Annotated in this window: 51 protein-coding genes and 1 tRNA gene (2 of these 52 running past the window's edge); 21 read left to right on the top strand and 31 right to left on the bottom strand. The window is 66.1% G+C overall.

Annotation, left to right across the window (positions count from 1 at the left end):
• The 3 genes from QE379_RS12245 to QE379_RS12255 all read right to left on the bottom strand — a co-directional run.
• On the bottom strand, positions 1-1,782 hold the 5' portion of the coding sequence (locus QE379_RS12245; RefSeq protein ID WP_307000874.1) for a glycoside hydrolase family 2 protein. The gene continues 54 nt to the left of window position 1, outside the view; only the first 1,782 of its 1,836 coding nucleotides appear in the window; its start codon is at positions 1,780-1,782; its stop codon lies off the left edge, out of view.
• Positions 1,783-1,928: 146 nt separating this feature from the next.
• Positions 1,929-3,506, bottom strand: coding sequence for a glycoside hydrolase family 43 protein (locus QE379_RS12250; RefSeq protein ID WP_307000876.1), 1,578 nt, complete (start codon positions 3,504-3,506; stop codon positions 1,929-1,931).
• The gene (locus QE379_RS12255; RefSeq protein WP_307003203.1) at positions 3,503-4,825 is read right to left on the bottom strand and encodes an MFS transporter; all 1,323 of its coding nucleotides are present in this window, start codon (positions 4,823-4,825) and stop codon (positions 3,503-3,505) included. The genes QE379_RS12250 and QE379_RS12255 overlap by 4 nt, the downstream gene beginning before the upstream one ends.
• 32 nt (positions 4,826-4,857) lie before the next feature.
• Between QE379_RS12255 and QE379_RS12260 the strand changes: the two genes are divergently transcribed.
• Entirely contained in the window at positions 4,858-5,898 is a 1,041-nt protein-coding gene (locus QE379_RS12260; RefSeq protein WP_373461779.1) for a LacI family DNA-binding transcriptional regulator, read from the top strand.
• Between the two features lie 148 nt (positions 5,899-6,046).
• Here the strand turns inward: QE379_RS12260 and QE379_RS12265 are convergent, their stop codons facing one another.
• The 3 genes from QE379_RS12265 to QE379_RS12275 all read right to left on the bottom strand — a co-directional run bounded on the left by QE379_RS12265 (position 6,047) and on the right by QE379_RS12275 (position 10,774).
• Positions 6,047-7,045 carry a glycoside hydrolase family 43 protein gene (locus QE379_RS12265; protein ID WP_307000878.1) on the bottom strand — a complete coding sequence of 333 codons (999 nt, stop codon included), beginning with the start codon at positions 7,043-7,045 and terminating at the stop codon, positions 6,047-6,049.
• Between the two features lie 11 nt (positions 7,046-7,056).
• Complete coding sequence (locus QE379_RS12270; protein ID WP_307000879.1) at positions 7,057-10,041, bottom strand: TonB-dependent siderophore receptor; 2,985 nt, start codon at positions 10,039-10,041, stop codon at positions 7,057-7,059.
• A gap of 265 nt (positions 10,042-10,306) precedes the next feature.
• The gene (locus QE379_RS12275; RefSeq protein WP_307000880.1) at positions 10,307-10,774 is read right to left on the bottom strand and encodes a Fur family transcriptional regulator; all 468 of its coding nucleotides are present in this window, start codon (positions 10,772-10,774) and stop codon (positions 10,307-10,309) included.
• Positions 10,775-10,881: 107 nt separating this feature from the next.
• Here QE379_RS12275 and QE379_RS12280 point away from each other — a divergent pair, with 107 nt between their 5' ends.
• Positions 10,882-11,937, top strand: coding sequence for a COX15/CtaA family protein (locus QE379_RS12280; RefSeq protein ID WP_373461780.1), 1,056 nt, complete (start codon positions 10,882-10,884; stop codon positions 11,935-11,937).
• Here QE379_RS12280 and QE379_RS12285 read toward each other — a convergent pair.
• Positions 11,924-12,073, bottom strand: coding sequence for a hypothetical protein (locus QE379_RS12285; protein ID WP_307003313.1), 150 nt, complete (start codon positions 12,071-12,073; stop codon positions 11,924-11,926). The two genes, QE379_RS12280 and QE379_RS12285, sit on opposite strands and share 14 nt — an antisense overlap.
• Between QE379_RS12285 and rplM the strand changes: the two genes are divergently transcribed.
• The 5 genes from rplM (at position 12,060) to QE379_RS12310 (ending at position 17,411) form a co-directional block, all read left to right on the top strand.
• On the top strand, positions 12,060-12,539 hold the full coding sequence (gene rplM, locus QE379_RS12290; protein ID WP_037568175.1) for a 50S ribosomal protein L13: 480 nt from the start codon (positions 12,060-12,062) through the stop codon (positions 12,537-12,539). The genes QE379_RS12285 and rplM overlap by 14 nt on opposite strands.
• Positions 12,539-13,084 carry a 30S ribosomal protein S9 gene (gene rpsI, locus QE379_RS12295; RefSeq protein ID WP_307000882.1) on the top strand — a complete coding sequence of 182 codons (546 nt, stop codon included), beginning with the start codon at positions 12,539-12,541 and terminating at the stop codon, positions 13,082-13,084. Before rplM ends, rpsI begins: the two co-directional genes overlap by 1 nt.
• A 169-nt stretch (positions 13,085-13,253) precedes the next feature.
• A complete protein-coding gene (locus QE379_RS12300; RefSeq protein ID WP_307000883.1) occupies positions 13,254-14,144 on the top strand; it encodes a DMT family transporter in 891 nt (296 codons plus the stop codon).
• A 196-nt stretch (positions 14,145-14,340) separates the two neighbouring features.
• Complete coding sequence (locus QE379_RS12305; RefSeq protein WP_307000884.1) at positions 14,341-15,141, top strand: hypothetical protein; 801 nt, start codon at positions 14,341-14,343, stop codon at positions 15,139-15,141.
• 38 nt (positions 15,142-15,179) lie between these two features.
• Entirely contained in the window at positions 15,180-17,411 is a 2,232-nt protein-coding gene (locus QE379_RS12310) for a glycoside hydrolase family 3 N-terminal domain-containing protein (protein ID WP_307000885.1), read from the top strand.
• On the opposite strand, the gene QE379_RS12315 is transcribed toward QE379_RS12310, so the two are convergent.
• From QE379_RS12315 to lepA, 4 genes are all read right to left on the bottom strand, one after another.
• The gene (locus QE379_RS12315) at positions 17,408-18,013 is read right to left on the bottom strand and encodes an ATP-binding cassette domain-containing protein (RefSeq protein WP_307000886.1); all 606 of its coding nucleotides are present in this window, start codon (positions 18,011-18,013) and stop codon (positions 17,408-17,410) included. The two genes, QE379_RS12310 and QE379_RS12315, sit on opposite strands and share 4 nt — an antisense overlap.
• Positions 18,003-18,692 (bottom strand): molybdate ABC transporter permease subunit, encoded by a 690-nt coding sequence (modB, locus tag QE379_RS12320; RefSeq protein ID WP_307000887.1) that lies wholly within the window; start codon positions 18,690-18,692, stop codon positions 18,003-18,005. Before modB ends, QE379_RS12315 begins: the two co-directional genes overlap by 11 nt.
• 7 nt (positions 18,693-18,699) lie before the next feature.
• Positions 18,700-19,452, bottom strand: a complete 753-nt coding sequence (modA, locus tag QE379_RS12325; RefSeq protein WP_307000889.1) for a molybdate ABC transporter substrate-binding protein — start codon at positions 19,450-19,452, stop codon at positions 18,700-18,702.
• A gap of 171 nt (positions 19,453-19,623) precedes the next feature.
• Entirely contained in the window at positions 19,624-21,435 is a 1,812-nt protein-coding gene (lepA, locus tag QE379_RS12330; protein ID WP_061779000.1) for a translation elongation factor 4, read from the bottom strand.
• Between the two features lie 112 nt (positions 21,436-21,547).
• Here lepA and QE379_RS12335 point away from each other — a divergent pair, with 112 nt between their 5' ends.
• Positions 21,548-22,540 (top strand): SH3 domain-containing protein, encoded by a 993-nt coding sequence (locus QE379_RS12335; RefSeq protein WP_307000890.1) that lies wholly within the window; start codon positions 21,548-21,550, stop codon positions 22,538-22,540.
• A gap of 179 nt (positions 22,541-22,719) precedes the next feature.
• On the opposite strand, the gene QE379_RS12340 is transcribed toward QE379_RS12335, so the two are convergent.
• From QE379_RS12340 to QE379_RS12355, 4 genes are all read right to left on the bottom strand, one after another.
• A tRNA-Pro gene (locus tag QE379_RS12340) sits at positions 22,720-22,796 on the bottom strand.
• 118 nt (positions 22,797-22,914) lie between these two features.
• Positions 22,915-23,733: an ATP-binding protein gene (locus QE379_RS12345; protein WP_307000892.1), complete on the bottom strand. Its 819-nt coding sequence runs from the start codon at positions 23,731-23,733 to the stop codon at positions 22,915-22,917.
• A 45-nt stretch (positions 23,734-23,778) separates the two neighbouring features.
• Positions 23,779-25,797: a tetratricopeptide repeat protein gene (locus tag QE379_RS12350; RefSeq protein ID WP_307000893.1), complete on the bottom strand. Its 2,019-nt coding sequence runs from the start codon at positions 25,795-25,797 to the stop codon at positions 23,779-23,781.
• Positions 25,798-25,799: 2 nt separating this feature from the next.
• Positions 25,800-27,188, bottom strand: coding sequence for a TIGR03013 family XrtA/PEP-CTERM system glycosyltransferase (locus tag QE379_RS12355; RefSeq protein ID WP_307000894.1), 1,389 nt, complete (start codon positions 27,186-27,188; stop codon positions 25,800-25,802).
• 155 nt (positions 27,189-27,343) lie between these two features.
• Here QE379_RS12355 and QE379_RS12360 point away from each other — a divergent pair, with 155 nt between their 5' ends.
• Positions 27,344-28,387, top strand: a complete 1,044-nt coding sequence (locus QE379_RS12360) for a mannose-1-phosphate guanylyltransferase/mannose-6-phosphate isomerase (RefSeq protein WP_307000895.1) — start codon at positions 27,344-27,346, stop codon at positions 28,385-28,387.
• A gap of 36 nt (positions 28,388-28,423) precedes the next feature.
• On the opposite strand, the gene QE379_RS12365 is transcribed toward QE379_RS12360, so the two are convergent.
• From QE379_RS12365 to QE379_RS12375, 3 genes are read right to left on the bottom strand one after another with little or no spacing between them, the layout of a single operon-like run.
• Entirely contained in the window at positions 28,424-29,434 is a 1,011-nt protein-coding gene (locus QE379_RS12365; protein WP_307000896.1) for a polysaccharide deacetylase family protein, read from the bottom strand.
• Between the two features lie 2 nt (positions 29,435-29,436).
• Positions 29,437-29,682, bottom strand: coding sequence for a hypothetical protein (locus QE379_RS12370; RefSeq protein ID WP_307000897.1), 246 nt, complete (start codon positions 29,680-29,682; stop codon positions 29,437-29,439).
• Entirely contained in the window at positions 29,615-31,243 is a 1,629-nt protein-coding gene (locus QE379_RS12375) for a HAMP domain-containing sensor histidine kinase (protein ID WP_307000898.1), read from the bottom strand. Before QE379_RS12375 ends, QE379_RS12370 begins: the two co-directional genes overlap by 68 nt.
• Before the next feature lie 233 nt (positions 31,244-31,476).
• On the opposite strand from QE379_RS12375, the gene QE379_RS12380 reads away from it, so the two are divergent.
• Entirely contained in the window at positions 31,477-31,944 is a 468-nt protein-coding gene (locus QE379_RS12380) for an Lrp/AsnC family transcriptional regulator (protein ID WP_007404259.1), read from the top strand.
• Between the two features lie 402 nt (positions 31,945-32,346).
• On the opposite strand, the gene QE379_RS12385 is transcribed toward QE379_RS12380, so the two are convergent.
• The gene (locus QE379_RS12385) at positions 32,347-33,633 is read right to left on the bottom strand and encodes a hypothetical protein (RefSeq protein WP_267433245.1); all 1,287 of its coding nucleotides are present in this window, start codon (positions 33,631-33,633) and stop codon (positions 32,347-32,349) included.
• Positions 33,634-33,804: 171 nt separating this feature from the next.
• Here QE379_RS12385 and QE379_RS12390 point away from each other — a divergent pair, with 171 nt between their 5' ends.
• From QE379_RS12390 to QE379_RS12410, 5 genes are all read left to right on the top strand, one after another.
• A complete protein-coding gene (locus tag QE379_RS12390; RefSeq protein ID WP_307000899.1) occupies positions 33,805-34,545 on the top strand; it encodes a YaaA family protein in 741 nt (246 codons plus the stop codon).
• Complete coding sequence (locus QE379_RS12395; protein WP_307000900.1) at positions 34,542-35,240, top strand: SDR family NAD(P)-dependent oxidoreductase; 699 nt, start codon at positions 34,542-34,544, stop codon at positions 35,238-35,240. The genes QE379_RS12390 and QE379_RS12395 overlap by 4 nt, the downstream gene beginning before the upstream one ends.
• Positions 35,241-35,704: 464 nt before the next feature.
• A complete protein-coding gene (gyrA, locus tag QE379_RS12400) occupies positions 35,705-38,455 on the top strand; it encodes a DNA gyrase subunit A (RefSeq protein ID WP_307000901.1) in 2,751 nt (916 codons plus the stop codon).
• A complete protein-coding gene (locus QE379_RS12405; RefSeq protein ID WP_307000903.1) occupies positions 38,452-38,802 on the top strand; it encodes a DUF952 domain-containing protein in 351 nt (116 codons plus the stop codon). The genes gyrA and QE379_RS12405 overlap by 4 nt, the downstream gene beginning before the upstream one ends.
• Before the next feature lie 99 nt (positions 38,803-38,901).
• Positions 38,902-40,182: a methyl-accepting chemotaxis protein gene (locus tag QE379_RS12410; protein ID WP_307000904.1), complete on the top strand. Its 1,281-nt coding sequence runs from the start codon at positions 38,902-38,904 to the stop codon at positions 40,180-40,182.
• Between the two features lie 4 nt (positions 40,183-40,186).
• Here the strand turns inward: QE379_RS12410 and QE379_RS12415 are convergent, their stop codons facing one another.
• The gene (locus QE379_RS12415; RefSeq protein ID WP_307000905.1) at positions 40,187-40,621 is read right to left on the bottom strand and encodes a DUF488 family protein; all 435 of its coding nucleotides are present in this window, start codon (positions 40,619-40,621) and stop codon (positions 40,187-40,189) included.
• Between the two features lie 74 nt (positions 40,622-40,695).
• On the opposite strand from QE379_RS12415, the gene trmFO reads away from it, so the two are divergent.
• Positions 40,696-42,090 carry a methylenetetrahydrofolate--tRNA-(uracil(54)-C(5))-methyltransferase (FADH(2)-oxidizing) TrmFO gene (gene trmFO, locus QE379_RS12420; protein ID WP_307000906.1) on the top strand — a complete coding sequence of 465 codons (1,395 nt, stop codon included), beginning with the start codon at positions 40,696-40,698 and terminating at the stop codon, positions 42,088-42,090.
• Here the strand turns inward: trmFO and QE379_RS12425 are convergent.
• The 5 genes from QE379_RS12425 to pdhA all read right to left on the bottom strand — a co-directional run bounded on the left by QE379_RS12425 (position 41,999) and on the right by pdhA (position 47,319).
• Entirely contained in the window at positions 41,999-42,490 is a 492-nt protein-coding gene (locus tag QE379_RS12425; protein ID WP_307000907.1) for a histidine kinase, read from the bottom strand. The genes trmFO and QE379_RS12425 overlap by 92 nt on opposite strands.
• A 95-nt stretch (positions 42,491-42,585) precedes the next feature.
• A protein-coding gene (locus tag QE379_RS12430) for an IS3 family transposase (RefSeq protein ID WP_307000024.1) occupies positions 42,586-43,793 on the bottom strand; the annotation gives its coding sequence in 2 pieces (ribosomal slippage) (positions 42,586-43,469 and positions 43,469-43,793; 1,209 coding nt in all).
• Positions 43,794-44,061: 268 nt separating this feature from the next.
• Entirely contained in the window at positions 44,062-44,754 is a 693-nt protein-coding gene (locus QE379_RS12435; RefSeq protein WP_307000908.1) for a squalene/phytoene synthase family protein, read from the bottom strand.
• Positions 44,755-44,843: 89 nt separating this feature from the next.
• Positions 44,844-46,274, bottom strand: coding sequence for a pyruvate dehydrogenase complex E1 component subunit beta (locus QE379_RS12440; protein ID WP_307000910.1), 1,431 nt, complete (start codon positions 46,272-46,274; stop codon positions 44,844-44,846).
• A 1-nt stretch (position 46,275) separates the two neighbouring features.
• A complete protein-coding gene (pdhA, locus tag QE379_RS12445; protein WP_307000912.1) occupies positions 46,276-47,319 on the bottom strand; it encodes a pyruvate dehydrogenase (acetyl-transferring) E1 component subunit alpha in 1,044 nt (347 codons plus the stop codon).
• Positions 47,320-47,490: 171 nt separating this feature from the next.
• Here pdhA and QE379_RS12450 point away from each other — a divergent pair, with 171 nt between their 5' ends.
• Genes QE379_RS12450 through QE379_RS12460 form a run of 3 tightly spaced genes read left to right on the top strand, consistent with a single transcriptional unit; the run spans position 47,491 to position 51,049 of the window.
• A complete protein-coding gene (locus QE379_RS12450) occupies positions 47,491-48,843 on the top strand; it encodes an MFS transporter (protein ID WP_307000913.1) in 1,353 nt (450 codons plus the stop codon).
• Entirely contained in the window at positions 48,840-49,760 is a 921-nt protein-coding gene (gene cysK / locus QE379_RS12455) for a cysteine synthase A (RefSeq protein WP_307000914.1), read from the top strand. The genes QE379_RS12450 and cysK overlap by 4 nt, the downstream gene beginning before the upstream one ends.
• Positions 49,757-51,049: a cell wall hydrolase gene (locus tag QE379_RS12460; RefSeq protein ID WP_307000915.1), complete on the top strand. Its 1,293-nt coding sequence runs from the start codon at positions 49,757-49,759 to the stop codon at positions 51,047-51,049. Before cysK ends, QE379_RS12460 begins: the two co-directional genes overlap by 4 nt.
• An 8-nt stretch (positions 51,050-51,057) precedes the next feature.
• On the opposite strand, the gene QE379_RS12465 is transcribed toward QE379_RS12460, so the two are convergent.
• The 4 genes from QE379_RS12465 to QE379_RS12480 all read right to left on the bottom strand — a co-directional run bounded on the left by QE379_RS12465 (position 51,058) and on the right by QE379_RS12480 (position 52,690).
• The gene (locus tag QE379_RS12465; RefSeq protein ID WP_307000916.1) at positions 51,058-51,468 is read right to left on the bottom strand and encodes a MerR family DNA-binding transcriptional regulator; all 411 of its coding nucleotides are present in this window, start codon (positions 51,466-51,468) and stop codon (positions 51,058-51,060) included.
• Positions 51,469-51,514: 46 nt separating this feature from the next.
• Positions 51,515-52,015, bottom strand: coding sequence for a hypothetical protein (locus QE379_RS12470; RefSeq protein ID WP_307000918.1), 501 nt, complete (start codon positions 52,013-52,015; stop codon positions 51,515-51,517).
• The gene (hisI, locus tag QE379_RS12475; RefSeq protein ID WP_307000919.1) at positions 52,012-52,374 is read right to left on the bottom strand and encodes a phosphoribosyl-AMP cyclohydrolase; all 363 of its coding nucleotides are present in this window, start codon (positions 52,372-52,374) and stop codon (positions 52,012-52,014) included. Before hisI ends, QE379_RS12470 begins: the two co-directional genes overlap by 4 nt.
• A gap of 64 nt (positions 52,375-52,438) precedes the next feature.
• Complete coding sequence (locus QE379_RS12480) at positions 52,439-52,690, bottom strand: Rho termination factor (protein ID WP_307000920.1); 252 nt, start codon at positions 52,688-52,690, stop codon at positions 52,439-52,441.
• 145 nt (positions 52,691-52,835) lie between these two features.
• Between QE379_RS12480 and purF the strand changes: the two genes are divergently transcribed.
• A complete protein-coding gene (purF, locus tag QE379_RS12485; RefSeq protein ID WP_307000921.1) occupies positions 52,836-54,287 on the top strand; it encodes an amidophosphoribosyltransferase in 1,452 nt (483 codons plus the stop codon).
• Entirely contained in the window at positions 54,287-54,997 is a 711-nt protein-coding gene (locus tag QE379_RS12490; protein WP_307000922.1) for an SDR family NAD(P)-dependent oxidoreductase, read from the top strand. The genes purF and QE379_RS12490 overlap by 1 nt, the downstream gene beginning before the upstream one ends.
• 118 nt (positions 54,998-55,115) lie before the next feature.
• Here QE379_RS12490 and QE379_RS12495 read toward each other — a convergent pair whose 3' ends face one another.
• The gene (locus QE379_RS12495) at positions 55,116-56,090 is read right to left on the bottom strand and encodes an AAA family ATPase (protein ID WP_307000923.1); all 975 of its coding nucleotides are present in this window, start codon (positions 56,088-56,090) and stop codon (positions 55,116-55,118) included.
• Between the two features lie 7 nt (positions 56,091-56,097).
• Positions 56,098-56,716, bottom strand: partial view of a D-alanyl-D-alanine carboxypeptidase family protein gene (locus QE379_RS12500; protein WP_307000924.1) — the 3' portion only. The gene runs 554 nt beyond the window's last position; 619 of the gene's 1,173 nt are visible here — the last part of the coding sequence; the start codon falls outside the window, past its right edge — the gene reads right to left on this strand; it ends in the stop codon at positions 56,098-56,100.

The raw sequence follows: 56,716 nt of genomic DNA on the forward strand, positions 1-56,716 counted from the left end.
CTTGCGCTGCCCGGTCTCGGAGATCAGCCCCTTGCGGTTCCAGCCCTGCTGGAAATCGGGGTTCTGGCGGCGGGGCGAGCGGAAGTCCTTCAGGATCCAGGGCGACATGCCGCGCAGCGTCGGCACACGATCGGTCATGCCCAGCGTCGCGCGGTAGTAATCGGCCTGGAACTCCTCGGAGAATTTCTGTTTGTTGGCGGGATCGTGGAAGCCAGCCCGTGCATCCGCGCCGAACTCGGAAAAGATCAGGGGCTTGTCCGCGGGCACATGCCACTCGCTGCGCTCCAGGTCGGACAGGCGATCCTGCGAATACCAGCCATTGTACGTGTTGATGGCCATGACATCGAGCACCTCGGCCAGCGGATCGGCTAAGGTCATGACCGGGTGGTCCGCCCCCTCCCCCCGCTCGACCAGCAAGGCCGCGCTGACCAGCCGCGTATCGTCCAGGCGGCGAACATCGGCGACCAGCGTGCGCAGGAAGCTGTTGCGCGCATCGGTGACCGGGGTTTCGTTGGCGACGCTCCAGATCGCCACCGAGGCACGGTTGCGGTCGCGAAGGATGTTCTCGGCGAGCATGGTCCGCGCGCGGACCAGCGTATCGGGATTGGACCAGGCGACGCGCCAATAGACCGGCACCTCGCTCCACACGATCAGCCCCAGTTCGTCGGCCATCCGCACGGTGACGTCCGAATGCGGATAATGGGCCAGGCGGACGAAATTGCCGTGCAGTCCGTCCTTGATCTCGCTGAGCAGCGCGCGGGACGCCGCGGGGGTGATCGCGCGGGTGGGATCGACGCCCAGTTCCTCCTCATGCATCGAAATGCCGCGCAGGAAGATCGGCTTGCCGTTGAGCAGGATATCCGCCCCGCGCCGCTCGATCGTGCGGAAACCGATCCGGTCGTGCCACCGATCTTCGCCGGACGTGACGGTGACATCATAGAGCTTGGGGCCCTCGGGCGACCAGCGGATCAGGGCGCGCGGGGCAGCCATGGTCGCGCGCCAGTTGCCATGGGCATCGGTCGTCCCTGCCCGGTCCAGTCCGAGTTCGGCGATCTTCAGACGCACCGGACGATTGGCGGCCTGCGGACCGTCGAGATGCACGTCCGCCGCCATCCGCCCGTCGCGGGTCAACCGCACCCAGGCATCGTCGACATAGGTATCGGTCGTCGCGATCAGCCGGACCGGGCGGGTCATGCCGCCATAATTTTCCCAGTCGGTGACGGGCGGCGGGACGGTGGCCTCGTTGGCCTGCGAGTCGACGCCGATAGTGATCTGGTTCTGACCGTCGCGCAGGACTTGCGTCACCTCGAAGGCGAAGGGGGTGAAGCCGCCCTCGTGCCGACCGATCTCCTTGCCGTTCAGATAGACGATGGTCGCGTAATTGGCCGCGCCGAAGCGGAGGAAATAGCGGCCCTTTCGCGTCTCGGGCGCCGCGAAGGTCCGCTGATACCACATCAGCCCGTCATAATGGCGCAGTTCCGGCGCATGGGTCAGCCAGGAAGACGGCAAGGATGCGAGCGGCGAATGGGCGAGGTCGAATTCGTAAAGGACCCGGCTGTCCTTTGCCATGGCCGCGCGGACATCGACGTCGCGCCAGCGCTGCTGCCCCGTATCGGGCATGCCGCCGTGAAAGCCCGAAATGCCCGAGCGGAACGGGTCGATCGAATAATGCCATGGCCCCGACAAGTCGGTGCCTTCGCGCAAGTCGGCGGCGACGAGTAGCGGACCTGGCGAGGGAGGTGCGTCCTGAGCGAAGCATGGGGTAGCCAGGGTGAGCATCATGCCGGCCATGATGCGTGTAAAGCCTGTCCTGCCCATGCTTCCCTCTCCCCTGTTCGGCCGGATTTTGCGGTCAGCCTAAAGCGACTATCGCCGGTTCGCCACCCATGGCGGCGATGCCGTCAGGCGACCGGCGACAATCCCCTCCATCATTCCTCCCGATAGTGGAAATAGCGGAAGTCGGCGGGGTGGCCCGTCCCGGCCATATCCTGACACGCCATACCGACGAACGTTCCCGTGAAATTGGGCAGGCCCGCCAGCGTCGCTTCGTCCGACAACAGGCTGGCATCGCATGTCTCGGGCAGCCACTGCCATTCCTCCGCGCCCTCCGCCCGGAAGGCGAAGCGGAGCGTTTCATGGTCGACCGAGGCGCGAAGTTCCACCGGCCCGGCGGGCGCGACCAGCGGCGGCGTGATCAGGCTCTGTCCCTCGCCCGTGGGTAGAACAGACAGGAGCTGGATTAGCTTTTCGCCCTCATCCCCGGCGGTGATGTGGAGATAATGATATTTGGTGCTGTTATAGTAGCAGACGAGCCCCGCCGCCTGCTGGAAATGCTCGGGCTCGAACGCGACCAGCGTGGTGACGTCATAGCGAAACGCGGTCGGCCGCCGCGCCACCAGCGCCTGCTCGAAATGGCTGCCGATCGTGTCGCGTCCATAGAGCCGCAAATGACCGGGCCGTTCGGTCAGGCTGAACAGCCGATCGGGTTCGGGCGTACGAAGCCACTGAAAGGCGGGCGGCAGTATCGGCCCGTCGAACCAGTCGCATTCGTTCACGGCTGCGACGGCTCCAACTTCGGCGTCGGGCTCGGCACAGCGCAACCAGCCATCCGCGTCCCAGCGCATCCGCCGGATCGCGGTCTCTCGCCCCAGCACGCAGCGATCGCTGCCGGGTAGCGGACGACCGCACAGATAGGCCATCCAGGTCTCGCCCTCCGGCGTTTCGACCAGATCGCCATGGCCCGTGCGTTGCAGCGGCGCGGCGGGATCGTGGCGCGCGGTCAGGACCGGGCCGTCGGGGTGGACCTCATAGGGCCCGAACAGGGTGCGCGAACGAGCCATCACCACGGCATGCCCCCGCTCGGTCCCGCCCTCGGCCACGAGCAGATGATACCAGCCGTCGCGCTTGTAGAGATGCGGCCCCTCGGTGAAGCCCAGTTCGGTCCCCGCGAAGATGAGCCGACGCTCGCCCAGCAACCGACCGCTCGACAGGTCCATCTGCTGGATGACGATCCCGGCGAAACGCTTGCGGTCCGGGCGATGGTCCCACAGCATGTTGAGCAGCCAGCTTCGCCCGTCATCGTCATGGAACAGCGCCGGGTCGAAGCCGCTGCTGTTCAGATGCACGGCATCGGTCCACTCGCCGTCGACCCGGTCGCACGAGACCCAGTAATTGTGGAAGTCGCGCAACGAGGCGCCCTTCGCCCCGTCGACCGTGGTGCGGCCATAACGCTTCACATCGGTGAAGATCAGGTGGAAGCGCCCGTCCTTGTGGCTCAGATCGGGCGCCCAGACACCGCATCCATCGGGATTGCCCCGCATGTCGAGCTGGCTCGCACGGTTGAGCGGGCGCGCGACCAACGTCCAGTTCACCAGATCGCGGCTGTGATGGATCTGGACGCCCGGATACCATTCGAAGGTGGAGGTCGCGATATAATAGTCCTCGCCCACGCGCACGATCGAGGGGTCGGGGTTGAAGCCGCGCAAAATCGGATTGATCGGGGTCATGCGGGTTTTCGCACCAAGGTCCAGAGGAGCGCCGCGCCTGCCAGATCGAGCAGGCCGAGCAAGATGAAGAAGGGCTGATAGCCGACCTGATCGACCAGCGAGCCGAGCGTCAAGGTGAAGAGCAGCACGCCCAGATTGGCCGCCGTCCCCGACACGCCGGTCGCGGTCGCCACCTGATCCTGCGGGAACAGGTCGGAGCATAGGGTGATGACGGTCACCGACAGGGTCTGGTGCGCGAAACCGCCCAGGCACAAGAGCGCAACGGCGGCCACCGGGCTGTTCACGCTGCCGACGAACATCATGCCGGTCATCAGCACCGCGCCGAGCGTGAAGGCCCCGCGCCGCGCGTCGATCAGGTTGACGCCGCGCCGTTGCAGGAAGGCGACCACGGCGGGCCCGAACAGACACCCCAGATCAGCGGCCAGAAAGGGCAGCCAGGCGAACAGCGCGATCTGGGTCAGATCGAAATGCCGCGCCTGGACGAGGTAGAGCGGCATCCACAGCGACAGCATCCCCCAGACCGGATCGGCCAGGAACCGCGCCGCCGCGATCGCCCACAGGTTCCGGCGGCGGAGCAGTTCGCCCAAAGGCGGACGACGGCGATGCTTGGCGAGCGACGCCTCCTGCCCCCCGACGATCAGGTTGCGCTCGTCCGTCGATAGCGAGCGGTGGCGCGCGGGCGGCGCATACCAGAACAGCCAGGCCAGGACCCAGAGCAGGCCCAGCCCGCCCGCCACGAAGAACGCCGCACGCCAGCTATGATGGAACACCGCCCAGGCGACCAGCGGCGGCGCAAAGACCGCGCCGAACGACGCCCCGATCTGATAGATGCCGCCCGCCACACCGCGCTCGCGCGCCGGAAACCATTCGGCGACGACCTTCATCCCCGCCGGCTGCGCCGACCCCTCGACCAGCCCCAGCGCGCCGCGAAGCCCGGCAAAGCCCAGCCAGCCATTGGCGAAACCATGGCCCAGCGTGATCAGCGACCAGACCGCGACGAACAGGCTGAACCCGAATTTCAGGCCGAACAGGTCGAGCAGATAGCCCGCCACCGGCTGAAACATGATGCCGAACTGAAAGGCGCCGGTGATCCAGCTATATTGCGCGGACGAGATATGCTGCTCGGCCATGATCGCGGGCGCGGCGACGCCCAGGATACTGCGCGTCAGATAGTTGATGACCATCGCCGCGACGAACAGGCCGATGATCGTCCAGCGGATATAGGGAAAGCGCTTCACATGCGGTCCTTCGGCCTGTTCGGCATATGTCGTTCCCATTGACCTGTCGGCCTCTGCCGGGGCACGGCTGTCGGCGAACATCGGCACAGCGTGAAGCCCGATAACGGGACAGGATGACCTTGACCAAGACCCAACGGCGCCCGCGGGGCGTGACCATCATCGACGTGGCCAAGGAGGCCGGTGTCTCGCCCATGACCGTCTCGCGCGTCATCAACGGCGACGCGGGCGTCCGCGACGAGGTTCGCGTCCATGTCCGCGAGGTCATCAAGCGGCTGAACTATACGCCAAACCTGATGGCGCGCAGTCTCGTGACCTCGCGCGAAATCCGGATCGGCGTCATCTATTCGAACCCAAGCGCCGCCTTCATGAGCGAGCTGCTGGTCGGCGTGTTCGAAGAAGCCTCGACCCGCGCGGCGCAGTTGTTCCTGCTCAAGGGCGAACAGGGTCGTCCCCCGACTCGCGACGCCATAGAGGGGTTGATCGAACAGCGGATCGCGGGCGTCATCCTTGCCCCGCCGCTGGGCGAGTCCGATTTCGTGCGCGACATCATCCGCGAGGCAGGGCTGCCCATGGCGGTGATCGGCGGCGTCGCGCCCGATGCGGTGTCCGTCTGGATCGACAATGCCCGTGCCGCCTATGACATGACCCGCCACCTGATCGGGCTGGGCCATCGCCGCATCGGCTTCGTCCATGGCAATCCCGGCCAGTCGGCCAGTATCGAGCGTCTGGCGGGCTTTCGCCGCGCGGTCGAGGAGGAAGGCGGCCTCGAAACGCGGATCGTCCAGGGCGATTACAGCTATGCCTCGGGCCTGCGTGCTGGCGAGGAACTGCTGAGCGGCGAGCGACCGCCGACCGCGATCTTCGCCAGCAACGATGACATGGCTGCCGCCATCGTCTCGGTGGCGCATCGGCGGCATCTGGAGGTGCCGGGCGACCTGACCGTGGTGGGCTTCGACGACAGCACCGCCGCGACGACGCTCTGGCCACCGCTGACGACGATCCATCAGCCGGTCCGCGCGCTGGCGACCGAAGCGTTGCAAAGGCTGATCCAGGAAATTCGCGCCGGGGTTCCGGCGTCGAACGGCCAGCCACGTGTCACCGTGCTGGAACATCAGTTGATCGAACGCGACTCCACCGCCCCGCCACGTTCCTGAAACTGATGCTCCACCCCGGCGGAGTCCGGGGTCCAGTTGCTCTGAAGCCGGTCGAGCATCGACCGACCGCTTTGGCGACCATTCGAGACGCATAGCGGCTGGCCCCCGACCTCCGCCGGGGTGGAACAGGAGGAGTGAGGCCACCCTGCTACCGAGCCGAGGCCGTCACACCGGCTTCGGTCTGGACGACCGGCTTCATCGTGCCGTCGGGATTATAGTATAGCCGCTCGACCGTCACCGCGCGTCGCCCGATCGCTCCGCTCTGGTCGCCGATCGCCAGATTCGCGTTGTGCAGGAACAGATAGGACTTGCCCTTGAACTCCGCGATGCCCGGATGGATGGTGAAGCTGTACTTGCCCGACCCTGTCAGCAACCCGCGATAGGTCCACGGCCCCTTCGGCGATGGCGCGGTGGCGTAGGAGATATGCTCGTCGCGCTGCGTCGTCCGGTCGAGCGAGGCATAGGTCAGGTAATAGAGCTTGCCCCGCTTGTGCAGCCAGGGGCCCTCCTCGAAATGCGGCGGGGTGATCTCGGTGATCGGGCCATCGATCTCGATCATGTTGGGCTTCAGCTTGGCGATATAGCATTGCCGGTTGCCCCAGGCGATCCACGTCGTCCCGTCGTCATCGGTCATGACGGTCGGGTCGATATCCTCCCAGCTATGCGTGCCCTTGGGCGTCATCTGGTTGGTGATGAGCGCCGATCCCTTGGCATCGACGAACGGGCCGGTCGGGGTGTCGGACACGGCGACCGCGATCGCCTTGCCCGGATGGCTGTCGTCATGCTCGACTGCGGCATAGAACCAGTATTTGCCGTTTTTGTAGATGGTCTGGCTGGCCCAGGCGTCCTTCTTGGCCCATTTGAAGTCGCGCACGTTCATGATGGGCCCGTGCGGAGTCCAGGTCCGCATGTCCGTGGTGGAATAGACCAGCCATTCCTTCATGTTGAACATCTCGTCCCGCTGCGCCTCGTCATGGCCGACATAGAGGTACAGCCGGTCCCCCACCACCAAAGGCGCGGGGTCCGCCGTGAACTTGTCCCGGATGATCGGGTTCGATCCCGGCGCAGCGGGCGGCGTGTCCGCCGCCATCACCGCCACCGGCAGGGCGGCGAGCAGCGCCGCCCCGATGATCCGCGCCGTTCTCATCACATCCCCCCTCAGAAGTTGAACCGCACGCCAGCCCGGTACACGCGACCGAGCACGTCATAGAGCGCAGGGTTCACGAAATAGGGCGACCGCGCCGGTTCGCGATCAAATAGGTTATCGACCTTGAAATAGGCGGTGACCGCCTTGGTCACGTTATAGGTGCCGCCCACATCGAAATAGAAGGCGCCGGGGATGAAATTATTGTCGATCGTCGGGCGGTTGGCGGTCGAAGCCGGGCAACCCGTGGTGCACTCGATATATTGATTGCCCAGTTTGCCGTCGCTGAACCAGCGTTCCTGGAGCAGCAGCGACCAGTCGTCGGTGGCATAGGTCTGGACCGCCAGCCACTTCCACTTGGGCGTATTGCCGATGTTCACGCCCGCCGTGTCGTTGGGGATCGTGTTCGGCAAACCGGTGTCGGTGATGAAGCGCCGGATATTGGTCGCCAGCGCGCGCAGCGTCAGGCTGCCCGGCAGGCCCAGCGGATTGCGCCAGCGATAGCTCGCCTCGATATCGAAGCCGTCGGTCAGGATCGAGGCCAGGTTGAACGACTGGACGTTGATGAAGTTGGGGCCGTTGGGATTGTTCAGGTTGAACACGCCGCAGGTCTCGGGCGCGATGTTCAGGAAGCACAGGTTGACGATATCCTGCGCGCCCAGGCTGGAGATGACGTCGGTAATCTTGATCTTGTAGTAATCGACCGACAGGCTCAGCCCCGGTATCGCCTGCGAGTTGGAGAAGGCGATGCCCAGCGTCGTGTTGCGCGCGATTTCGGGGGTCAGGTTGACGTTGCCGATCGTGTTCTGAAGCGCCAGCACGTTGACGTTGTTGAACGGATCGAAAAAGCCCGGCAGCGTCGTCGTGACGGGCGCCGCGAACAGTTCCGACAGATTGGGCGCGCGGACGTCGCGTGAGGTCACGCCGCGAATGCGCAGGCCATCGACCGGCAGGTCCCAGGTTCCCCCGATCTTCCACGCCCAGACGGTGCCCGAGGTGCTGTAGTCGGTGACGCGCACCGCGCCGTTGATATTGGCACGGCCCCCGGCGTCCGAATTGATGATCGGCAGGTCGGCCTCCAGAAAGGCCTCCTTCACGCTATAGGCGCCGCCGCCATTCTTGTAGTTGCCGGCATACCAGTTGTTGCCGTCGGCCAGCAGGACCGGGTCGGCGGGATAGGCGCCATTGGCCGGGCTGTTGGCGAAACCCGCGCCGTAAGGGTCGGCACGGACGCGGTAATATTCGTGGCGGAACTCGCCACCGAACGCGATCGATACCGGCCCCGCCCAGGACGAGAAGGGCGAGCCCGAGAAGTTGAGGCTGATCACATCCTGCGTCTGGCGGGTGCGCTGGAACGGGCCGTTCTCCGGGATGATGTAGTTGAGCGCCGCCTGCGACGGATTGCCGCCGAATATGTTGAGCGGCTGGCACCCATTGGCCCGTGCGGTCGGATCGGCGCAGACGATCGCGCCGTTCAGCGTCGTCGCATTGATCGCCTGGTTGAACCGGCGCGACAGCATGATGTTGCTGACATCGACATCGGTATAGTTGGTCCCGTGCTCATAATAGATGTCGTAGGACCAGTCGGACCCGGCCACCGGCTCGCGTCCCTTGGCGCCCGCGACGAAGCGATACTGGCGACGATCGGTAAAGACCTGCGTATCGCCCAGCGCCGCGTTGCTGGTGCCATATTGGAAGTTGGTGATCCCGGCGGTCGCGCACGCGGTCTTGATCAGCGCGGGGACGTAGGGGTTGGCGCACTGGATGGTCAGGTTCGGGCGGTTCGCGCCGCCGACCGGCTGGTTGTTGGTCTTCACCTGGCCGATATTGATCGTACCGTAAATCTCGCCATTGGGTGCGAAGTCATAGCCGATCCGGCCATAGCTGTTCACCCGCTGGATCTTCGACTGGAGCGAACGCCCCGCATCGACATTGCCCGACAGGTCGCCGCCCAGGCAGAAGCCGGGGAAACAGCCCTGGACATTGCCCGCCGCGTCGCGCGCAGGCACCCCGCCCCCATATTGGAACTGGAACGGATTGCCCGACCGGTCGAAGGCGATACCCTGAAGCGGCCCGGCGGTGATGAGGCCGTATTTGGTATAGTTATAGGGCTGCGCATAGTCGCGGAACAGATATTGCGGCGTCCCGTCGTTCAGGACGTTGCGGTTGATGAGTGTCGACTGACGAAACCAGTCGCGCCCGCCCGCCAGGCCGAGGCCGAAATCGCCGCCGCCGACTCCTTCCTCGTGCGCATATTCGGTGCTGGCGATCACGTGTAGCGAATCGTTCAACAGGCTGGTGCCGCCCGCGAGTTGGATGAGCACCTGTTCGTCATCGCCGTACGTGGTCAGGCCGCCCTGGATATTGCCCTTGATCCCCTTGAACCGGGTATCGGTGATGAAGTTGACGACGCCGCCGACCGCATCCGAACCATAGGAGGCCGAGGCACCGCCATTGACCACATCGACCCGCTTGATCAGCAACTGCGGAAACAGGCTGATGTCCGGCACGCCGGTGACGTTCGCGCCGACCACCCGCTGCCCGTCGAGCAGGGTCAGGGTCCGGATCGCGCCCACGCCACGCAACGAGAAGGAACTGAGGCCCTGCTGCCCGCTCGACGTGCTGAAGGTGTTGGTCGCGGTGCCCGTCGAGCCCTGCAACGAGGGAAGCTGGGCGACGGTCGTGAAGATGTTCGGCTGCGCGTTCGCGGCGATCTGTTCCTCGCCGATGACGGTCGTCGGGGTCGGCGCGGTGAAGCCGCCGGTCGTGATTCGCGAGCCCGTGACGATGATGTCGCGGCTATTGACCTCTTCGCTCGGCTCGGCCGCCTGATTGGGTGGAATGGCCGCAGCATCCTGCGTCGGGGTGGCCTGTGCCGCCACTTCGGGTGTCGTCTGAGCCCAGGCGGGCGCTGCGACCGTGGCCATGGCAAGCACCGCGAAGCTGACCGCGCCAAGATTGTGCCGACGCAGGCTGCGGCTATGCGATCCCGTCATCATCTCGAACCTCTCCCTTTTCGTTCCGTTTTATCTGGTAACGTTACCAGACTCATTCCGCGTTTTGTCGCGCAAGTCAATGGCCCGTATCGATTCAAGGGTTTCAGATGCGCCGTCGCCGCGCTGAATTGAGGTGAGCGTTCACGACAGACCGGCGTTCAACGCCGTTTTCTCCCCCGTCGCCCGTCATAGAGGGGAGAGGGGGAGAGGGAGAGAGGAAGCCAAAAGAAGTGCGGTCGATGCTAACTTGCCCGATCAAGCGGACGGTTCAATTCGCCGCACAGGCGGCGCAGCGTCCCCTCACCTCGATCACCGGTCGTTCTGGGCTGAAACCAGCGCCCTTCGCGGCATCGCGCACCGCGCCGGTCAGGCGGTCGTCGTCGATATGGGTCGTCTGCCCGCATTTATCGCAGACCAGAAAGATGCAGTCGTGCATGCAATTGGGATGCGCATTGGCGACATAGGCATTGGCGCTTTCGACCCGGCGGGCGAGATTGGCGCCGACGAACAGGTCCAGGATGCGATAGACGCTGTTCGCCGCGACCCGTCGCCCCTGCGATTTCGACATGACATCGGCGATGTCATAGGCCGAGGCGGGCTTTTCGAACCCGGCCAACGCTTCGAACACGCTGGCGCGCATTGCCGTCCACTGCTCGCCCGCGCGCTCCAGCGTCGCCTTTGCCGCGTCGGCCAGATCGGCCCCTTCGGGCTCGTGATGGTTATGCATATGCGCCATGATCGGGATTTAGGCTCTGCGGACCGGTGGAGCAAGGTCCGCCGCCGCAGCCGCACGAGGCATTCGGTCCACTATCGCACGACCGCGCGGGCTTCTATGACGGGATCATGCTGCAACCGAGCCCTGCCTTCATGATCACCGCCCGCCCCCGAGCCTTGGCCCGCTGGCTGTTCGCGGTCGCCGGTCTGATCGTCGCCATGGTCGTGGTCGGCGGGATCACGCGACTGACCAATAGCGGCCTGTCGATCACCGAATGGAAGCCGATCACCGGCATCGTCCCCCCGCTGACCGAGGCGCAGTGGCAGGCGGAGTTCGACAACTACAAGCGTATTCCGGAATATTGGATCTTCAACCGCGACATGACGCTGGGCGGGTTCAAGGCGATCTTCTTCTGGGAATATCTGCACCGCGTCCTGGGGCGGGTGATCGGCATGGCCTTCGCCCTGCCCCTGATCTGGTTCTGGGCGCGGAAGGCCATTCCCATGGGGTATAAGCCGCGCCTGGTTGCGCTGCTTGCGCTGGGCGGGCTGCAAGGCGCGATCGGGTGGTGGATGGTCGCCTCGGGCCTGGTCGAGCGGACCGATGTCAGCCATATCCGCCTGACCGTCCATCTGCTGACCGCGCTGGTCATTCTTGCCGGGATCGTCTGGACCGCGCTGGACCTGATGGCGCTTCACCGGAACCCGCTATCGGCCCCTGCCCGGCTGACCCTGCCTGGGATCGTCGCGCTGGCGCTACTGTTCGTACAGTTGATGTTCGGCGCGCTGACCGCCGGGCTGGACGCGGGCTATGCCTTTTCAAGCTGGCCGCTGATGGGCGATGCATGGTTCCCGGCGGGGGTGCCGATGATGAGCCCGGCCATCGCCAATGCCTTCGACAATCCGGTGGTGGTGCAGTTCATCCACCGCTGGTTCGCCTTCGCCGCCGCCGCCGGGCTGATCTGGTTGGCGGCGCGAGCGATCCGGGCGGGCGCGCTGCGCGCCGGATGGCTGGTCATCGCGCTGGTGCTGGTCCAGATCGCCCTCGGCGTCGCGACCCTGCTCTCGGGCGTGCAGATCGACATCGCGGTGTCGCATCAGGCCAATGCCGCGCTGCTGCTGATCGCCGCCGCCGCCGCCGCACACCGGGTCGGCAGCGGCGCGCACACCATCAAGGTATCATAATACCCGTCAGCAAAGCCGCACTTTGCTTGACATTTTGAGCGCCGAACAGCATTGGACCCTCGTTCGCGCCGCCCGAGACAAAGGGCGGCGTGTTGCATTTCAAACCGAAAGGTCTCACGCCCATGAAGGCGCTCATGAAGACCACCAAGGCGGCCAAGCCGCACGAGGTGGAGAAGAAGTGGCATATCGTCGACGCCGACGGCCTGGTTGTCGGCCGCGCCGCCACCATCATCGCGAACATCCTGCGCGGCAAGCACAAGCCGAGCTTCACCCCGCACGTGGATTGCGGTGACAATGTCATCGTCATCAATGCGGACAAGGTGCGCTTCACCGGCAACAAGCTGGGCCAGAAGGTGTATTACAAGCACACCGGTTATGCCGGTGGTATCAAGGGCATCACCGCCGCCAAGGTCCTGGAAGGCCGCTTCCCCGAGCGCGTCTTGGAAAAGGCCGTCGAGCGCATGATCCCCCGTGGTCCGCTGGGTCGTCAGCAGATGCGCAACCTGCGCATCTTCGCCGGCACCGAGCATCCGCACGCCGCTCAGAACCCCGAAGTCCTCGACATCGCGTCGATGAACCGCAAGAACAAGGTGGGCGCATAATGTCCGACAACCGCCAGTCGCTCGCCGATCTCGGCGCCACGCTGAACCAGCAGGCCGCTGCCGCGACCGCGCAGCCCCCCGTCGAGGGGGAAGCCCCCGCCGCCGCTCCCGTCGAGCGCGTCAGCACCACCCCGCTGCGTCAGCAGGAACTGGACAAGTTCGGCCGCGCCTATGCCACCGGCCGTCGCAAGGACGCCGTGGCTCGCGTCTGGCTGAAGCCGGGTTCGGGCAAGATCACGATCAACGGCCGCGATCAGGAAGTCTATTTCGCGCGTCCGACGCTGCGTCTCGTCATCAACCAGGTGTTCGGCATCACCGAGCGCGAAGGTCAGTATGACGTGATCTGCACCGTCAAGGGCGGTGGTCTGTCGGGCCAGGCCGGTGCGGTCAAGCACGGCATCAGCCAGGCGCTGACCAAGTACGAGCCGGTTCTCCGTGCTCCGGTCAAGGCCGCCGGCTTCCTGACCCGCGACAGCCGCACGGTCGAGCGTAAGAAGTATGGCCGCGCCAAGGCGCGTCGCAGCTTCCAGTTCTCGAAGCGCTAAGACGCGGGCAGCCGTGGATTGCGCGAGCAATCCACGGACTTGCCACGGTGGGCGGCAGCGTCGGCACAGCCGACGATGTCCGACCGCGTGGCCAGGCTTTGCTACCGAAGGAGCGGTCCGGCAACGGGCCGCTCTTTTTCGTTCGAGGCAAGTTCAGGACGAATAACCCATGTCCAATCCGTTATGGATACCCGCCACGGTCGCCGCCGCGACTTTTCAAGTCGGTCGCAACGCCCTGCAACGCGGGGTCATGTCGTCGTCGGGGCCCTGGGGTGCGACGCTTGTGCGGTTCCTGTTCGGGCTGCCCTTCTCGATCCTGTTCGTCACCGTCGCCCGTCACTTCACCCCGGGTGCGGATCTCCACTGGTCCGGGGCTTTCTGGTTGTCGGCCATCGTCGGCGCGACGGCACAGGTGCTCGCGACCGCCGCGCTGCTCGACGCCATGCGCCGCTCGGGTTTCGCGGTCGGCACCGCGCTTCAGCAAAGCTCGCTGCCGCTGGCCGCCCTGCTCGGCCTCATTGTCTATCACGACCGGATCAGCGCCATCGCATGGGTCGGTGTCGTCATCACCACCATCGGTCTGGTCGCCCTGTCCTGGCCACCACCCGAACAGCGTCGCGCCTCGCTGATCGGGGTCGCGATGGGACTGGCGTCGGGCCTTTTCTTCGGTTTCTCGCTCAACGCGTTCCGCCATGCGGCGCTTGCGCTGGACTCCTCGCACCCGGTATTCGCCGCGCTGGTCTGTGTCGCGGTGGTGCAGGCGATGCAGAGTCTCGCGCTCGGCCTGATCCTGGCCTGGCGCGATCCCGCCGCCTTGACCGAAGTGCTGCGCCGATGGCGTCCGTCCCTGGGGGCCGGGCTGTGCGGCGCCTGCGCCTCGGCGGGCTGGTTCGTCGCGCTCGCCCTGTCGCCCGCCGCGCCGGTCCGGGCGCTGGGCATCATCGAAGCTCCGATCGCCGCCATGGCCGGGCACCGGTTGTTCCGTGAGGCTCTGGGCGCGCGGCAGATCCTGTCGGGTGTCGCCATCATTGGCGGGGTCCTGCTGACGACGCTGTTATAGGCCCCATCGACATTCAAGCTGCATAATCTTCATTTCTCCCCTTCCAGGGGAGGAAACGTCGCTCCCCGCCCAATGTCAGCCTTTGACTGGCGAATGTCACCCCGACTTCATCCGTTGGCCATTCGCCTCAGCGTAGACTCCCCTGACAACGCCAGCAGGTCGTCGTCCGACGCCGCGTTCACCAGGGGTCATCGGCATGAGCTATCGTCGCCTGTTTTCTATGCTCTCCCTCCTCGCCCTGGAGATGACCGCCAACACCGCCCCGCCTTCAGTCGAGCTTTCACGACCCTTCGGCCTGAAAGCGGGCTGGCAATTGCTTGTGACCCAGGGGCCGGAGACGCCCGATCCGTTCGGCGGGGGGACAGAAAAGGTCCCCGGCGAACTCCATCTTTGCATCACCGGCGACGGCGGCAAAAGCTGTCGCCCGTCGCTTGACGCGATGCTGGTCAGAGCCGGACAGGCGACCATCTATGACCGACCGCATTATCTCGAAGACGCGCGCATCATCCGGCCCGAACCCAATCATCCTTTGCTATGGGTGCAAGCCGCCAGCCTTCACGGCGGCAATGGGGATCAGGTCGTGGGGACCATGGTCCTCGGCTATGACCAAGCAGGTGACCGGTTCGTGCCGGTCTATGATCTGAAGACCGGTCGCAACAACAATCAGGCGGTTCGCTATATCGAAAGCGGGCCCTTGCGCGGCGCGATCATCTCCGCCGAACCGACGTCGGACGCGCCCTTTGCCTTCTGGATCACGGTGAACCGGCTCGGCACGTCAGGGCGCTATGCCCCCGTGCTGCGCTATCGCAGCGTGACGCGCTATGGCGACGGCAATCCCCTGCCCGTGGTCGACTCCGACATGCCCGAGACGCTGCGCCGCCTGAAACTATGGGCGCCCGGCACCCCGCCTCCCCATCCCGCCCATTGCAGCGCCCCGCGCCTGACCCACGGCGCACTCTGGTGCGGCGACCTTGCCCCCGCCGCCCCTCGGCGGTAGCGACATGACAAAATCATCATGTTGCAGGAGAGCGTGCCATGTCCCCCACCCTGGATCGTCGCCAGATGCTCAAGGCCGGCGCGACCATCGCCGGGCTGTCCTTGGGGGGTCGGGCGCTCGCGCAATCCGACCGGATCGAAACGCTGATCGGGCGGATGACCCTGGCCGAGAAGGCCGGGCAATTGTCCTGCTTCTCCGACCAGATCCGGCCCATCGGCCTGCCCTTCAACCCCGGCCTGCCCGCGCGTAACGACGCCGCCGCGCAATTGGCGCGCATCCGTAAGGGCGAGATCGGGATGCTGTTCAACGGCGTCGGCTATGCGGGAGCGAAGGCGGCACAGGATGCCATGATGCAGACGCGGTTGAAGATCCCGCTGATCTTCGCGGGCGATGTGATCCATGGCCTTCGCACCGCCTATCCGCTGCCGATCGCGGAGGCCTGCGCCTTCGACCCCGACCTGGCCGAGCGCACCGCCCGAGCGGCGGCGATCGAGACGACCGCGCTGGGCATGCAATGGACCTTCGCCCCCATGGTCGATGTCGCGCGCGACCAGCGCTGGGGGCGCGTCGCGGAGGGTTCAGGCGAGGATGTGTATCTGGGCACCAGGCTCGCCGTCGCGCGGGTACGCGGCTTTCAGGGGCGTGACCTGCGCGACCCGACCAGCGTCGCCGCCTGCGCCAAGCATTTCGCCGCCTATGGCGCGGTCAGCGGCGGCATGGATTACAACTATACCGAGATTTCACCCCAAACCCTGCATGAAGTTCACCTCGCCTCCTTCAAGGCCTGTGTCGATGCCGGGGTCGCGACGATCATGTCGGCGTTCAACGACATCCACGGCGTGCCGTCGTCGGGGAATCGCTGGCTGCTGACCGACCTTCTTCACCAGCAATGGGGTTTCAAGGGGATGGTCGTCGGCGATTACACCGCCGATGAGGAATTGATCGCGCATGGCTATGCCGCCGATGGCCGCGACGCCGCGAAGAAGGCGTTCCTGGCGGGGGTGGACATGGCCATGGCCTCCAACCTGTTCAACCTGTGGCTGCCTGATCTGGTCGAGAAGGGCGAGGTGCCCATGGCCCGACTGGACGAGGCGGTGCGGCGTGTCCTTTCGTTGAAGGACACCATCGGCCTGTTCGACAATCCCTATCGCTCGATCAGCCAAAAGGCGGAGCGGAGCCAGGTATCGACACCCGCCATGCTGAAGCTTTCGCGCGAGGCGGGCGCGCGCTCGATCGTACTGTTGAAGAATGAAGACGATCTGCTGCCGCTCAAGGCCGATCCGGGGCGCATCGCGTTGATCGGGCCGTTCGGTGAGGACCGGGACAATGTCGTCGGCACCTGGGCCTTCATGTCGGATGCCCGGCTGAACGTCTCGGTCGCGCAGGGGCTTCGAAATCGCAAGCTGGCGGTCGAAGTGGTCAAGGGTTCGGATGTCGAGGCGGCCATCCCCGGCGGGATCGACGCGGCGGTGGCGGCGGCGCGCGCGGCGGACGTGGTGTTGCTCGCTGTCGGGGAGACTCAACTCATGTCGGGCGAGGCGCAGTCGCGGGCGGAGATCACCATTCCACAAGCGCAGATGGACCTCGCCGAAGCTGTCGCCGCGACCGGCAAGCCGGTGGTCGTCCTGCTCCGCCATGGTCGCGCACTGGCGCTGCACGGTGCCGTCAAGGATGCTCCCGCAATCCTCGCCACCTGGTTCCTGGGGTCGGAGAGCGGCAACGCGATCGCCGATGTGCTGTTCGGCGATGTGAACCCTTCGGCCAAACTCTCGGTCAGCTTCCCGCACGAGAGCGGGCAGCAGCCCTATTTCTACAATCACAAGAATACCGGGCGCCCCGCGCCCGACACCGGGGCTCAGGACTATAAGGCCCGCTACCGCGAGACGAAGAACGAGGCGCTTTATCCCTTCGGCTATGGCCTCAGCTATACCCAGTGGCAGGTTTCCGACGTCACGGTGCCGCCGCGCATGACCGACAGGATGGAGGTGAGCGCGACCATTACCAACACCGGCTCACGGGCGGGGTCGCAGGTGGTGCAACTCTATGTCCACGACAAGGTCGCCAGCCGGACCCGTCCGGTGCGCGAATTGAAGGGGTTCGAACGGGTGACGCTGAACCCCGGCCAGTCGCGGACCGTCCGCCTGTCGCTGACCCGCGACGACCTGCGCTTCTGGGGCGAGGATGACTGGGTAATCGAGCCGGGAGAATATGACCTATGGGTCGCGACCAGTTCGGTCGATGGCGACCGCAAGACGTTCGAGCTGATCTAAAGCCGGACGATATTGGTGGCGATGCGTTCGGCTTCGTCCGGGTCGTGCGTCACCATCAGGATCGGGATGCCCGTCCGGTCCCGCACGGCCACCAGCGCGTCGAGTATGTCCCCTCGGCGCGCACGGTCGAGCGACGATAGCGGCTCATCGAGCAACAGCACACGCGGGCCGCTGAGCAGTGCCCGCCCGATCGCCACCCGGCGAGCCTCCCCACCCGACAAACTGCGCGGCCAGCGGTCGAGCAGATGGCCGATACCCAGCATCGCGACGATCCCGTCGCTATCGCCCTCCCCGCGCCCCTGTCCGTAGCGCAAATTGGCCGCGACCCGCATATGCGGGAACAGTCGCGGCTCCTGAAAGACATAGCCGATCCGCCGCCGCTCCGGCCGCACATCGATACGCGCGTCCGCATCGAACAGCGTCTCCCCCGCAACGCGGACATGGCCGGTTTCCGGACGGAGCAGCCCTGCCACCATTTGCAGGATGCTGGTCTTGCCCACGCCCGACGGACCGAACAGCACGGTGGCGCCCGGGCCGGTCGCGAAGCGCGCCGCGATCCGGCTGTCCCCACGCAGGACGGAAACGTCGACGTCAAAGGACATGCAGACCCCGCCCCATTCGCCGCGCCAGCCATTCGGACGCGACCAGCGCGATCAGCGACAACACCACCGACACGGTCGCGAGCCGCCACACCATATCCTCGCCACCGGGCCGCTGGAGCGCGGAATAGATGGCGAGCGGCAGGGTGGCCGTCTCCCCCGGCACGTTGGAGACGAAGGTGATCGTCGCTCCGAACTCCCCGATCGAACGGGCGAAACCGAGCACGAGGCCCGCCAATATCCCCGGCGCGCACAATGGCAGGGTGATGGTTGCAAAGACTCGGGCCCGCCCCGCGCCCAGCGTTCGCGCAGCCTGTTCCAGACGGGGATCAACCGCCTCGATCGAAAGGCGAATCGCCCGCACGACCAGTGGCAGAGCCATCACCGCCGCCGCGATCGCCGCGCCGGTCCAGCGGAACAGCACGGTCGCCCCGAACCATTCGCTCAGCCAGCGACCGATCGGCCCCTCCGGCCCGAAGGCGAGGAGCAACACCCAGCCGGTCACCACCGGCGGGACCACCAACGGCAGATGGACGATGCCGTCGAGCAGCACCCGCCCCGGAAACCGCCCCCGCGCCAACAGCCATGCCAGAACGAACGCGATCGGCAGCGTCGCCAGCATCGCCGTGCCGCCCACGAGCAACGATAGCCGGACGATCCCCCATTCCTCGGGTGACAGCATCAGGCCGTCATCGCGTCGAGAAACCGTAACGCCGGAAGATCGCTTTGCCCTCGCTCGACAGCAGGAAGCGGCGGAAACCTTCGGCCTGGGGGTTGGTGGAGGCCTTCAACCGGGCGAGCGGATAGGTGATCGGGCTATGGCTGGCCACCGGGAACAGGCCGACGACATGGACGCGCGGCGACGCCTTGGCATCCGTCGCATAGACGATCCCGTAAGGCGCAGCTCCCCGCTCGACCAAGGCAAGCGCGGCGCGGACATTCTCCGCTCGCACGACATGCGGGGCGACGGCGCTCCATGCGCCCAGCTTTTCGAGCGCGGCCTTGCCATATTTGCCCGCCGGCACGCTATCCGTATCGGCCATGGCGAGCGGCCCCGCGGACAGCGTCTTTGCCAGCGTCCGCGTGGTCACCTGACCGCCCTTGCCCGCTGGCGCAATGACGACCAGCCGATTGCCCAGAAAGGCGCTGCGGGTACGCTCGGCGAGCAGCCCGTCCTTCTGCAGGACGTCCATCCATTCCTCGTCCGCCGAGGCGAACAGATCGGCCGTGCCCCCTGCCTGTACCTGTCGCGCCAAGGCCGAGGAGGCGGCGAAGGAAATGACGGGGCGAGGATGCCCCTTCTTCGCCCAGCTATCGGCGGCGGCGGTCATCGATTCTTGAAGGCTGGCCGCAGCAAGAACCAGGGGCGCGCGATTCTGCGCGACGGCGGGCACCGACACACTCAGCGCGCCGAATAGCGCGAGGATGGAAAATGGTTTCATCGACGGCGTCCCCCCGAAGCGCCGTGATGGCGGCTTTTCGCTGTAACGCACAAGGGACGATTTTCTCCCCGTTTGGGGAGGCGGTAAATACTGTCTGGAATGGCGTCTATCCCCCTCCACCAGCTTCGCTGGTCCCCCTCCCCAAGCAAAGCTTGGGGAGGAATAAAGGGTTTACGCTTCGTCGCCCATGCGAAGGGCAGCGATAAAGGCTTCCTGGGGAATGCTGACCGAACCGTACTCGCGCATCTTGGCCTTACCTTTTTTCTGCTTTTCCAGCAGCTTGCGCTTACGAGTTGCGTCGCCGCCATAGCATTTCGCGGTCACGTCCTTGCGCATCGCGCTGATCGTCTCGCGCGCGATCACCTTGCCGCCGATCGCCGCCTGGATCGGGATCTTGAACAGGTGACGTGGGATGAGTTCCTTCAACCGCTCGCACATGCCGCGCCCGCGCGTCTCGGCGGTGCCGCGATGGACGATCATCGACAGCGCGTCGACCGGCTCTTCGTTGACCAGGATGCTCATCTTCACGAGGTCACCCTCGCGATAGCCGATCTGATGATAGTCGAAGCTGGCATAGCCCTTGGACAGCGACTTCAGCCGGTCGTAGAAATCGAACACGACTTCGTTGAGCGGCAGTTCATAGGTCGCTTGCGCCCGCCCGCCGACATAGGTCAGGTTCTTCTGGATGCCCCGCCGGTCCTGGCACAGCTTCAGGATCGAACCCAGATATTCGTCGGGGACATAGATGGTCGCCTCGATCCACGGTTCGCTGATCGACGCGATCTTGTTGGGATCGGGCATGTCGGCGGGGTTGTGCAGGTCGATCTGGCCGCCGTCATGGCTCAGTTCGATCTGGTACACCACCGAGGGCGCGGTGGTGATGAGATCAAGGTCATATTCGCGGGTCAGCCGCTCCTGGATGATCTCCAGATGCAGCAGGCCCAGAAAGCCGCAACGAAAACCGAAGCCGAGCGCTGCCGAGGTTTCCATCTCGAAGCTGAACGAGGCATCGTTCAGCCGCAGCTTGCTGATCGACTCGCGCAGCTTTTCGAAGTCGTTGGCATCCACCGGGAACAGGCCGCAGAACACCACCGGCTGGACTTCCTTGAAGCCCGGCAGCGCCTGCTCGGTCGGCTTCTTGGCGTCGGTCAGCGTGTCGCCGACCCGCGCCTGCGCCACGTCCTTGATCTGCGCGGTGATGAAGCCGATCTCGCCCACGCCCAGTTCGGTCAGTTGCTCGATCTTGGGACGGAAACAGCCGACCCGGTCGATCAGGTGGGTGGTGCCCGCCTGCATGAACTTGATCTGCTGCCCTTTTTTCAGCGTCCCTTCCATGACGCGGACCAGGATGACGACGCCCAGATAGGGGTCGTACCAGCTATCGACCAGCATCGCCTTCAGCGGCGCGGTCGCATCGCCCTTCGGGGCCGGGATATTCTTGACGATCGCTTCCAGGATGTCGCCGATGCCGATGCCCGACTTGGCGCTGGCCAGCACCGCGCCCGAGGCATCGATGCCGATCACATCCTCGATCTCGGCGCGGACCTTTTCGGGTTCGGCGGCGGGCAGATCGATCTTGTTGATGACGGGCACGATCTCATGGTCATGCTCGATCGACTGATAGACATTGGCCAGCGTCTGCGCCTCGACGCCCTGCGCGGCATCGACGACCAGCAGCGCGCCTTCGCAGGCGGCCAGCGACCGGCTGACCTCATAGGCGAAGTCGACATGGCCCGGCGTGTCCATCAGGTTCAGCGTGTACGTCTCGCCGTCCTGCGCCTTGTACGCCAGGCGCACGGTCTGCGCCTTGATGGTGATGCCGCGTTCCTTCTCGATCTCCATATTGTCGAGAACCTGTTCGCTCATCTCGCGGTCGGTCAGGCCGCCGGTGAACTGGATCAGGCGATCGGCGAGTGTCGACTTGCCATGGTCGATATGCGCGATGATGGAGAAATTGCGAATCTTGTCGAGCGGCGTGGTCATGATCCCGCAGCGCCTAGCCTGTCCTGCGCCAGAGTGCTAGACGCCTGCGCAGGATGCACGGTCATGGGGGCGGCAATCCCTGAAGGCCGTGCGGTTTGTTGGGGAGCTTACCGTGATCAAATCGTCCCTCGCCACCGTCATCGCCAGCCTTGGCCTGATCGTCTCCGGCCCCGTCGCCGCCCAGAAGCTCGCCAAGCCGAGCAGTGGGCAGCGTTTGCAGGAAGCCACCGCGAATGACGTGCCGCATTGCGCCCGCAAGCTGGGCACGCTGTCGATCGTCGATGGCGACACGTCGAGCGTAACGGGCGCCTGGAACCTCGCACCCCCGTCCAAGCTGCTGAAGGTGCTGGTCCAGCGGTCCGGCTGCTTCAACCTGGTCGATCGCGGCGCGGGGCTGAACGCGGCGGAACGCGAACGTGCGCTTGGCGGCAATCTGGGCCTGCAACGCGGATCGAATGTCGGCCAGGGTCAGGTGAAGGCGGCGGACTATGTCCTGGTCGCGGAGGTACAGGGCGCCAATTCCAATACCAGCGGCAGCGGCGCGGCGGCGGGCATCGGCGGCTTGCTGGGCGGGCGCGTCGGCGGCCTGCTGGGCGGCATCAAGTCGAAGAAGATGGAGGCCAACACCGTCCTCTCGCTGACCAATGTCCGCACCACCGAGACGATCGCCACCGAAGAGGGCTATGCCGCCAAGAACAATCTGTCGCTGGGCGGCGGCGGCTTCTTCGCGGTCGCCGGGGCCGTGGGTGGCGGCTATGACAATACCGATATCGGCCGCATCGTGACCCTGTCGTTCATCCAGGCCTATTCGAAGCTGGTGAGCGGCCTGGGCCTCATCACGCCTGGGGCCGCCGGAACGGCCGAGGCCGCGCCCGCCAAGACCTTCACGGCGCAGGCCGATATCGCCCTGCGGAGCAGCGCGGCGGCCTCGGGCAATGTGATTCGCACGATCCCGGCCGGATCGACCGTCTATCCGACCGGGACGAAGAACGGCCTGTGGTGGGAAGTCGCGGATGAGAACGACAATGTCGGCTGGGTTCTGAACACCAAGCTCGCCCCGGCCGGCCTGTCTGCCGACCGTCCGTCGCTGCACAGCACGCATTGATCGATCCATAGTGGAGCGTGGCCGGGGCATTCCAAGCCCTGGCCCGCTTCGATCATCACCGCCTCGCAACGCCATTGCGGGGCGGTTTTTCTTTATACGACAGCCGGGATGTGGATGCTGACCGCGACGATCGATGTCGGTGCTGGGGAACCCCGGAGGGAATGGCGCTATCGCGAAAATGGTCGGGGAGAGAGGATTCGAACCTCCGGCCCCTGCCTCCCGAAGGCAGTGCTCTACCAGGCTGAGCTACTCCCCGACTAGAGAGTACGGATCGGTTTTCTAAGCCTTTCGGGAAGGCCGATCCGTGCTGGAGGCGCGCCAATAGCCAGCGGTTCGGACGGGCGCAAGCGCTTTTTCATCTGTCGCTGAAATTATTACAGCGACCGCCCCATCCGGCCCGCCAGATCGACCACATATTGCCACGCCACACGGCCCGAACGGTTGCCCCGGCGCGTCGCCCAGTTGATCGCCTCCGCCCCGTCGAACGGCAGGTCGTAGCGATCGGCATAGGCCCGTACGATCGCCAGATAGCCGTCCTGGTCGAGCGTATGGAAACCCAGGCTCAACCCGAACCTATCGGACAGCGCCAGTTGGTCGTCCACCACGTCGCGCGGATTGATCGCACTGTCCTGCTCGCCCAGATCGCGGGGCAGCAGGTGGCGCCGGTTCGACGTGACCAGCAACCGGACGTGTGCGGGGCGCGCCTCCGCCCCGCCGTCGAGCAGCGAGCGCAGCGCCCGCGCCTCGCTTGCGCCGTCGAACCCGAGATCGTCGATGAACACCGCAAAGGCGCGGTCCACGCCCTCCAGAACGCCGAACAGTTCGGGCAGGCTGTCGAGCGTATCGACGGATACCAGCGCCAGCCGACCGGGGCGCTGCTGCTGCACGGCGGCGACGCCCGCCTTGACCAGCGCGGACTTGCCCGTACCCCGCGCGCCCCAGAGCAGTACGTCCTGTGCCGCATGGCCGTCCGCCAGTCGCTCCAGATTGGCGATCAGCGATTCGCGCTGACGATCCAATCCCTGAAGAAGCGACAAGGGCACCGGCGCAAAACCGCGCGCGGCGGTAAGCACGCCGTTCCGCCACAGATAGGCCGGATGCGCGAGCGTATCGGCGGAAGGCTGAGGCGGCGGAGCGAGACGTTCGAGCGCGGCGGCGATGCGTTCGAGTATCCGGGGGTCGAGGTCGATCATGGCGTGCCTCTAACCACGCCCCCCGCCTCCTGCCAAGCACCGGGCCTATAGCGCAGCGCGATGCCTCAGGATGACGGGATCGCCGGGCGCTAATGCCAGTGCCTTGTCGAACAACTGCCGCGCGCCCGCTTCCTCGCCATTGGCGGCGAGCGCGATACCGTAAGCATCCGCCACCCCGGCGTTCATAGGGTCGAGCCGATAGGCCGCAGCGGCGTAGCGACGCGCCACCACCCCGTCACCGCTCTCGGCATAGGCGATGGCCAGATTGTGCAGCAACGCGATGTCGCCTGGTCCCAGTTGCGTCCGCAGCCCTTCCAGCATCTCGATGGCGTCGTCCCATTGACCTGCGGCCATCTGCCACGCCGCCAACAGCCGGCGGGCGGGCAAGCTTTGCGAGTTTTGCGACAGATACAGCCCCAGCGCCGTCGCCGCCGCGCGGGACTGGCCGATACGCTGATAGGCGTCGATCAGCCGCAGCATGGCGGGCTCGTCAAAGGTCAGATTGGCCGCGCGGGCATAGGGCCCGACCGCCTCGGTCATGCGTCCCGTCACCGCGAGCATATCGCCATAGGCCATTTGCGCGACTGCTGCGCCGGGGCTGGCCCGGACCAGCGCCTGCACCTTTTGCAGCGCGGCCGCCTGATCGCCATGGCTCGCGAGCCCCCGGATCAGCCCCAGCGCATAGGTCGGGTCGGTCGGCGAGCCGCCGGCGGCGAGCGCTAGGTCACCGACCGGACGATCCGAACGGAAGATGGCGGCATCGCTCCGCTGCGCTTTGGCGATCCTGTCGATCAGTTCGGAGCTATCCCCCGATTGCGCTATCGCTGCGAGGCGAAGCGCATAGCCATCGGCATCCGCGCGCGACAGGATGGGGCGAAGCGTCGCCAGCGCCGCCGCGCGGTCGCCGATCCCGATCTGCGCCAAGGCCAGCAAGCGTCGTGCCGCGACGTTCATCGGCTGCATCGTCACCAGCCGCGACCAGACCCGCACGGCTCGCTGCGGGCGGCCCTGCGCATAGGCCAGCGCGCCGTCCAGCAAGGCGACCGAAGGCCGGGCGGCCAAGGCGCCCCCAGTCAATTGCAGCGCATGCTGCGCCAGCGCATATTGGCCCGCCCGCGCGGCGATCACCGCTTGCAGATACAGGGCCTCGGGACTGCCGGGTTCGGAGATCAGCGCGGTCCGCGTCGCCGCTACCGCATCGGACGCCCGACCCAAATCGCCCAGTGTCGCGGCATATTGGATGAGGGCGGGATGATAATAGGCATCGCGCGCCAGGGCCGCCCGGAACCAGGGAAGACCGGCGGTCAGGCCGTAGCGGGCCCGCACCACCTCCCCCTGCAAGGTCAGCGCGGCGGGGTCGGCCGGGGCTAGGGCCACCGCCCGTGCCGCCGCCTGCGTCGCGCCGTCCATGTCCCCCGCTCCGAAGCGACTGCGTCCCAGATCGGTCCAGCCGCGCGCATCATTGGGAAAGCGGGCGACCAGTTGCTCCAGGCTTCGGCGAAGCACGGCACCGCCCTTGCCCTGCCGTGCGCGAAGCTGTGCGGCGACACGCATCATCGCGGCATCGCGCTCGGCGGGCATTCGGTTCACCGCGTCCTGCGCCCCGGCGACATTGCCCAGCAACAGCCGAGCCTCCGCCCGATCGGCGAGCGTCCGGACCCTCGGCACTCCATCGACCAGCGCACGGTCGAGCGCGGCCTCCGCCGTCACCCCCTGCCCCAGCAACAGGCTGGTCCGTGCGAGCATCATTTGCGCCTGGCCTGAGCGAGGCGCGGCTCCGGCGGCCTGCCGCGCCTGGTCATGCGCCGCGTGGTAATTCCCCGCCTCCAGCGCCAGGCTCGCGCGCCGCAGCGCCTGCGCCGGATCGACCGGCGGACTGCCGCTGTAAAGCAGGGTCAGCAGCCCCGCGATCGCCAGGGCAATGGCGGCGAGAACCGCGACGATCCTGATCCGCCGCCGGATCGAACGCCGTCGCCAGATGCGACGCTTGCGCCGCAGCATCGGATAGGGGGTCGAGCGACGCCGATCACGTCCGGCATAAGGCGGCTTCGTCGCCTCACTCACGCCTATCGTGCGCCCGTCGGCCAGAGGATCACCCGCAGCGTCTGCAACAGGATCAGCGCGTCAAGGAAGGGCGAATAATTTTTGGCGTAATACAGGTCATATTCCAGCTTGTGCCGCGCATCCTCAATCGACGCGCCATAGGGATAGTTGAGCTGTGCCCAGCCGGTGATCCCCGGCTTCACCATATGTCGCTCGGCATAGAAAGGGATTTGTTGTTCCAATTGCTCGACGAATTGCGGGCGTTCGGGGCGCGGGCCGACGAAGCTCATCTCGCCCATCAGCACCGACCAGATTTGCGGCAATTCGTCGATCCGCACCTTGCGGATGAACCGCCCGATCCGCGTGATGCGCGGGTCGTCCTTCTCAGCCCAGACGGCTTGCCCTGCGATTTCCGCATCCTGACGCATCGAACGCAGCTTTAATATGTCGAAGGGCTGGTTGAACAGGCCGATCCGGCGCTGGCGATAAAAGGCGGGGCCACGCGACTCCAGCCGGATGGCGATCCCGGTCAACAGGATCACCGGCACCGCTAAGACCAGCAAGATCAGGCTCACCGTGATATCGAAGGTGCGCTTGAACATCGCCGACCACATCCGGCCCGAGGCGAAGCCTTCCGAGAAAATCAGCCAGCTATGGCTGACCGAGGCGAGATCGATGCGACCCGTCTGCCGCTCCAGAAAGCTGGAAAGTTCATATACCTGCACCCCGGTCGTGCGAACGCGCAGCAGGTCCTGATAGGGCAAGGCGTTGCGACGTTCCTGCAAGGCCAGCACGACCTCCGTCGCCTCCCGCTCGATGACGAATTCCTGAAGATTGGGAATGGCGCTGCGCGGGACGGCATCGGGAACCGCCGTCTCCGCGTCGTTCATCGCGATTGCCCCGGCGACCACGAAGTTCGATCCCGGCTGCCGCGCCAGCGCCATGATCGCGGCGGCCCGGTCGCCCGCGCCCATCAGGATGACCCGCTGCTTGAACCGATCGCCGCCCAGCATCCGCCCCATCAACGCCCGCTCCAGGACCAGCAGGACGATGGCGATCAGCATCGAGAAGAACAGGCTGGACCGCCAATAGGACAGCCCCGGAAAGAAGAAGAAGATCAGCGACAGGAGGATCACCCCCATCGACACCGCGACCATCAACCGTGCCGCCGCGAAGCGCAACGACAGGAACGACGCCGCCGCATAGCCCCCCACCGCCAACAACGCGATCTGGAGCGGGAGGGCGAAGCTGAGCACCTGGGGCAAGCGCTCGACCAGCGTTCCGGGGGGGAAGCCGATCTGTCGCGCGCGGATCAACCAGCCCAGCTCCGCCGCCACGATCAGCAGCAGGAAATCGACCAACCCGAGCAGGAGCGCGGCGTGTGGGACATAATGTTTAAACAGGCGGATCATCTATCTGGCGATCGTCCCCATGCGCCCCGTCGCGCAACCGTCCATAATTTTTGCAATAAATGACAAACGAAACATGAAGAAATGCGTTGTGGCGCGTGACGAGACGATCGTACACACCGATCCCACGGGTTGTACGGCAATTTGAAGGGGCATTCATGAATAATCAGATCGTGCCGGTCATCCTCTCCGGCGGGTCCGGCACCCGGTTGTGGCCGATGTCCAAACCGGAGATGCCCAAGCAGCTTCTTCCCATCACCTCCGATGAAACCATGCTCCAACTGACGGCGCAGCGGACCAATTCCAACGGGTTCGCGGCCCCCATCGTCGTCGCCGGACAGCGTCACGCCGATCTGGTCGAGCGGCAACTGGTCGAAGCCGGAACCGCGCCGCAACTGCTGATCCTGGAGCCGGTGGCGCGCAACACCGCGCCCGCCATCGCGCTCGCGGCCCTTGCCGCCCGGCCCGAGGAAGTGCTGCTGGTCATGCCCTCGGATCATGTGATCGCCGATCTCGACGCCTTCCACGCCGCGATCCGATCGGCGTTGCCCATGGTGTCGCAGGGGTGGCTGGCGACCTTCGGCATCGCCCCCGACAAGCCCGAGACGGGTTACGGCTATATCCAGGTCGGTCGCGAGATCGCCAAGGGCGTGCATCAGGTCGCGCGCTTCGTCGAGAAGCCCAGGCTGGAGCGCGCCGAGGCGATGCTGGCACGCGGCGACTATGCCTGGAACGGTGGCATCTTCCTGTTCCGCGCCGACCGCTATCTGGAGGAGCTGGGCCAGCATGCGCCGGAAATGCTGGTCGCCGCCGAAAAGGCGATGCGGGCGGCGCGGCGCGAGGACAAGCGCCTGGTCCCCGACGAGGCGGAGTTCGCCGCCTGCCCGTCCGATTCGATCGACTATGCGGTGATGGAGCGCGCGGACCGCGTGGCCGTGGTGCCCGTATCGATGGGCTGGAACGATGTCGGAAGCTGGGACGCGCTTCACGCGATCAGCGATCTGGACGTGTTCGGCAACAGCCATCGCGGCGAGGTGCTGGCCATCGACACCCGCAACTGCCTGATCCGCACCGACCGGGTCCGCGTCGCGGCGGTGGATGTCGAGGACCTGATCATCGTGGCGAGCGGCGACGATGTCCTGATTCTGCCGCGCGGCCGCAGCCAGGACGTGAAGAAGCTGATCGAGGCGATGAAGCGCTAAGGCCAGACGAGCCGGGCGGTTCGACCGCCGCCCGGCTCAGCCGTTCTGGCGATCCAGCACCGCGAGAATTTCGGAAACGGTGGTCGTGGTCACACCGTGCCGCGCAAGGCGTTCGAACACCGCATCCCACCAGCGATCGAACATCGCCCGGTCCCGCGCATTGCGGACATAGGGGGTGTGTCCCGGCTCCAGGGTCGGCGAGTGGAAGGAAAAGGTCAGCAGCCGCACGTCATCCGCCAGCGCCTGGTCGATCGCGGCGAGCGCATCGTCGATACCGACCCCTTCAGGCGTCAGGGGAATACGCGACAGCAACCCCAGCCGCGCCATCGCACCCCGGCCATGGGGAAGCCGCCCCGCTTTGGAATAGAGGGCCTGCCCCCGCCCACGCAGCAAGCCCGTATAGACGCTGGTCAACGGCAACTCGATCAACCCGTCACGGCGAAAGCCATGCGGGCCGATCCCGCTGAAGTCCATGCCGCCGCCGCCGCCATAATCGTGCAGCGCCCGCATCGAGCTGTCGATCCGATAACCCCGCTCGGCCAGCAGCGGCAGCGAGGATGGCCCCAGCCCATAGCGCCCGGAGCGGAAAATGCGCGGCGCCCGCCCGAAGGACGCGGTGATGGCGTCGGTCAACCGATCGAGCTTTGCCGCCTCCAATGCGGGAGGCAGATTGCCCGCATGGCTGGTGAACGGATCGACCACCTCTTCATGCGGGGGCGTGACCCAGGCGTGAAGCTGTGCCCCGATCTCCGACCGGCCATCGTCCAGACATTCGGAGAGGGCCGCGATCGACGCCGCATCGACCGCAACCGGATAGTCGACCATGCAGGTCAGCCCGACCCCGGCCTCGGCAAAGCGGCGGTGCGCCGGCGCAAACGCCCGCATCGCCCTGGTCGAGCGATGTCGCCGGTCGAGCGGAGCCGTCCAGTCGAACTCCTCCTCGACATCGACGGTGACCAGGAAACGACAGCCGAACTCCTCCGGCCAGTCGATGCGTTCCGCCGCACTCGCGGGATCGGGACGCCAGGGGCGAGCGGCCGTGGGCACGGTCAGAGGATCGACGCCTGCCCCGCGCGCTGATCGCCGCCGAGAGGCAAAGCGAGAACGACCCGGTGCAACCCGATGGTCAGCCCCCCCCCCATCTCGGCCCCCAGCTTGTCGATCAGGCGCAGCGAGAAGCCGGTGCCCAGCAAGGGCGCGCCGTCACGCTGGTCCTCGTCCCCCGCCTCACTCAGCAACGCCGCCTCCGTCTCGACGGTCAGCGACAGCGGGCGATCGACGCGCAGCACGGCCATGCCCTGCTCCACCGAAAGGCTGGCTGTCAGGCGTTCGCCGACCACGCAGTTCGACAGCAACACCGAGAACAGGCGCGCCACCAGCCGCTCGCTCGCACGGTCGTCGGCCAATGCGGCGATGGCCACGGAGGGTGGGTCGAACCGGATTTCCCGCGCGCCGCAACTCGGCCAGCGGCCTGAGTTCGACCAGAATGCGCTGGATCAACGGAGAGAGCGGCACGACCGTCGGGCGAAGCTCCAACACCCGCCCCTCGATCCGCGCCGCCGTATCGAGATCCTCGACCGACGCGAGCAGGTCCGCCGCCATCGACCGGATCGCGCTGGCCCGGTCGCGATAGACGGGGGCGACGGGGCCCAGAAGTTCGCTTTCAATCAGTTCGGCAAAGCCCGCCACCGCATTGGCCGGGGTGCGCAACTCATGCACCAATTGCCGGAGCGAATCGGATGAGGCCGTCTCGGCCACGGCCGCCGTCTCGCGGACATTGGCGATCTCGTCCCGGCGTGGTCGCCGACCGCTGCCGCGATAGCCCGCAAAGCTACCCGTCGCCGGGTCGAAATAGGGCATGGCTGACACCCGCCACGACCCCGCCGCCGCGGAAGACCCGCCGATTTCCAGCCGCGCGTCCCGGAAAGGCGAGCGGCGACGAAACGCCCCCATCGCGACGCCATCGAATTGCGCCAACCCTTGCGCGGCGGTCTCCGCGATGCTCGCCCCCACCAGGGGGCCGCGCGTGACGCCCTCGACGCCCAGGATCAGGCCATGGACATCGGTTTCGAAATCGAAATGCGCCGGTCCCGCATCGCCATGGGGGGTGTCGGGCGCTGCCTCGCGCCGCTGATTGAAGGCCTCGATCCGGGCGACCAGATCGGCGATTTCGTAGCGTGGCGGTGCAGCGGGTGCCTCGGCATGACGGAGCGCTTCCGCCATGAAGGGCAGCCCGCGCGCCACCTGGCCCAAGGCGACGAAAGGCGTCGCCGCCTGGGTCGGCACCGGATCGACCAGCACGGACAGCGGCAGGCTGTCTTCCTCGGGAAACGCATCGTCAGAGAGCGACGCCGGATCCACCGCCTCAGGCTCGATCGACATTTCGCGAGGCGTGGCGGCAGCAGGTTCGGCCACCACCGGTGCGGTCTCGAATACCGGCTCTTCCCCTTCCACCGGCATCGGTTCAGCCAGGTTGGGGAGGACGAAATCGACCGCGCCGAAACTTTCCAGCCCACGCTCGACCGCATCCGACAGATCGCGCCGATGGCGCAGCACCGAGCGTGCGCCGGGCGACAGCAGCGGCAGGAGCGCCAGCCATTCATCGTCGGCCAGCGTGACGCCGCGAAGAACCGGAGCCGCGACCGACAAGCTGTCCTGCGAAAAGAAGGCGACTAGTTCGGCGGGCGGATGACCGGCGCTCAACATGCGCCCGCTGGCGGCACGGACATCCTCCGGCACCGAATCGCGCAACTGGTGAAGCCGGTTCAACATCGGCGGGTCGGCCGGAACACGGCCACGCGCCATCAGGTCGACAAGCTGCCGCCAGGCGGTCTGCGCGCCAAAGGGCGAGCGCATGTCAGCCGATAAAATCGTCGCCAGGCTATCGTCGAACCGCACTGAGCTCCCTTCTCGCATGGCTGTATCGCCGTAACCAGCCTGTCTTAACGTCCTTATCCTTCCAACTGGTAACCTGCAAATATCCAGATCCATGGCGTTGCAATATGGGAGAATTGCGGTAGTGCGTAATTTTCTTATAGTCCGCCGGATCAGAGCATAGGGAATCGGCTTTTTATGTGGAGTATCGTGTAATGGCGCTCGATCGCATCGATCGGCAAATCCTGGCGCTGTTGCAGGCCGACGGCCGTATGACCAATGTCGAGCTGGCCGAACGAGTGGGATTGACGGCGCCACCCTGTCTGCGCCGTGTCCGCGCGCTGGAGGAAGCGGGCGCGATCCGGGGCTATCATGCCGATCTGGACGCCGCGCGATTGGGTTTCCCGATCACCGTCTTCGCGATGGTGTCACTGCGCAGCCAGGCCGAGCACGACCTTGCGACGTTCGAGGCGCATGTCGCGGGCATACCCGAAGTGCGCGAATGTCATATGCTGAACGGTGAGATCGACTTCATCCTGAAGATCGTCGCGTCGGACTTGAAGAGCTTCCAGGAAATCCTGACGACGCACCTGACGCCCGCCCCCAATGTCGCGAGCGTCAAGACGTCGCTGACTATCCGGACCGCCAAGCAGGTGTCGGGAATACCGATCGAAGCGGACTGAGCGGGGTTTTCTTGCGCAATGAAGAGCCGATCGTCCGTGGGGATGGTCGGCTTTTTTCGTGGGGTTGAGGCGGCGGGCTTTTCTCCCGGAGGTATGCCGGCGGTCGAGGTGATGGCCTTGAACCCGCCTTGGATGGCGTAGAATCCCGTTGCCTTCGACTTCGCTCAGGCTGAACGGCGGTAGAGATGTGCCGAGTAACAACGCCACCCGTCGGCCCAAATCCCACCCTCCGTTCGCGCTGAGCGAAGTCGAAGTGCATGATCCTCGCCCTCAACAGGGTGAGGCCCATGGCCTCCGACTTGGCTCAGGCTCAACGGAGCCAGGGTTATTGAGCTCGGCCCGCGTCATTAACGGGCCACCACCAAAAACCCCCGCGCCTCGTCGGCGCGGGGGTCGTCGGCCTTATGCCTGGGCGTCCAGATAGGTCTTCCAAAAACCCGCCAGATCGGCACGCGGCTGGCCCTGGACCGCGTCGAAGGCGGCCTTGGCACCGGCCTTGTCGCCCTGTGCCGCCAGCGCGATGCCGAGGCGGGTGTTCACCTCATTCGCATCCACGCCGCCCTTTTGCAGCGCGGCGCGGTACAGCTCGGCGGCCTTGGCGTAATTGCCCTGGCCATAATAGGCCTCGGCGGTCAGCGCGGCGAGCTTGCCGTCGGCGGCGGACTTGGCGCGCGCCTCGGTCGGGGCGAGCGAACCCTCCTGGCGGCTCTTGGCGGCGGCGGCGGTCAGCATCGCCTTGGCGGTCGCATTGCCCGCGGGGATCTTGCCCGAAGCGATGCCTTCCTTCAGCACCGTTTCAGCTTCCGCCGGCAGGCCCTTGTCCGTCGCATATTGCGCATATTCCATATAGTCGTTCTGGTCGGCCAGCGACTTGGTGGCGCGCATCAGGCGGAACAGATCGAGGCGCTGGTTCTTGTCCAGCGTCGCCAGCGAACCCGGCTGCAAGCCATAAATGACCAGCGAGTTGCGCCAGTTCTGCGCGGTCGGATAGGCGATGATCCACTTGCGCATCCAGGACAGCGTCTCGGGGACCATCTTGGCCTTGTTCGCGCGACCGATGGCGTATTTGTAATAGTCCTCCGGCGCTTTCTGGCCCGACGCGGTCATCTGGTCGATCGCGCTCGCCAGTTCGGCATTGGCGCCCGCGACATCGCCCGAATCCATCTTCGCCTTGACGATCAGCATCGGCAGGTTCGGGTCGTTATAGCCGAGCTGCTTGGCCTGGTTGAAATATTGCAGGGCGATCGGATACTGCTTGCCGTTATAGGCCAGCGCGCCGCGACGGAATACATACCGCGGCTTGTCCGCCGCCGGGGTCGAGGGGCTGGCGATCAGCGCGTCGAGCGGCTTGGCGAGCGCGGCTTCATCGACCGGCGCGTTCGGATTGGCCTGCTGGGCCGCGAACAGCTTGCCCGATTCGAGTTCGTAGCGCAGTGCCGCCGCGATATACTTGTCGTCCTCGGTCTTGGCGGCGGTTTCGACGGCGGCGACCAGCGGTTCGGCGGCGGCGTAGTTCTTCTGCTGAAGCACGGGCTGGGCGGCCTGCGCGGCCTTCAGCGCCTCGGGGCTCAGCTTCAGGCCGCCCGCTTCTTCCTTCTTCTTCTGTGCCGCAGCCGGAACGGTCAGGGCAACTCCACTCACACTCGTCGCCAGCACAGCCGCAAGCGCGAGCTTCGGGATGATCTTCATGCGAATTTTCTCCAAGAATAGAGCCTGTCGGGTCCAGAACCGTATCTGACGGGCTTGATAGGGACAGCGCGCGTCCTGTTCAAGCAATGCGATGATCCGGTCCTCCCCTACCCCTCAACCGCTGAACGCGGATTGAACGCGAACGCTCCCGGCGCTAGCGCGGCGGCCATCATGATTGCCGTCATCTCCCCCGCCAAGACGCTCGATTACAAGAGCCCCCTGCCCGACCTCGCACCTACAAAGCCCCATTTCGCTGCAGAGGCCGATATGCTGGCCGGTGCCGCCGCCGGGCTGGGCGAAGACAAGCTGAGTGCGCTGATGCGCATCTCGCCCGCGCTCGCCAAGCTGAATGCCGATCGGTTCCGCGACTTCGCGACCGCGCCCGAACGTCCCGCCATGTTCGCCTTTGCCGGCGACGTCTATACCGGGCTGGAGGCCAAGACGCTGGACGAACCCGCGATCCTGTTCGCGCAGGATCATTTGCGGATGCTGTCGGGTCTTTACGGCCTTCTCCGGCCGCTGGATGCGATGCGGCCCTATCGGCTGGAGATGGGCACCCGCTGGGCTCCGCGTGGCGACAAGCTGACCGACTGGTGGGGGAACCGGATCGCCGAGCATCTGGCGAAGGAAGTCGAGGCGGAAGGATCGGGCGCCATCCTGAACCTCGCCAGCCAGGAATATTGGCATTCGGTCGAGGGCAAGCTGCCCCCCGCGATCCGCGTCATCGCGGTCGATTTCCGCGAAGGCGACCGCTTCGTCAGCTTCCACGCGAAGAAGGCGCGCGGGGCGATGGCGCGCTGGATGATCGAGCATGCCATCACCGATACCGACGCGATGCGCGGCTTCGACAGCGACGGCTATGCGTTCGATGCCAAGGCGAGCACGCCGACGACATGGAGGTTAGTGCGATGACCGAATGGAAGCAGGCGGTCGTCATCGGCGCATCGGGCGGGATCGGCGCGGCCATCGCCGATGCGCTGGAGGAAGAAGGTGTGGCGGTCGCCCGCTATGCCCGGTCCATGGCCGGGGACGCGCATATCGATTTGGAGGACGAGGGCAGCATCGCGGCGGCGGCGCGACGCATTGCGAAAGGCACCGCCCCCGATCTCGTCATCGTAGCAACCGGCCTGCTCCATGACGGAGAACACGGCCCGGAAAAAGCGATCGACCAACTCGCCCCCGTCTGGCTCGCCCGCAATTTCGCGGTCAACGCGATCGGCCCGGCGCTGGTGGCCAAGCATTTGCTCCCATTGATGCCGCGCACCGGCCGGACGATCTTCGCGGCGCTGTCGGCGCGGGTCGGGTCGATTTCCGACAATCGCATGGGCGGATGGTACGGCTATCGCGCGTCCAAGGCCGCGCTCAACCAGTTCATTCGCACGCTCGCCATCGAGCATAAGCGGCGCAACGACCGCTCCATCGTCGTCGCGCTGCATCCGGGCACGGTCGATACCGCGCTGTCCCGGCCGTTTCAGGGCCATGTCCGCCCCGGCGGCCTGTTCGCGCCCGACCGTGCGGCGGTCCAGTTGCTCGACGTGATCGACGGGCTGAAGGCGCCCGACAGCGGCAAGCTGTTCGACTGGGAGGGCAAAGAGGTCCAGCCTTAGGCGGACGGCCAACCCAACCCCATCATCCGTTCGCGCTGAGCGAAGTCGAAGCGCACGCCCGGCCATCGCGGCGCGGTCGCCGTCATCCCTTGGCCTTCGACTTCGCTCAGGCTGAACGGAGGTCGGGACAGACACCCTCGGCCCGAGAGCAGCCCCACCCTGTTATTATCATTCAGATTACAACATCGTAACATCCGAGACATTCGCCTGAAACCGTTGAAAAGCCATAAGAACAGGGCTGGTCGCCGCTCCACTCCCGTCGGCGGCCAGCGCCTCCAAAGTCCCGCGATCCGCTGCCGAGGGGGGAGCATGAGCGCCGGGCCCGCCCCCGCCACCCCCTTTGCGCGTCCGTCTTCGCTCCCGAACGGCCTCTCGCGAATGGGTTGCGCGGGGGTGGTCAGGCGGCTTTTGCTGGGCTAGGAACAACGCTTCCCATCTGAACACCAACCCGGAAAGCACAAGACTTGGCCGACGAGACGACCCTCGCGGAACCTTCCGATATTTCGACGATCTCCATCGTCGACGAGATGAAGTCGAGCTATCTCGACTATGCGATGAGCGTGATCGTGGCGCGTGCGCTGCCCGACGTGCGTGACGGCCTGAAGCCCGTCCATCGCCGTATCCTCTATTCGGCCGCCGAAAGCGGCTTCGTCGCGGGTAAGCCCTATCGCAAGTCGGCGCGCATCGTCGGCGACGTGATGGGTAAATATCACCCGCACGGCGACAGCGCGATCTATGACGCGCTGGCTCGTATGGCGCAGGACTGGTCGATGCGCGTGCCGCTGATCGACGGCCAGGGCAATTTCGGCTCGATGGACCCCGATCCGCCCGCCGCGATGCGTTACACCGAAGCGCGGCTGGCCAAGGTCGCCAATTCGCTGCTCGACGATCTCGACAAGGATACGGTCGACTTCCAGCCCAATTATGACGGCTCGGAACGCGAACCCTCGGTCCTGCCCGCGCAGTATCCGAACCTGCTGGTCAATGGCGCGGGCGGTATCGCGGTCGGCATGGCGACCAATATCCCACCGCACAACCTGGGCGAGGTGGTCAATGCCTGCCTGGCGTACATGGAAAACGGCGCGATCACGGTCGAGGAACTCAACGAGATCGTCCCCGCGCCGGACTTCCCCACCGGCGCGCTGATCCTGGGGCGCTCGGGTGCACGATCGGCGTATCAGACGGGGCGCGGATCGATCATCGTGCGCTCGCGTCACGAGATCGAGGAAGGGCGCGGCGATCGCCGGGCCATCGTCCTCACCGAAATCCCCTATCAGCAGGGCAAGAACGCGCTCGTTGAAAAGATCGCCGAGGCCGCCAAGGAAAAGCGGATCGAGGGGATCAGCGACATTCGCGACGAGTCGAACCGCGAAGGCGTTCGCATCGTCATCGACCTGAAGCGCGACGCGACCCCCGAGGTCGTGCTCAACCAGTTGTGGCGGCACACCCCCGCCCAGACCAGCTTCCCGGCCAATATGCTCGCCATTCGCGGCGGGCGGCCCGAACTGCTCAACCTGCGCGACATCATCCAGGCCTTCGTCCAGTTCCGCGAGCAGGTGATCACCCGCCGCTCCAAGTTCGAACTGGCCAAGGCGCGCGAGCGGGCGCACATCTTGCTGGGCCTCGTCATCGCGGTGACGAACCTGGACGAGGTGGTGCGCATCATCCGTGGCTCGGCCTCGCCGGTCGCCGCACGGGAAGCGCTGCTCGCCCGCGAATGGCCGATCGCCGAGATCGCGCCGTACATCCGCCTGGTCGAGGCGGTCGAGAGCGAAGGCTTTGGCGACACCTACCGCCTGTCGGAGACCCAGGTTCGCGCGATCCTGGACCTGCGCCTGCACCGCCTGACCGCGCTGGGCCGCGACGAGATCGGCGACGAGTTGAAGGGGCTGGCGGACTCGATCACCGAGTTGCTGGCGATTCTGGCCGACCGCGTGAAGCTGTACGAGGTGATGCGCGGCGAGTTGATCGCGATCCGCGACCAGTTCGCGACGCCGCGTCGCTCCGAAATCGCCGCCGCCGCCGATGGTATCGACGACGAGGACCTGATCGAGCGCGAGGACATGGTCGTCACCGTGACCATGCAGGGCTATATCAAGCGCACCCCGCTCGATGCCTTCCGCGCGCAGAACCGGGGCGGCAAGGGTCGCTCGGGCATGGCGACCAAGGACGAGGACGTCGTCACCGAATTGTTCGTGACCAGCACCCATACGCCGGTGCTGTTCTTCTCGAACCATGGCAAGGTCTATCGCTACAAGGTCTGGCGTCTGCCCGAGGGCGGGCCCGCCACGCGCGGACGGCCGATGGTCAACCTGTTGCCGCTCGCACCGGGCGAGGTCATCTCGACCGTGTTGCCGCTGCCCGAAGACGAGGCGGAGTGGGGCAAGCTCCACGTCATGTTCGCCACCGCCAAGGGCGCGGTGCGCCGCAACTCGATGGATGCGTTCACCAACGTGCCCTCGAACGGCAAGATCGCGATGCGCTTCGACGACGAGAGCGAGGATCGGTTGATCGGCGTCGCCCTGCTCGGCGCGGAGGATGATGTGCTGCTCGCCACGCGTTGCGGCCGCGCGATCCGCTTCGCCGCCGACGATGTGCGCGAGTTCCAGAGCCGCACCTCGACCGGCGTGCGTGGCATCACGCTGAAGGACGGGGACGAGGTCATCTCGCTGTCGGTCCTGCACCGCGTCGGCACCACCCAGGAAGAGCGCGAGGCTTATTTGCGCTTCGCCCCCTGGAAGGGCGAGAAGGAAGGCGAGCCGGAACTGTCGGTCGAGCGGTACGAGGAACTGCGCAATTTCGAGCAGTTCATTCTGACGGTGTGCGCCAATGGCTATGGCAAGCTGTCCTCGGCCTATGAATATCGCCGCACGGGTCGCGGTGGTCAGGGCATCACCAACATCGACAATATCGCCCGCAACGGCGATGTCGTCGCCAGCTTCCCTGCCGCCAAGGGGCATCAGTTGATGCTGGTCACCGATCAGGCCAAGCTGATCCGCATGTCGCTGGCGTCGCTCCGTGTCATCGGGCGCGGCTCGGCGGGTCTGCGGCTCTTCAACGTCGCGGCGGGCGAGCATGTCGTCTCCGCCGCGCGCATCGAGGAGACCGAGGAAGATGCCGAGATGAACCTCGCCGACGGCACCCCCGAACTCGCCCCCGAAGCCGATGCGGTCGTGGGCGAAAATCTGGCCGCCGGGCCCGAGGATGGCGAATGAGCCTCCCCGCCACCGCCTATAAGGTACTGACCGCCGACCAGATGGCCGTGCTGGAGCATGAGGGCGTCTTCGCGGGGGCGCCGGTGGATATGGCCGACGGCTATATCCACCTCTCCACCGCCACACAGTTGACCGAGACGGTGGACAAGCATTTCGCCGACCAGACCGACCTGCACGTCGCGGCGGTCGACCTGGAGGCGATGGGCGAAGCGGTGAAGTGGGAAGAGAGCCGGGGCGGGCAACTCTTCCCGCATCTTTACGCACCGTTACCGCTCACGGCGGTCGTCGCCTATGGCCCGATGAAGCGGGACGATGACGGGACCGTCCGGTTGCCTGTAACGGGCTGATCCCACAGCCGTCGGCGCGGCTCCGCACTGCCGTTTCGTCATCGAAACGTCACGCGTTTCTAACATCGCCTTTACCCTCGGGCGGTAAAATGGCGAACCATGAAGCCGCCCGTCTTCTCGCCCGGATCCCCCTGCACCGACAGTCCGGTGATCGGAAGCGATGCCTCGCTGACCGATGCGATCGGGCTGTTCCGACAATATCCGGATATGCGGCTGCTCCCCGTGCTGGATATGCGGCGGCGGCCGGTCGGCGCGATCACCGAGCGCGATGTGAAGGGGCTGCTCTACAACCCGTTCGGCCATGCGCTGCTTCAGAACCCCGATTTTGGCGCAACGCTGACCGCCTATGTCCGCCCCTATCCCTGCTGCGACGAAAATGCGCCGCTTTCCGAAAAGCTCGCGCTGCACGCCGATTGGGGAGCGCCGGATGCGCTGATCCTGACCGTGGGCGGAGTCTTTGCGGGGCTTCTCGACGCCGCGAAGATCGCGCGCCTGGCCGCCGATGCCCAGATGGCCCTGGCGCGGGAACGCATGGCGCGGGCCCGCTATATGGACGACGCCGCACGGTCGTTCACCGCCGACATCGCTTCCCTGGCCGACACGCTCCTGCGCGGGACGGTCGATATGAGCCGGATGGCAAGCGATCTCGCACGCTATGCCGGCGAGACCCATGCCGGTGCCGGTCGCATGACCGAGGCGATGGCCGATGCCGGTACGGCCCTGACCGATATCGCGACGCGCGGCCATGACTTGGCCAGGGCCTTCGCCGCGATCACCCACGACATGGAGCGATCGCGCACCATTCGCAATGCCGTGCGCCTCCAGATCGCCGCGACGGATCGCCGCGCCGAGGCGCTGGCCGACGCGGCCTCCACGATCAACACGCTTCTGTCCCTGATCGAGAATGTCTCGGCACGCACCAATATGCTCGCGCTGAACGCCGGGATCGAGGCGTCACGCGCGGGCGAGGCGGGACGCGGCTTCGCGGTCGTCGCGCATGAGGTGAAGGCGCTGGCCGGGCAAACCCGCGAGGCCGCCCAGAACGCGGCGCGCAATGTCGGCGAGGTGAAGGCCAATCTCCACGCGCTGGTCGTCGAACAGGCGCAGCTTAACCGGGAAGTCGACGCGATCGGCGTCATCTCGCAATCGATCGACGAGGCGGTCGCCGCGCAAGGCTTCGCCACCACCGCCATCGCCGCCAATGTCGATCAATCGGTCGCCTCGGCCCGCCGGGTCGCGGAGCAGGTCCGTCAGGTCGAACAGGATGCGACCCGGATCGATCGCGATGCCGGATCGCTCCTGACGCTGGCCGAAGCGCTGGAGCGGACCATCTCCACGCTCCGCGATCGCACGGCGGCCTTCGTCGCGACCGTCGCCTGATGGGTCAGACGTAGAGGTCGACCACCGTCGTCCCCTGCCCCACCGCCTCCAGCAACAGGGTCCGGTGGCAATGGCACGGATCGCGTTCGTAGCAGAGCAGCGCGCTGGGCTTCTCACGCGCCAGGTCGAGCATCCGCACCGCCGCGACCTGCGCCTCGGGCAGGGCAAGCTGATCGTCATAGACCGCGCGCAGCGTTCCCACATCGCCTTTCTTGGCCGCATCGCGCCCGCGCTTGGGCGTGCCCAGGTCTTTCAGAAGGACATAGTCGATCCCCACCTCGCGCAGCGCGGCGGCCAGCGGCGATTTGGAAAAGCCCGGCCGCCGCGACAGCGGCAAGGCGCGCACGTCGATCAGCCGCGCGACCCCGGCCTGTTTCAACGTCGCCAGAAAGCCGTCGACGGTCGCGCCCTCATAGCCGATGGTGAAGATGGTGGTCATATCGGCGAAATGGGGAGCCGCATCCCGCGCGCCAAGTCCTTCCAACCGGGGCCGTCCGCGTTTAAGGCCGGGTGATGACCTATGAAATTCATGTGATCGGCGGCGGCCTCGCCGGTTCGGAGGCCGCCTGGCAACTGGCCGAGGCGGGACTGAAGGTGCGCCTGTCCGAAATGCGCGGCGGAGCGGACACGACGCCCGCCCATCATGGCGGCGACCTGGCGGAGCTGGTCTGCTCCAACTCCTTCCGCTCGGACGATGCGACATCCAACGCGGTGGGGTTGCTGCATCAGGAGATGCGCGCACTCGGCTCGATCATCATGGCGAAGGGCGATGTTCACGCCGTGCCCGCCGGTTCGGCGCTGGCGGTGGACCGCGACGGCTTCTCCGGCGGGGTGACGGCGACGCTGGCGGCGCATCCGAACATCACCATCGTGCGCGAGCGGATCGACGCGCTGCCGGAGGGGCCCGCGATCATCGCCACCGGCCCGCTGACCGCGCCGTCGCTGGCGGGCGGGATCGGCGAGGCGACGGGCGCGGAGGCGCTGGCCTTTTTCGACGCCATCGCGCCCATCGTCCACCGCGAGTCGATCGACATGGACGTGGCCTGGTTCCAGAGCCGCTGGAACAAGGGCACGGGCAAGGATTACATCAACTGCCCGATGGACAAGGACCAGTATCTGGCCTTCCACCAAGCGCTGCTCGACGGCGAGAAGACCGAATTCCGCGAGTGGGAGAAGAACACCCCTTATTTCGACGGCTGCATGCCGGTCGAGGTCATGGCCGAGCGCGGGGTCGACACGCTGCGCTTCGGGCCGATGAAGGGCGTCGGGCTGGACGATCCGCGCACCGGACGCTGGCCCTATGCCGTCGTCCAGTTGCGGCAGGACAATGCGGCGGGGACGCTGTGGAATATCGTCGGATTCCAGACCAAGCTGAAATATGCCGAGCAGATCCGCATCTTCCGCACCATTCCCGGGCTGGAAAAGGCCGAGTTCGCACGGCTGGGGGGCCTGCATCGCAACACCTTCATCCGCTCGCCCGAATTGCTCGACGCGACGCTGCGGCTGAAATCGCGGCCTAACCTGCGCTTTGCGGGGCAGATCACGGGCTGTGAGGGCTATATCGAGAGCGCGGCGATCGGCCTGCTCGCCGGGCGGTTCGCGGCGGCGGAACTGACCGGACGCACCATCGCTCCGCCGCCGGTCGAAACCGCCCTGGGCTCGCTGCTCGGCCATATCACCGGGCTGGCCGAGGCCGAAACCTATCAGCCGATGAACGTCAATTTCGGCCTGTTCCCGCCGATCCCCGGCCGGACCAAGAAGGCCGACCGCAAGAAGATGTACACCGACCGCGCGCGCGAAGCCCTGCCCGGCTGGCTCAACTCTCTTCCGCCGGGGCCGCCTCCGGTGCCTCAGCCCGTGCCCTTTGCGCCGGAGGACAGTCCCGCCGAGCAGCCGGTCGACGCTTGACGGCGGTGGTGGCGAACTCGGCCGGGTTCATCGCCCCTGACTTGTCATGGTCGGCGGCGGCGAATTTGGTCGTCGCCTTGATCGCCCATTCGTCGAAGCTCAGCTTGCCGTCGCCGTCTCGGTCCAGCTTGGCGTAAGCCTTGCGCCGCGCGGCGAGATATTCCTCGCGCGTGATCTTGCCGTCGCGGTCCTTGTCGTAGCGGTCGAAACGCTTCTGCTCGCGAGTCTTGGCCGAAGCCTCGGGGAGAGCGGCGTCGTCCTCGGCGGCTTGCGTCGGCACGCCCGCCGCCGCACTCGCGGCGGGGAGCGGGGAAGGCGCATCGGGACGGCTGCCCCACAGGAACAGCCCTGCCCCCACCAGCATAAGCGTGCCCAAGCCCCCCGCCAGATAGCGCCACATCGGTTTTGTCTCCCCCCGTCAGACACACTATGGTTAACCGGGATTAAGGATGGGCGGCAAGGCTTTTGATCTGGCCCCCGTTTCACCGGACGGGTTCAAGCGGTTGCAGAAACCAGTGCGCGATGCTCGCGCGGCGAACGCATTTTGAGCCCTGAATGGGGGTGGTTGTCGTTGTAGTCCTCGATCCATCCGGCAAGCGATGTCAACGCGGTGAGTGCGTCCGGCAGCGGCGAGACGCGGACGTAATCCCGTTTGAGGGTATGGACGAAGGCCTCCGAGATGCCGTTGGACTGCGGGCTGCGGACGGGGGTGAAGCAGGGTTTGAGGCCCAGCTGCCGGGCAAAGGTCCGTGTTTCGCAGGCGGTATAGGCCGAACCGTTGTCCGACAGCATCTCGACCGGTGTCGTCGCGCGCATGGTGCCGAAGCGGGTTTCCACGGCTTCCAGCATGATGTCGCGCACGTCCGAGCCGCTGATGCCGGCATTGGCAACCGCGCGCCACGAGATGATCTCGCGGTCATGGGCGTCGATGATGAAGGCACCGCGCACGACCTCACCGTTCCAGCAGGTGAACTCGAAGCCGTCGGAGCACCAGCGCAGGTTCGAGCGGATCGTCACTACGACGCCGTCATGCCCATAGTCGGCTCGCTCGGCGTAGCGCCGCGCCAGCAGCAGGCGGTCCGCCGCCATGATGCGGTAGACGCGCTTGTGGTTGACCGGCGCAAGTCCTTCGGCGCGCCGCTGCCGATTGAGGACCGCCGCGATGCGGCGGTAGCCGTATGTTGGCCGTTGCGCGGCGATCTGGCGAATGCAGGGCAGCAGATCCGTGTCGTCGGCCTTGGCGTACGGCCCGCGCGTCCTGGTGGTTCCCGTCAGGCGGTCGTACACCGTCGAACGCCCGACCCCGAGCGTGCTGGCGACCAGGCTCACCGGATAGTCTCCGGCAGCGGCGAGTGCATGAGCAAGCTCGCTTTTTTTGGGCGCGAGCGCTCCAGCGCCTCCTTCAGTATCTCGACCTCCAGCGTCTTGCGCCCGAGCTGGCGCTCCAGTTCGCGGATGCGGGTTTCCATCTCGCGGACCTGCCGGTTGCTGGTCACGTCGTCGTCGCCGGCAACTGCAACGCTCCCGCCTTCCAGCATCAGCCGCCGCCAACGGTACAGCAGGTTCGGCGCCACGCCGTTGCGGCGCGCCACCACCGATATGCTCTCCCGACCATCGAGCGTCTCCTCGACGATCCTCAGCTTCTCGGGCGTGCTCCAGTGACGGCGACGACCGCCGTCGGTGATGATCTCGGACACGGACATAAGCCTATGCTCAGGGGATAGCCCCAAGCCTCCTTCCTAGGCTCAAATCCGTCCGGTCGAAATGGGGGCCAGTTCAGCTTTCCCTTGGCCTTCGACTTCGCTCAGGCTGAACGGGGTTTGGTGTGGCATCACGTTACCCCAATGCATCCACCCCGGCGAAGGCCGGGGCCCAGGTGCAATACGGCTGATGGTTTGGCGGTCCGGCGCCTCCGAGGGGACGTCGTAACTGGACCCCGGCCTTCGCAGGGGTGGATGCATTGGGCGAAGGCTAACGACCCGTCAGGCCATGCCACGCCAGCCGTGCCGCACGCATCGGATGGCCGGGCCAGCGATCCGGGCGACGCAGAGTTTCGCGCGCCAGAACGGCAAGGCCGGTCAGCGTCCGTATCGGTTTCGGCGACTTAGGGGCCAGCGCCAAATCCAGTTCCGATAATGCCATCCCCCCGATTCGCGCACGGGTGGCATCATCGGAAACATGCTGCGCCAGGTCGGCCTTGGCCCAGCCCATCCCCAGCGGCTCCATCCCCCGCTGCCCCAGCAACCGTCCGACACTCGCAAACAACACCCCACCCCGCGCCTCAGAGTGACGCGCGATGCGTTCGTCATCCAAGGGCTCGCCATCATCGAGCAAAGCCTCCCACCCTTCGATCATCGGCGCCAGGTCGGCACCCCGCACGCCACCGGGCAGGACCGCCCCCGCCAGTCGCTGCAACACCGGGTGCGCGGGCGCGGGTTCGCTATCCAGCTTTTCCAGCGCCTCATACCACCAGGTCAGCCGCATCTGGCCGATCATCGGCTCGGTCGTGCTTTGCAGGATCGAGGCGAGTTGGTGGTCCAGGTCGAGCAGCGCCGCGAACCCTTCTCGCGCCGAGGCGGGCGCATAACCGACCGCCAGCGCCTGTTCGCGCATCACCGCTTCGATGGCGGGCTGGGGCGTCTCGGATCGGGGCGTATCGGTCATGTCCCTGCCCTTCGCACGGATGGCGCGCATGAAAAAGGGCCTCCCGGTTTCCCGAAAGGCCCCCTTTCCAACACAGATTACCCGATCGCTCAGCCGCGATAAGTGACCTTCTTGACGGCGGCGATGACCTTGTTCGCGTCGACCAGCGCCAGCTTTTCGAGGTTCGCGGCGTAAGGCAGCGGCACGTCCTCGTTGGTCACGCGCAGCACCGGTGCGTCGAGGTCGTCAAAGCCCTCTTCCATCACGACGGCGGTGATTTCCGACGCGATCGAGCAGGTCGGCCAGCCTTCCTCGACCACGACCAGGCGGTTGGTCTTGGCGAGCGACTTGAGCACTGTCTTGGTGTCGAGCGGACGCAGCGTGCGCAGATCGATGACCTCCGCATCGATGCCCTCGGCGGCCAGCTTCTCGGCGGCTTCGAGCGCAACGCCCACGCCGATCGAGTAGGACACGAGCGTCACGTCCTTGCCCTCGCGCATGATCCGCGCCTTGCCGATCGGCAGGACGAAATCGTCGAGCTTGGGCACGTCGAACGAACGACCGTACATCAGTTCGTTCTCGAGGAAGACGACCGGGTCTTCCGAACGGATCGCGGCCTTCAGAAGGCCCTTGGCATCGGCCGCATCATAGGGCGCGATCACGATCAGGCCGGGGACCGAAGCGTACCAGGGGCCGTAATTCTGCGAGTGCTGCGCACCCACACGGCTGGCGGCACCATTGGGACCACGGAACACGATCGGGCAGCGCATCTGGCCGCCGGACATATAGTTGGTCTTGGCGGCCGAGTTGATGATGTGGTCGATCGCCTGCATGGCGAAGTTGAACGTCATGAACTCGATGACCGGGCGCAGGCCGCCCATGGCGGCGCCGGTGCCGACACCGGCAAAGCCGTACTCGGTGATCGGCGTGTCGATCACGCGGCGGTCGCCGAACTCGTCGAGCAACCCTTGCGTCACCTTGTACGCGCCCTGATATTGCGCGACTTCCTCGCCCATCACGAAGACACGGTCGTCGGCGCGCATTTCCTCGGCCATCGCATCGCGCAGCGCTTCGCGGACGGTGAGCTTCACCATCTCGGTCCCTTCCGGGATTTCCGGCGAGGCGGGCGCTTCCTGCTCGGCGCTAGCGACCAGCTTCTGCGTGCCGCTTTCCTGCTCGGCGGCGGCCGCGCCTTCCGGCATCGGCGGCGAAGCCTGGTCGGTCGCCTCGTTCTTCGGCGCGGCATTGGCCGCATCGCCCGAACGCGAACCCGAAGCGGCGGCGGTCGCCACGTCCTCGCCCTCTTCGGCCAGCAGCGCGATGGCGGTGCCGACCTTCACATTGTCGGTGCCCTCGGCGACCATGATCTTGGCGATCACGCCCTCATCGACGGCCTCGAACTCCATCGTCGCCTTGTCGGTCTCGATCTCGGCCATGATGTCGCCGGACTTGACCGTATCGCCTTCCTTCACCAGCCACTTGGCGAGCGTGCCCTCTTCCATCGTCGGCGAAAGGGCCGGCATCTTGATCTCGATCGCCATCTTAGTAACGCTCCACCAGCACTTCAGTGTAGAGTTCAGCCACATCGGGCTCGGGGGTCTGCTCGGCGAAGTCCGCCGCTTCGTTGACCGTCTTGCGGATGTCCTGCTCCAGCGCCTTCAGATCGGCCTCGGTAACGCCCTGCGCTTCGAGCAGCTTCTTGACGTGGTCGATCGGGTCCGACTTGTCGCGAACGCCCTGCACTTCCTCGCGGCTGCGATACTTGGCCGGGTCGGACATGGAGTGACCGCGATAGCGATAGGTCTTCATCTCCAGGATGACCGGACCCTTGCCCGCACGGACCCAGGCCAGCGCCTCTTCGGCGGCACCGCGGCACGCCAGCACGTCCATGCCGTCGACCTGGATGCCGGGGATGCGGAAGCTCTCGCCACGACGGTAAAGCTGGTCCTCGGACGAGGCGCGGTTGACCGCGGTGCCCATGGCGTACTGGTTGTTCTCGATCACGAAGATGATCGGCAGCTTCCACAGCTCGGCCATGTTGAAGCTCTCGTACACCTGGCCCTGATTGGCCGCGCCGTCGCCGAAATAGGCGAGGCAGACGCCGCCGTCATTGCTGTACTTGTGCCCGAACGCCAGGCCGGTGCCCAGCGACACCTGGGCGCCGACGATGCCGTGGCCGCCATAGAATTTATGCTCGGTCGAGAACATGTGCATCGACCCGCCCTTGCCCTTGGAGATGCCGGCGGCACGCCCCGTGAGCTCGGCCATGATGACCTTGGGATCGATGCCATAGGCCAGCATATGGCCATGGTCGCGATATCCGGTGATGACCGAATCCTTGTCGCCGTCGAGCGCCGACTGGAGACCCACCGCCACGGCCTCCTGGCCGATATAGAGGTGGCAGAAACCGCCGATCAGGCCCAGGCCATAAAGCTGACCCGCCTTTTCCTCGAAGCGGCGGATCAGGAGCATCTGCTTGTAGAAATCCAGCAACTGTTCCTTGCTGGCCTGGAACGGTTGCGGTTCGGCGGGACGCTCCCGATTGGGGATGGGGGGCTCGCTGGTACGGCTTGGAGCTTTTGCCACAGTCGGGAACACCTTTGTTTCCGTTAGGGAAGGATGGACGCCTATTGGCGTGCTTTGTCATGAAACTCAATTCCCCCTATCAATTCCCACTCGGACAGCGGGAATTTAGGGGCGAATAGCTTTGCCTCGGTTGCCTTGTCGGCGGACCGCAGCCTACAACGCCCGTCGATTATGGATAGACCCAAACACCCGTTCCGCATCGCCAATTTCCGCAGCTACTGGCTGTCGCGGTTCAGCGGGACCATCGCGGTATCGGCGATGTCGATCGTCATTGGATGGCAGGTTTACAATCTGGCCCGTGAGACGATGGACGTCAAACAGGCCGCCTTCATGCTGGGCATGATCGGCTTCGCGCAGTTCGTGCCGCTGTTTTTGTTGACTCCGATCACCGGACTGGTCGCCGACAGCGTCGATCGGCGCTGGATCGTGCGGGCGACGACCGCCCTGCTGGTGCTGACCGCCGCGACCCTGTGGTTGTTGACCTGGTCGGGGCATCTGACGCTCGGGGCCTTGTTCGCCGCCGCGGTGGCGTTCGGCATCGCACGGGCCTTTTCCGGCCCGGCCTATTCGGCGCTCGCCCCCAATCTGGTCCCGCGCGAAAGCCTGCCCACCGCCATCGCGGTCAGTTCGATCGCCTGGCAGGTCGGCACGATCGCGGGGCCCAGCGTCGGCGGGCTGCTCTACGCCATTCATCCCGAATTCGCCTACGGGGTCGCGACCGTCCTGTTCGGCATCGCGCTGCTCTGCATCTTCCTGATCGGCCCGGTGCCGCAACCGCCCGCCCAGACCGACCGTCGCCCACTGACCCGAATCGTCGAGGGGTTCGGCTATGTCCGCCGCAACCGGCTGGTGCAGGCGGCGATCACGCTCGATCTGTTCGCGGTGCTGCTGGCGGGGGCGACCTCGTTGCTGCCGGTCTATGCCCGCGACATATTGCATGTCGGGTCGCAGGGGCTGGGCGTGCTGGCGGCGGGCATGGGGATCGGCGCGGCGGCGACCGCCATCTGGTTCTCGTTCAAGCCGATGACCTCCAATGTCGGCGTGAAGATGCTGATTTCGGTCGTCGTGTTCGGCCTGGCCATCCTGACCTTCGGCATCGCCAGCCAGGTGACGAACCTGCTGGGCCTGTCCAGCGGCACGGTCGCGCTGGGCGGCGTCACCCTCTTCCTCCACCCCGCCTTCATCCTCAGCCTGATCGCGCTGATCGTCGCGGGCGGCGCGGACATGGTGTCGGTCTATGTCCGCCAGTCGCTGATCCAGCTTCACACCCCCGACGCCATGCGCGGGCGGGTGAGCGCGGTGTCGCAACTGACCATCTCGGCCTCCAACGAACTGGGCGAGTTCGAGAGCGGGGTGATGGCCTCGATCCTCGGCCCCGTGGGCGCGGTGGTGTTCGGCGGGGTCGGTGCGATCGGCGTCACCCTGCTCTGGTCGCGGCTGTTTCCGGAACTCCGGCGCGCGCGAACCTTTGACCCTCCCGAGATCCTTGCAACCGAACCAACCCACGGAGAAGCCAAGCCATGAAGGCCAACACCATCCTGGAAACGATCGGCAACACGCCACATATCAAGCTCCAGCGGCTGTTCCCCGGATCGGAGGTCTGGATCAAGTCCGAACGCTCCAATCCCGGCGGCTCGATCAAGGACCGAATCGCGCTGGCGATGGTCGAGGCGGCGGAGGCCAGCGGCCAGTTGAAGCCCGGCGGCACCATCGTCGAGCCGACCAGCGGCAATACCGGCGTCGGCCTTGCGATGGTCGCGGCGGTCAAGGGTTACAAGCTGATCCTGGTCATGCCCGAATCCATGTCGATCGAGCGCCGCCGCCTGATGCTGGCTTATGGCGCGACCTTCGACCTGACGCCACGTGAGAAGGGCATGAAGGGCGCGATCGAACGCGCGCTGGAGATCGTGCGCGAGACACCGGGCGCCTGGATGCCGCAGCAGTTCGAGAACCCGGCCAATATCGACGTTCACGTCCGCACGACGGCACAGGAAATCCTGAACGACTTCCGCGATTCGCCGATCGACGTCATCATCACCGGCGTCGGCACGGGCGGCCATATCACCGGCGTCGCCGAGACGTTGAAGAAGGAATGGCCCGGCCTCAAGGTCTATGCGGTCGAGCCCGCCGCCTCACCGGTCATCCAGGGCGGCCAGCCGGGCCCGCACCCGATCCAGGGGATCGGCGCGGGTTTCATCCCCGCCAATCTCCACACCCAGGCGATCGACGGGGTGATCGAGGTCGACGCCAATGTCGCCAAGGACATGGCGCGTCGTTCGGCGCGGGAAGAGGGGCTGCTGGTCGGCATTTCCTCGGGCGCGACGCTGGCTGCCATCCTTCAGAAGCTGCCCGACCTGCCCGAGGGGGTCCGCGTCCTGGGCTTCAATTACGACACGGGCGAGCGTTATCTGTCGGTGCCGGACTTCCTGCCCGAACAGTGATCGACAGTCCCACGCCGCGCGGCGGCCTCCGCGCGGCACTGTTCGCCCCTTTGATCGTGATCGCCGGTACGGCCAGCGTCGTACCGGCTTTGCTCGTGGCGAACGCCCCCGCCATCCCTCACGGCTCGCACGCGTCGCCCCAGCGGTCGGCGCGTCCGCAGCGCGTGGTGCCCCCCGCCGAACTACCCCCGGTCGAGCCGGTCGCCTTCATCGACATGAGCCCGGACGAGGCGCGGGCGTATAACGAAGGCGTCCCCTTCTCGTCCGATCCCAATCCGGCGGCGCGCCCCTTCGTCTTTCGCGGCACGGCGGAGGACAAGGCGCGTGCGCTCGACTGTCTGGCGGCGGGCGTGCTCTATGAAGCGGGCGACGATGCCAAGGGCGAGCAGGCGGTGGCGCAGGTCGTGCTCAACCGCCTCCGCCATCCGGCTTTCCCGAAGACGGTGTGCGGCGTGGTGTTCGAGGGGCAGGAGCGCTCGACCGGCTGCCAGTTCACCTTCACCTGCGATGGCGCGCTGACCAAATGGCAGCCGCCCGAAGCCGCCTGGGCCCGCGCCCGCGAAATCGCGGCCATGGCGCTGAACGGCAGGGTCTTCCGCCCCGTCGGCCATGCCACCCATTATCATACCGACTGGGTCGTGCCCTATTGGCAGGCCAGCCTCGATAAAGTCGCAGCGGTCGGCAGCCATTTGTTCTTCCGCTGGTCCGGCTGGTGGGGCACGCCCCCTGCCTTCAACCGGCACCAGGTGGCGGGCGAGCCGGTCCTCGCCCAACTCGCACCCTTCTCACCCCCGCATCGCGCCGGGGCCGAGGCGAGCGGAGAGGCGGGCGCGGCGCTGGCCGAGGGCGCCGTCGCCACGGGCACGGCGGCTCCGCTCGCGAGCGATCCGGACATGTTCCTTGTGACGCTACCCGGTAGCCTCGCGCCCGAGGGGTTCGCGGCGTTCGCTCTGAAGCTGTGCGGAGAGCGCAAGCATTGCACCGTCATGGCCTGGCGCGACGGCGTCGCGCCGCCATCCACCGTACCGCTGACATCGGGACAGATGGACGCGATGGCGTTCAGCTATCTCCGTGATACTGCAGCGGGGCTGGAGCGGACGCTTTGGAACTGCACGCTCTATCCGGCGCTGCGCGGTCCCAGGTGCATGAAGCGACAGGTAATGACGGTCATGCCCCCCGCCCCCGTGCCAAGCCCGACGCCGCAAGCCAGCGCGACACCGACAGCACCGGGCGAATTGGGCGGCGTCCGCCGCGCCAGCAGCGCGACTATCGATCCGCAAAAGCCCTGATCGTCGCTTCAATCCTGATGCGACTGGACCAAGGCCACGAATTCGGTCAACTCGGCGATGGCGGCATCGATATCACGCTTCTGCGCCTGTAGCGCGTCGATCTTGGCGGTGCAGCGGGCGACGGTCACCTCCCGCTGCTGACGCCGACCGTCGCCCAGATCGTAGAGGTCGATCATCTCGCGAATATCGGCCAGGCTGAACCCCACCCGCTTGCCACGCAGGATCCACGCCAACCGGGCGCGATCCCGTTGCGAATAGATGCGCTGCGTTCCCCGCCGCTCGGGAGAGATCAGCCCTTCGTCCTCATAGAAACGCAATGCGCGAGCGGTGACGCCGAACTCGGTGCAGAGCTGTGTAATGGAATAATCATCGCGGTCGCTCCGGGAGGGGGTCACGGCAGGAGCGGTGGGCTTGGACATGGCCGCGAAGGCTAAATGCCGTTTACGTGCACGTCAATCGACCTGCTCACGCGCCGCAGAGAGCGATCCCCTGGCCGTTGCGCAGGGTGCTCGCCTCGGCGGTCGAGGCGCTGATCCGCTCGACGATCAAAGCTGACAGGCTGGCGCGACCGGTACATAGCGTGTTGCACTCGGTCGGCAGGCGGGCGGGGAATTGGATGGTCTCGCCATCGAAATTCGCGGTGAAGCGGCAGCCCCCCAGCGCGACGTTCAAATCCGGCCCGCTCCGTTGCAATGTGCCGCGCGCCGTGCACCCCTGCCCCTCGCCATAGTCCAGGATCACGCCGATTCGCCGCATCCCGCCCGATTGGGGGACGATGCACATGCGGTCCGTGTCGCGCGACCAGATGCCGTCGAGCGGCGCGGCGGCGGGATCGGCGACCAGACCGGCGGCGATGCTCGCCCGCTCCAGCCGCTCACCGGCGGCATTCCCGTCCGCTTCGCCTTCCGAGGAACCGCAAGCCGCCGTCAGCCCGGCGAGCAACAGGATCGCCCAGTGCCAGGTCACGCGACCGGCGCCAACCCGTCACCCTCGATCCGCCGGTAGAAGCAACTGCGTCGCCCCGTGTGACAGGCCGGACCGGCAGGATCACAGATCAGCCAGATCGCATCCTGGTCGCAGTCAATGCGCATCTCCACGACGCGCAGGACATTGTTGGAGCTTTCCCCCTTCTTCCAAAGCCGCCCCCGGCTGCGCGACCAGAAATGCGCCTCGCCGGTATTCCGGGTGGCGTCGAGCGCTTCCTCATTCATATGCGCGACCATCAACAACTCGCCGCTCGCGCGGTCAGTGGCGATCGCGGTCAGCAATCCGTTCGCGTCGAATTTGGGATCGAGCGTCAGCCCGGTGTCTCGATAGTCGGCCATGGGGTGGCGTTAAAGCGGAATACCGGCGGAGTCATCCATTGCCAGCGTTGCCAGGTCCGCCACCTCACCCGTGGTCGCGAATCGCCTTGATCAGCGCGGACTTGTCCATCCTGGACCGCCCGGCGATCCCGATCTCGCGGGCTTCGTTCATCAACTCGTCCTTGGTGCGGTCCTCCAGATGGGTGGAGCGATGCTTCAAGCTGCCCTTCGCCTTGGCATTGGCGATACGCGCCGCTTTCTCCTTGGATTGCCCCTGCTTGCGGAGTTCCTCGTACAGCCCGTCATCCTTGATATGGGCTCCGTGATCGCGCGCCATATGGCATCTCCTGCTTTCTGGCCCGAAACGCTGCTTTCGGCAAAATGATCCCGGCAACCATGACAAACAGGCGACAAACGCAGATCACGTTCCTATATGCGCCCCGTCTGCCCCTTAGTTGCGAACGTTGCGAGCGCCTCTCCCCATGCTGACCACCAACCCCTTCGACGACGACAAACTCCGCGAGGAATGCGGCATCTTCGGCGTGTCCGGCGCCGACGGCGCGGCGGCACTGACCGCCCTCGGCCTGCACGCGCTCCAGCATCGCGGCCAGGAAGCGGCGGGGATCACCAGCTTCGACGGGACGCTGTTCCATACGCACCGCGCCATGGGCCATGTCGCGGGCAATTTCGACCGTGACGACGTGATTCGCGGCCTGCCGGGCGATGTCGCCTGCGGCCATGTCCGCTATTCGACCACCGGCGAAACCGCGCTGCGCAACGTCCAGCCGCTTTATGCCGATCTGTCGACCGGCGGCTTCGCCATCGCGCATAACGGCAATATCTCCAACGCGATGAAGCTGCGTCGCGAACTCGTCCGTCGCGGTTCGATCTTCCAGTCGACCAGCGATACCGAGACGATCATCCATCTGGTCGCCACTTCCAACTACCGCACCCTGCTCGACCGGTTCATCGACGCGCTGAAGCAGGTCGAGGGCGCCTACTCCCTCATCGTGATGACGCCCGAGGGCATGATCGCCTGCCGCGATCCGCTGGGCATCCGGCCGCTGGTCATGGGCCGCCTCGACGGTTCGGTGATCTTCGCCTCGGAGACGGTAGCGCTCGACGTGTGCGGCGCGACCTTCGAGCGCGCGGTAGAGCCGGGCGAACTGGTCATCGTGCAGGGCAACGAGATCCGCTCGATCCACCCGTTCCAGTCGGTCGCCCCCCGCCCCTGCATCTTCGAATGGGTCTATTTCAGCCGCCCCGATTCGATCGCGGGCGACCAGTCGGTCTATTCGGTCCGCAAGGAAATCGGTGCGCAGCTTGCGCATGAAGCGCCGGTCGATGCCGATCTGGTCATCCCGGTTCCCGATTCGGGCGTCCCCGCCGCGATCGGCTATGCCCAGGCGTCGGGCATTCCGTTCGAACTGGGCATCATCCGCTCGCACTATGTCGGTCGCACCTTCATCCAGCCGGGTGACAAGGTCCGGCATCTGGGCGTCAAGCTGAAGCACAATGCCAATCGCGCGCTGATCCAGGGCAAGAAGGTCGTCCTGATCGACGATTCGATCGTGCGCGGCACCACCAGCCTCAAGATCGTGCAGATGATGCGCGAAGCCGGCGCGGCGGAGGTGCATATGCGCATCGCCAGCCCGCCGACCCGGCATAGCTGCTTCTACGGCGTCGACACGCCCGAGCGCGCCAAGCTGCTCGCCGCCAAGCTGGACCTGGGCGGCATGACCGACTTCATCCATGCCGACAGCCTGTCCTTCGTGTCGATCGAGGGGCTGTACAAGGCGCTGAACGCGGCGCGCGGCGATACGCCCAGCTATTGCGACGCCTGCTTCACCGGCGACTATCCGACGACGCTGACCGACCATGACGAAACCGCGCCGGTCGATCAGTTCCAGTTGCTGGCGGAGCGGGTCGCCTGATGGCGGGGGCGCTGTCTGGCAAGCTGGCCCTCGTCACCGGGGCCAGCCGGGGGATCGGTGCCGCGACCGCCATCGCGCTGGGGGCGGCGGGGGCGCATGTCGTCCTGACCGCCCGCACCCCCAAGGGGCTGGAAGAGGTCGAGGAGACCATCTTCAACGCGGGCGGATCGGCGACGATCGCCCCGCTCGACCTGGCGGAAAACGACTCGATCGCCCGCCTCGCCGCCGCGATCGGCGAACGCTGGCAGGCGCTGGACGTGATGGTCCTGAACGCCGCGATGCTGGGTTCGCTGGCCGCCGTGCCCGCCATAGACCCTAAGGAATTCGCCCGCGTCCTGACCCTGAACGTCAGTGCGCAGGCCGCGCTGATCTCCGCCTTCGACCCGATGCTCCGGCGCTCGGATGCGGCGCGGGTGATCGGCGTCACGTCCTCGGTCGGGCGCAAGCCGCGCGCCTATTGGGGGGCGTACGGCGCGTCCAAGGCGGCGTTCGAGACGTTGCTGGGTGCCTATGGCGACGAAACCGCCGAGATCAGCCGAATCCGCACCGCGATCCTCGATCCCGGTGCGACGCGGACGGAGATGCGGGCCAAGGCCTATCCGGGTGAAGACCCTGCGTCGGTGAAAGCACCGGAGGTGGTGGCGGCGCGGATCGTGGAACTGGCGATCGGCGGTTTCGAGTCCGGGCATTTCGAGCGGGTGGGGTTGTAAGCTTGCGGCCACGGCTGGGCGTGGCCTTCGACTTCGCTCGGGCTGAACGGATGTTTGGAAGGGCGGCTATTCCCACCAGCCGTTCGGGTTGAACATAGTCGAAGGCCAAGGGAAAACCTCACCGCAACGTCGCGATGATCCCCGCCATCTCGAACACCGTTCCCTGCGCATCCAGCGACAGCCCGCGCGCCGCCCCGGCCAGATCCTGCGCCGCCGCATAGGCATCGAGCGCGGCCTTCAGCCCCGGCCCCGATCGCCCACGCGCCCGGTTCGCGATGAAGGCGGGCACTCGATCGAGAAACGCCTCGTACCGCGCCTGAGACGCTTTGCCTGCCAGCGCCTTGGCCAGCTTGACCCGCTCGGCATTGCCGGGGTCGCCAGTTTCAGCGATCCGCGCGATGGCGCTGTCCAGCCCGGCGATATTCAGTCCGGCGAAGCGCAAGGCCCGGCCCGGCGCACCGTCCGCCACCGCGACCAGCGCGGCGATCTCGTCCTCGTCCGCCTCGGGCAACTCCATCCGCAGCACGCGCGCAACGTCCGCGTCCGCCAGCCGCTCGAAACGCAGCAACCGACACCGCGACCGGATCGTCGGCAGCAATCGTCCCGGCGCATGGCTGACCAGCAGGAACACCGTTCCCGCCGGCGGCTCCTCCAGATTCTTCAGAAGCGCGTTCGCCCCGCCCCGCTCCAGATCGTCGATCGCGTCGATCAGCACGACCCGCGCCGGACCCATGGCGGGCGCGGTGGCGAACATCGGTTGCAGCGTGCGGACCTGCGCGATGGTGATCGAGCGCGCCAGATCCTGATCGGGCTTTTCCGCATCCTTGGGCAACCGCGCCATGACGCGAAAATCGGGATGTGACCCCGCCGCCATCAGTCGTGCGGTCGGATGCTCCTCGGGCACCGCCAGCCCGGGCGGCAAGGCCCCCGCCCCGCTCGCCCGCGCCAGCAGCCGCGTCGCCGCCGCCCGCGCGAAGCTCGCCTTGCCCACACCCTCCGGCCCGGCGATCAGCCAGGCATGGTGCAGCTTGGCGCCGCCCAGCGCGGCGGCAAAGGCGGCCTGCGCCGCATCATTGCCGACCGGCAGGGTCATGTTCGGCTCAACCGAAGAGCGAGGTCAGTCCGGCCCAGGCGCGGCCGAAAAAGCCCGCCTCGCCCACATCCTTGTCGGCGACCAGCGGCAGGCGCTGCGCGGGCATGTCGGGCGAACTGACGACCAGATCGGCGATATGCTGACCCGCCTTGATCGGCGCCTTGATTGGCCCCTGATAGACGACCTTGGCACTGATCGCCGGATCGAGTCCGGCGGGCAACGTCACGGTCAACTGGCGCGGCGCGACCAGCCCGACGCTGCCCGACGATCCCATCTGCACCTCGGCGTCGGCGACCTTCCTGCCCTGCGCCACCACGGGCTTGGCCTGCCACGCGCGGAAGCCCCAGTTCATGAACTTGACCGACTCGTCGGCGCGCGCGTTCGAGCTGTTCAGTCCGGCCATCACCATCACCAGACGGCGACCATTCTGCTCGGCCGAACCGGTGAAGCCATAGCCCGCTTCCTCGGTATGGCCGGTCTTCAGGCCGTCGGCTCCCGCGACGCGGCCCAACAGCGGATCACGGTTCGCCTGGGTGATGGCGTTGCCGCCCATCGTCTTGCCCCAGGTGAAATCCCGGCGCGAATAGAATTGCTTGTAGAGTTGCGGGAAGTCCTGGATCGTGTGG

The organism is Sphingomonas sp. SORGH_AS_0879 (assembly GCF_030819175.1).
Lineage (GTDB): Bacteria > Pseudomonadota > Alphaproteobacteria > Sphingomonadales > Sphingomonadaceae > Sphingomonas.

What these genes read in the sequence shown, in the direction of transcription:
- QE379_RS12275 (WP_307000880.1), bottom strand. Translation starts at nt 10,774, where the DNA reads ATGGCGCATATGCATAACCATCACGAGCCCGAAGGGGCCGATCTGGCC.
- QE379_RS12310 (WP_307000885.1), top strand. Translation starts at nt 15,180, where the DNA reads ATGTCCCCCACCCTGGATCGTCGCCAGATGCTCAAGGCCGGCGCGACC.
- QE379_RS12355 (WP_307000894.1), bottom strand. Translation starts at nt 27,188, where the DNA reads ATGATCCGCCTGTTTAAACATTATGTCCCACACGCCGCGCTCCTGCTC.
- lepA (WP_061779000.1), bottom strand. Translation starts at nt 21,435, where the DNA reads ATGACCACGCCGCTCGACAAGATTCGCAATTTCTCCATCATCGCGCAT.
- QE379_RS12490 (WP_307000922.1), top strand. Translation starts at nt 54,287, where the DNA reads ATGGCGGGGGCGCTGTCTGGCAAGCTGGCCCTCGTCACCGGGGCCAGC.
- modA (WP_307000889.1), bottom strand. Translation starts at nt 19,452, where the DNA reads ATGAAACCATTTTCCATCCTCGCGCTATTCGGCGCGCTGAGTGTGTCG.
- purF (WP_307000921.1), top strand. Translation starts at nt 52,836, where the DNA reads ATGCTGACCACCAACCCCTTCGACGACGACAAACTCCGCGAGGAATGC.
- QE379_RS12480 (WP_307000920.1), bottom strand. Translation starts at nt 52,690, where the DNA reads ATGGCGCGCGATCACGGAGCCCATATCAAGGATGACGGGCTGTACGAG.
- QE379_RS12435 (WP_307000908.1), bottom strand. Translation starts at nt 44,754, where the DNA reads ATGACCGATACGCCCCGATCCGAGACGCCCCAGCCCGCCATCGAAGCG.
- QE379_RS12360 (WP_307000895.1), top strand. Translation starts at nt 27,344, where the DNA reads ATGAATAATCAGATCGTGCCGGTCATCCTCTCCGGCGGGTCCGGCACC.
- QE379_RS12300 (WP_307000883.1), top strand. Translation starts at nt 13,254, where the DNA reads ATGTCCAATCCGTTATGGATACCCGCCACGGTCGCCGCCGCGACTTTT.
- QE379_RS12380 (WP_007404259.1), top strand. Translation starts at nt 31,477, where the DNA reads ATGGCGCTCGATCGCATCGATCGGCAAATCCTGGCGCTGTTGCAGGCC.
- modB (WP_307000887.1), bottom strand. Translation starts at nt 18,692, where the DNA reads ATGCTGTCACCCGAGGAATGGGGGATCGTCCGGCTATCGTTGCTCGTG.
- QE379_RS12280 (WP_373461780.1), top strand. Translation starts at nt 10,882, where the DNA reads ATGCTGCAACCGAGCCCTGCCTTCATGATCACCGCCCGCCCCCGAGCC.
- QE379_RS12255 (WP_307003203.1), bottom strand. Translation starts at nt 4,825, where the DNA reads ATGTTCGCCGACAGCCGTGCCCCGGCAGAGGCCGACAGGTCAATGGGA.
- rpsI (WP_307000882.1), top strand. Translation starts at nt 12,539, where the DNA reads ATGTCCGACAACCGCCAGTCGCTCGCCGATCTCGGCGCCACGCTGAAC.
- QE379_RS12315 (WP_307000886.1), bottom strand. Translation starts at nt 18,013, where the DNA reads ATGTCCTTTGACGTCGACGTTTCCGTCCTGCGTGGGGACAGCCGGATC.
- QE379_RS12270 (WP_307000879.1), bottom strand. Translation starts at nt 10,041, where the DNA reads ATGATGACGGGATCGCATAGCCGCAGCCTGCGTCGGCACAATCTTGGC.
- QE379_RS12250 (WP_307000876.1), bottom strand. Translation starts at nt 3,506, where the DNA reads ATGACCCCGATCAATCCGATTTTGCGCGGCTTCAACCCCGACCCCTCG.
- QE379_RS12370 (WP_307000897.1), bottom strand. Translation starts at nt 29,682, where the DNA reads ATGGCCGTGCTGCGCGTCGATCGCCCGCTGTCGCTGACCGTCGAGACG.
- QE379_RS12265 (WP_307000878.1), bottom strand. Translation starts at nt 7,045, where the DNA reads ATGAGAACGGCGCGGATCATCGGGGCGGCGCTGCTCGCCGCCCTGCCG.
- QE379_RS12395 (WP_307000900.1), top strand. Translation starts at nt 34,542, where the DNA reads ATGACCGAATGGAAGCAGGCGGTCGTCATCGGCGCATCGGGCGGGATC.
- QE379_RS12405 (WP_307000903.1), top strand. Translation starts at nt 38,452, where the DNA reads ATGAGCCTCCCCGCCACCGCCTATAAGGTACTGACCGCCGACCAGATG.
- QE379_RS12425 (WP_307000907.1), bottom strand. Translation starts at nt 42,490, where the DNA reads ATGTGGCGCTATCTGGCGGGGGGCTTGGGCACGCTTATGCTGGTGGGG.
- QE379_RS12260 (WP_373461779.1), top strand. Translation starts at nt 4,858, where the DNA reads ATGACCTTGACCAAGACCCAACGGCGCCCGCGGGGCGTGACCATCATC.
- QE379_RS12390 (WP_307000899.1), top strand. Translation starts at nt 33,805, where the DNA reads ATGATTGCCGTCATCTCCCCCGCCAAGACGCTCGATTACAAGAGCCCC.
- QE379_RS12285 (WP_307003313.1), bottom strand. Translation starts at nt 12,073, where the DNA reads ATGAGCGCCTTCATGGGCGTGAGACCTTTCGGTTTGAAATGCAACACG.
- trmFO (WP_307000906.1), top strand. Translation starts at nt 40,696, where the DNA reads ATGACCTATGAAATTCATGTGATCGGCGGCGGCCTCGCCGGTTCGGAG.
- rplM (WP_037568175.1), top strand. Translation starts at nt 12,060, where the DNA reads ATGAAGGCGCTCATGAAGACCACCAAGGCGGCCAAGCCGCACGAGGTG.
- cysK (WP_307000914.1), top strand. Translation starts at nt 48,840, where the DNA reads ATGAAGGCCAACACCATCCTGGAAACGATCGGCAACACGCCACATATC.
- QE379_RS12495 (WP_307000923.1), bottom strand. Translation starts at nt 56,090, where the DNA reads ATGACCCTGCCGGTCGGCAATGATGCGGCGCAGGCCGCCTTTGCCGCC.
- hisI (WP_307000919.1), bottom strand. Translation starts at nt 52,374, where the DNA reads ATGGCCGACTATCGAGACACCGGGCTGACGCTCGATCCCAAATTCGAC.
- QE379_RS12410 (WP_307000904.1), top strand. Translation starts at nt 38,902, where the DNA reads ATGAAGCCGCCCGTCTTCTCGCCCGGATCCCCCTGCACCGACAGTCCG.
- QE379_RS12305 (WP_307000884.1), top strand. Translation starts at nt 14,341, where the DNA reads ATGAGCTATCGTCGCCTGTTTTCTATGCTCTCCCTCCTCGCCCTGGAG.
- QE379_RS12345 (WP_307000892.1), bottom strand. Translation starts at nt 23,733, where the DNA reads ATGATCGACCTCGACCCCCGGATACTCGAACGCATCGCCGCCGCGCTC.
- QE379_RS12465 (WP_307000916.1), bottom strand. Translation starts at nt 51,468, where the DNA reads ATGTCCAAGCCCACCGCTCCTGCCGTGACCCCCTCCCGGAGCGACCGC.
- QE379_RS12385 (WP_267433245.1), bottom strand. Translation starts at nt 33,633, where the DNA reads ATGAAGATCATCCCGAAGCTCGCGCTTGCGGCTGTGCTGGCGACGAGT.
- QE379_RS12375 (WP_307000898.1), bottom strand. Translation starts at nt 31,243, where the DNA reads ATGCGCTCGCCCTTTGGCGCGCAGACCGCCTGGCGGCAGCTTGTCGAC.
- QE379_RS12415 (WP_307000905.1), bottom strand. Translation starts at nt 40,621, where the DNA reads ATGACCACCATCTTCACCATCGGCTATGAGGGCGCGACCGTCGACGGC.
- QE379_RS12440 (WP_307000910.1), bottom strand. Translation starts at nt 46,274, where the DNA reads ATGGCGATCGAGATCAAGATGCCGGCCCTTTCGCCGACGATGGAAGAG.
- QE379_RS12450 (WP_307000913.1), top strand. Translation starts at nt 47,491, where the DNA reads ATGGATAGACCCAAACACCCGTTCCGCATCGCCAATTTCCGCAGCTAC.